This is a genomic window from Tetragenococcus solitarius NBRC 100494 (assembly GCF_001544195.1).
Lineage (GTDB): Bacteria > Bacillota > Bacilli > Lactobacillales > Enterococcaceae > Tetragenococcus > Tetragenococcus solitarius.
Window position 1 is genome coordinate 1 of sequence record NZ_BCPY01000012.1, and the last position, 52,876, is coordinate 52,876.

Annotated in this window: 55 protein-coding genes, 2 tRNA genes and 1 pseudogene; 50 read left to right on the forward strand and 8 right to left on the reverse strand. The window is 36.7% G+C overall.

The features are described 5' to 3' along the window. The first annotated feature begins 112 nt into the window (after window positions 1–112). From TS1_RS05220 to TS1_RS05265, 10 genes are all read left to right on the forward strand, one after another. Complete coding sequence (locus tag TS1_RS05220) at window positions 113–346, forward strand: DUF1146 family protein (RefSeq protein WP_068708557.1); 234 nt, start codon at window positions 113–115, stop codon at window positions 344–346. A gap of 90 nt (window positions 347–436) precedes the next feature. Beyond that, the gene (murA, locus tag TS1_RS05225) at window positions 437–1,735 is read left to right on the forward strand and encodes a UDP-N-acetylglucosamine 1-carboxyvinyltransferase (RefSeq protein WP_068708559.1); all 1,299 of its coding nucleotides are present in this window, start codon (window positions 437–439) and stop codon (window positions 1,733–1,735) included. Between the two features lie 15 nt (window positions 1,736–1,750). Beyond that, window positions 1,751–1,930, forward strand: coding sequence for a DNA-directed RNA polymerase subunit beta (locus TS1_RS05230; RefSeq protein WP_068708561.1), 180 nt, complete (start codon window positions 1,751–1,753; stop codon window positions 1,928–1,930). 50 nt (window positions 1,931–1,980) lie between these two features. Further along, entirely contained in the window at window positions 1,981–2,256 is a 276-nt protein-coding gene (gene yidD, locus TS1_RS05235; RefSeq protein ID WP_068708563.1) for a membrane protein insertion efficiency factor YidD, read from the forward strand. Window positions 2,257–2,452: 196 nt separating this feature from the next. Then, window positions 2,453–3,646 carry an ABC transporter substrate-binding protein gene (locus TS1_RS05240; RefSeq protein WP_068708565.1) on the forward strand — a complete coding sequence of 398 codons (1,194 nt, stop codon included), beginning with the start codon at window positions 2,453–2,455 and terminating at the stop codon, window positions 3,644–3,646. 104 nt (window positions 3,647–3,750) lie between these two features. After that, complete coding sequence (locus TS1_RS05245; RefSeq protein ID WP_068708567.1) at window positions 3,751–4,653, forward strand: branched-chain amino acid ABC transporter permease; 903 nt, start codon at window positions 3,751–3,753, stop codon at window positions 4,651–4,653. Window positions 4,654–4,662: 9 nt separating this feature from the next. Then, window positions 4,663–5,640 carry a branched-chain amino acid ABC transporter permease gene (locus tag TS1_RS05250; RefSeq protein ID WP_068708569.1) on the forward strand — a complete coding sequence of 326 codons (978 nt, stop codon included), beginning with the start codon at window positions 4,663–4,665 and terminating at the stop codon, window positions 5,638–5,640. Continuing rightward, window positions 5,621–6,397, forward strand: coding sequence for an ABC transporter ATP-binding protein (locus TS1_RS05255; RefSeq protein ID WP_068708571.1), 777 nt, complete (start codon window positions 5,621–5,623; stop codon window positions 6,395–6,397). Before TS1_RS05250 ends, TS1_RS05255 begins: the two co-directional genes overlap by 20 nt. Next, window positions 6,397–7,098 (forward strand): ABC transporter ATP-binding protein, encoded by a 702-nt coding sequence (locus TS1_RS05260; RefSeq protein ID WP_068708573.1) that lies wholly within the window; start codon window positions 6,397–6,399, stop codon window positions 7,096–7,098. The genes TS1_RS05255 and TS1_RS05260 overlap by 1 nt, the downstream gene beginning before the upstream one ends. A gap of 3 nt (window positions 7,099–7,101) precedes the next feature. Further along, a complete protein-coding gene (locus TS1_RS05265; RefSeq protein WP_068708575.1) occupies window positions 7,102–7,746 on the forward strand; it encodes a CBS and ACT domain-containing protein in 645 nt (214 codons plus the stop codon). A 127-nt stretch (window positions 7,747–7,873) separates the two neighbouring features. On the opposite strand, the gene TS1_RS05270 is transcribed toward TS1_RS05265, so the two are convergent. After that, window positions 7,874–8,293: a hypothetical protein gene (locus TS1_RS05270; protein WP_068708577.1), complete on the reverse strand. Its 420-nt coding sequence runs from the start codon at window positions 8,291–8,293 to the stop codon at window positions 7,874–7,876. A gap of 181 nt (window positions 8,294–8,474) precedes the next feature. Here TS1_RS05270 and TS1_RS05275 point away from each other — a divergent pair, with 181 nt between their 5' ends. From TS1_RS05275 to TS1_RS05295, 5 genes are all read left to right on the forward strand, one after another. Beyond that, window positions 8,475–8,708, forward strand: a complete 234-nt coding sequence (locus tag TS1_RS05275) for a DUF2969 domain-containing protein (protein ID WP_068708578.1) — start codon at window positions 8,475–8,477, stop codon at window positions 8,706–8,708. Window positions 8,709–8,786: 78 nt separating this feature from the next. Further along, window positions 8,787–8,867, forward strand: a tRNA-Tyr gene (locus tag TS1_RS05280). A gap of 4 nt (window positions 8,868–8,871) precedes the next feature. After that, window positions 8,872–8,943 (forward strand) — tRNA-Gln (locus TS1_RS05285). Window positions 8,944–9,077: 134 nt separating this feature from the next. Next, entirely contained in the window at window positions 9,078–9,242 is a 165-nt protein-coding gene (locus tag TS1_RS05290) for a hypothetical protein (RefSeq protein ID WP_157061640.1), read from the forward strand. Between the two features lie 65 nt (window positions 9,243–9,307). Continuing rightward, entirely contained in the window at window positions 9,308–10,015 is a 708-nt protein-coding gene (locus TS1_RS05295; protein WP_068708582.1) for a GntR family transcriptional regulator, read from the forward strand. Between the two features lie 43 nt (window positions 10,016–10,058). On the opposite strand, the gene TS1_RS05300 is transcribed toward TS1_RS05295, so the two are convergent. Next, window positions 10,059–10,688 (reverse strand): YigZ family protein, encoded by a 630-nt coding sequence (locus tag TS1_RS05300; protein ID WP_068708584.1) that lies wholly within the window; start codon window positions 10,686–10,688, stop codon window positions 10,059–10,061. 129 nt (window positions 10,689–10,817) lie between these two features. On the opposite strand from TS1_RS05300, the gene TS1_RS05305 reads away from it, so the two are divergent. The 9 genes from TS1_RS05305 to ftsX all read left to right on the forward strand — a co-directional run bounded on the left by TS1_RS05305 (window position 10,818) and on the right by ftsX (window position 20,015). Further along, the gene (locus TS1_RS05305; protein WP_068708586.1) at window positions 10,818–11,111 is read left to right on the forward strand and encodes a DUF7662 domain-containing protein; all 294 of its coding nucleotides are present in this window, start codon (window positions 10,818–10,820) and stop codon (window positions 11,109–11,111) included. Window positions 11,112–11,196: 85 nt separating this feature from the next. Next, window positions 11,197–11,517: a PTS sugar transporter subunit IIB gene (locus TS1_RS05310; protein WP_068708588.1), complete on the forward strand. Its 321-nt coding sequence runs from the start codon at window positions 11,197–11,199 to the stop codon at window positions 11,515–11,517. 68 nt (window positions 11,518–11,585) lie between these two features. Beyond that, window positions 11,586–12,896: a DEAD/DEAH box helicase gene (locus TS1_RS05315; RefSeq protein WP_068708590.1), complete on the forward strand. Its 1,311-nt coding sequence runs from the start codon at window positions 11,586–11,588 to the stop codon at window positions 12,894–12,896. Further along, a complete protein-coding gene (locus TS1_RS05320) occupies window positions 12,893–13,570 on the forward strand; it encodes a ComF family protein (RefSeq protein WP_068708592.1) in 678 nt (225 codons plus the stop codon). Before TS1_RS05315 ends, TS1_RS05320 begins: the two co-directional genes overlap by 4 nt. A 125-nt stretch (window positions 13,571–13,695) precedes the next feature. Then, window positions 13,696–14,250, forward strand: a complete 555-nt coding sequence (gene hpf / locus TS1_RS05325) for a ribosome hibernation-promoting factor, HPF/YfiA family (RefSeq protein ID WP_068708594.1) — start codon at window positions 13,696–13,698, stop codon at window positions 14,248–14,250. Between the two features lie 381 nt (window positions 14,251–14,631). Next, on the forward strand, window positions 14,632–17,145 hold the full coding sequence (secA, locus tag TS1_RS05330) for a preprotein translocase subunit SecA (protein WP_068708596.1): 2,514 nt from the start codon (window positions 14,632–14,634) through the stop codon (window positions 17,143–17,145). An 88-nt stretch (window positions 17,146–17,233) separates the two neighbouring features. Next, window positions 17,234–18,347 (forward strand): peptide chain release factor 2 gene (gene prfB, locus TS1_RS05335; RefSeq protein WP_157061641.1). Its coding sequence is split into 2 segments (ribosomal slippage): window positions 17,234–17,305 and window positions 17,307–18,347, totalling 1,113 coding nucleotides; the frame shifts between segments, so codons are not numbered across the junction. Window positions 18,348–18,451: 104 nt separating this feature from the next. Further along, entirely contained in the window at window positions 18,452–19,138 is a 687-nt protein-coding gene (gene ftsE / locus TS1_RS05340) for a cell division ATP-binding protein FtsE (protein ID WP_068708600.1), read from the forward strand. Further along, the gene (gene ftsX / locus TS1_RS05345; RefSeq protein ID WP_068708602.1) at window positions 19,131–20,015 is read left to right on the forward strand and encodes a permease-like cell division protein FtsX; all 885 of its coding nucleotides are present in this window, start codon (window positions 19,131–19,133) and stop codon (window positions 20,013–20,015) included. Before ftsE ends, ftsX begins: the two co-directional genes overlap by 8 nt. A 64-nt stretch (window positions 20,016–20,079) precedes the next feature. On the opposite strand, the gene TS1_RS05350 is transcribed toward ftsX, so the two are convergent. Both TS1_RS05350 and TS1_RS05355 read right to left on the reverse strand, forming a co-directional pair. After that, window positions 20,080–20,931 carry an aldo/keto reductase gene (locus TS1_RS05350; protein ID WP_068708604.1) on the reverse strand — a complete coding sequence of 284 codons (852 nt, stop codon included), beginning with the start codon at window positions 20,929–20,931 and terminating at the stop codon, window positions 20,080–20,082. A 60-nt stretch (window positions 20,932–20,991) separates the two neighbouring features. Beyond that, on the reverse strand, window positions 20,992–21,489 hold the full coding sequence (locus TS1_RS05355; RefSeq protein WP_068708606.1) for a MarR family winged helix-turn-helix transcriptional regulator: 498 nt from the start codon (window positions 21,487–21,489) through the stop codon (window positions 20,992–20,994). Between the two features lie 142 nt (window positions 21,490–21,631). Here TS1_RS05355 and TS1_RS05360 point away from each other — a divergent pair. From TS1_RS05360 to TS1_RS05410, 11 genes and pseudogenes are all read left to right on the forward strand, one after another. Further along, a pseudogene (locus tag TS1_RS05360) lies at window positions 21,632–23,024 on the forward strand (MFS transporter). Between the two features lie 238 nt (window positions 23,025–23,262). After that, on the forward strand, window positions 23,263–24,117 hold the full coding sequence (locus tag TS1_RS05365; RefSeq protein ID WP_068708608.1) for a phosphate ABC transporter substrate-binding protein PstS: 855 nt from the start codon (window positions 23,263–23,265) through the stop codon (window positions 24,115–24,117). A 107-nt stretch (window positions 24,118–24,224) separates the two neighbouring features. After that, window positions 24,225–25,145, forward strand: a complete 921-nt coding sequence (pstC, locus tag TS1_RS05370; protein ID WP_068708609.1) for a phosphate ABC transporter permease subunit PstC — start codon at window positions 24,225–24,227, stop codon at window positions 25,143–25,145. Further along, the gene (pstA, locus tag TS1_RS05375) at window positions 25,145–26,029 is read left to right on the forward strand and encodes a phosphate ABC transporter permease PstA (RefSeq protein ID WP_068708611.1); all 885 of its coding nucleotides are present in this window, start codon (window positions 25,145–25,147) and stop codon (window positions 26,027–26,029) included. The genes pstC and pstA overlap by 1 nt, the downstream gene beginning before the upstream one ends. Window positions 26,030–26,075: 46 nt before the next feature. Next, window positions 26,076–26,879, forward strand: a complete 804-nt coding sequence (pstB, locus tag TS1_RS05380; protein ID WP_068708613.1) for a phosphate ABC transporter ATP-binding protein PstB — start codon at window positions 26,076–26,078, stop codon at window positions 26,877–26,879. A gap of 24 nt (window positions 26,880–26,903) precedes the next feature. Next, a complete protein-coding gene (pstB, locus tag TS1_RS05385; protein WP_068708616.1) occupies window positions 26,904–27,662 on the forward strand; it encodes a phosphate ABC transporter ATP-binding protein PstB in 759 nt (252 codons plus the stop codon). A gap of 37 nt (window positions 27,663–27,699) precedes the next feature. Continuing rightward, window positions 27,700–28,380, forward strand: coding sequence for a phosphate signaling complex protein PhoU (gene phoU / locus TS1_RS05390; protein WP_068708619.1), 681 nt, complete (start codon window positions 27,700–27,702; stop codon window positions 28,378–28,380). A 139-nt stretch (window positions 28,381–28,519) separates the two neighbouring features. Next, window positions 28,520–30,058, forward strand: coding sequence for a daptomycin-sensing surface protein LiaX (gene liaX / locus TS1_RS05395; RefSeq protein WP_068708621.1), 1,539 nt, complete (start codon window positions 28,520–28,522; stop codon window positions 30,056–30,058). Window positions 30,059–30,103: 45 nt separating this feature from the next. Beyond that, window positions 30,104–30,385, forward strand: coding sequence for a PspC domain-containing protein (locus TS1_RS05400; protein ID WP_068708623.1), 282 nt, complete (start codon window positions 30,104–30,106; stop codon window positions 30,383–30,385). Then, entirely contained in the window at window positions 30,385–30,741 is a 357-nt protein-coding gene (locus TS1_RS05405; RefSeq protein WP_068708625.1) for a phage holin family protein, read from the forward strand. The genes TS1_RS05400 and TS1_RS05405 overlap by 1 nt, the downstream gene beginning before the upstream one ends. Window positions 30,742–30,931: 190 nt before the next feature. Beyond that, entirely contained in the window at window positions 30,932–31,828 is an 897-nt protein-coding gene (locus tag TS1_RS05410; RefSeq protein WP_068708627.1) for a phosphate ABC transporter substrate-binding protein PstS family protein, read from the forward strand. 139 nt (window positions 31,829–31,967) lie between these two features. On the opposite strand, the gene TS1_RS05415 is transcribed toward TS1_RS05410, so the two are convergent. Further along, complete coding sequence (locus TS1_RS05415; protein WP_068708629.1) at window positions 31,968–33,683, reverse strand: sensor histidine kinase; 1,716 nt, start codon at window positions 33,681–33,683, stop codon at window positions 31,968–31,970. 5 nt (window positions 33,684–33,688) lie between these two features. Continuing rightward, window positions 33,689–34,387, reverse strand: a complete 699-nt coding sequence (locus TS1_RS05420) for a response regulator transcription factor (RefSeq protein WP_068708631.1) — start codon at window positions 34,385–34,387, stop codon at window positions 33,689–33,691. Window positions 34,388–34,643: 256 nt separating this feature from the next. Between TS1_RS05420 and TS1_RS05425 the strand changes: the two genes are divergently transcribed. The 8 genes from TS1_RS05425 to TS1_RS05460 all read left to right on the forward strand — a co-directional run bounded on the left by TS1_RS05425 (window position 34,644) and on the right by TS1_RS05460 (window position 41,464). After that, window positions 34,644–35,453 carry a histidine phosphatase family protein gene (locus tag TS1_RS05425; RefSeq protein WP_068708633.1) on the forward strand — a complete coding sequence of 270 codons (810 nt, stop codon included), beginning with the start codon at window positions 34,644–34,646 and terminating at the stop codon, window positions 35,451–35,453. 162 nt (window positions 35,454–35,615) lie between these two features. After that, a complete protein-coding gene (gene hprK, locus TS1_RS05430) occupies window positions 35,616–36,551 on the forward strand; it encodes an HPr(Ser) kinase/phosphatase (RefSeq protein WP_068708635.1) in 936 nt (311 codons plus the stop codon). Between the two features lie 15 nt (window positions 36,552–36,566). Further along, window positions 36,567–37,400, forward strand: coding sequence for a prolipoprotein diacylglyceryl transferase (gene lgt, locus TS1_RS05435; RefSeq protein ID WP_068708637.1), 834 nt, complete (start codon window positions 36,567–36,569; stop codon window positions 37,398–37,400). 72 nt (window positions 37,401–37,472) lie between these two features. After that, complete coding sequence (locus TS1_RS05440; RefSeq protein WP_068708639.1) at window positions 37,473–38,486, forward strand: NAD(P)H-dependent glycerol-3-phosphate dehydrogenase; 1,014 nt, start codon at window positions 37,473–37,475, stop codon at window positions 38,484–38,486. Window positions 38,487–38,513: 27 nt separating this feature from the next. Then, a complete protein-coding gene (galU, locus tag TS1_RS05445; protein ID WP_068708641.1) occupies window positions 38,514–39,440 on the forward strand; it encodes a UTP--glucose-1-phosphate uridylyltransferase GalU in 927 nt (308 codons plus the stop codon). Between the two features lie 49 nt (window positions 39,441–39,489). After that, window positions 39,490–40,278, forward strand: coding sequence for a YhfC family intramembrane metalloprotease (locus TS1_RS05450; protein WP_068708643.1), 789 nt, complete (start codon window positions 39,490–39,492; stop codon window positions 40,276–40,278). Window positions 40,279–40,397: 119 nt separating this feature from the next. Beyond that, window positions 40,398–40,823 carry a DUF948 domain-containing protein gene (locus TS1_RS05455; RefSeq protein ID WP_068708645.1) on the forward strand — a complete coding sequence of 142 codons (426 nt, stop codon included), beginning with the start codon at window positions 40,398–40,400 and terminating at the stop codon, window positions 40,821–40,823. Window positions 40,824–40,837: 14 nt separating this feature from the next. Beyond that, the gene (locus TS1_RS05460) at window positions 40,838–41,464 is read left to right on the forward strand and encodes a YtxH domain-containing protein (RefSeq protein WP_068708647.1); all 627 of its coding nucleotides are present in this window, start codon (window positions 40,838–40,840) and stop codon (window positions 41,462–41,464) included. 169 nt (window positions 41,465–41,633) lie between these two features. Here TS1_RS05460 and TS1_RS05465 read toward each other — a convergent pair whose 3' ends face one another. Continuing rightward, window positions 41,634–42,737: an aminopeptidase P family protein gene (locus tag TS1_RS05465; protein WP_068708650.1), complete on the reverse strand. Its 1,104-nt coding sequence runs from the start codon at window positions 42,735–42,737 to the stop codon at window positions 41,634–41,636. Window positions 42,738–42,929: 192 nt separating this feature from the next. On the opposite strand from TS1_RS05465, the gene ccpA reads away from it, so the two are divergent. Both ccpA and TS1_RS05475 read left to right on the forward strand, forming a co-directional pair. Continuing rightward, a complete protein-coding gene (ccpA, locus tag TS1_RS05470) occupies window positions 42,930–43,931 on the forward strand; it encodes a catabolite control protein A (protein ID WP_068708652.1) in 1,002 nt (333 codons plus the stop codon). A gap of 140 nt (window positions 43,932–44,071) precedes the next feature. Next, window positions 44,072–45,532, forward strand: coding sequence for an IS1182 family transposase (locus TS1_RS05475; RefSeq protein ID WP_407701888.1), 1,461 nt, complete (start codon window positions 44,072–44,074; stop codon window positions 45,530–45,532). A gap of 154 nt (window positions 45,533–45,686) precedes the next feature. Here TS1_RS05475 and TS1_RS05480 read toward each other — a convergent pair whose 3' ends face one another. Then, window positions 45,687–48,038 (reverse strand): transglycosylase domain-containing protein, encoded by a 2,352-nt coding sequence (locus TS1_RS05480; protein ID WP_068708653.1) that lies wholly within the window; start codon window positions 48,036–48,038, stop codon window positions 45,687–45,689. Between the two features lie 163 nt (window positions 48,039–48,201). Here TS1_RS05480 and tyrS point away from each other — a divergent pair, with 163 nt between their 5' ends. The 5 genes from tyrS to TS1_RS05505 all read left to right on the forward strand — a co-directional run bounded on the left by tyrS (window position 48,202) and on the right by TS1_RS05505 (window position 52,575). Then, a complete protein-coding gene (gene tyrS, locus TS1_RS05485) occupies window positions 48,202–49,464 on the forward strand; it encodes a tyrosine--tRNA ligase (RefSeq protein WP_068708655.1) in 1,263 nt (420 codons plus the stop codon). A gap of 68 nt (window positions 49,465–49,532) precedes the next feature. Then, on the forward strand, window positions 49,533–50,447 hold the full coding sequence (locus TS1_RS05490; RefSeq protein WP_068708657.1) for an AEC family transporter: 915 nt from the start codon (window positions 49,533–49,535) through the stop codon (window positions 50,445–50,447). Between the two features lie 27 nt (window positions 50,448–50,474). Further along, window positions 50,475–51,365 (forward strand): deoxyribonuclease IV, encoded by an 891-nt coding sequence (locus TS1_RS05495; RefSeq protein WP_068708659.1) that lies wholly within the window; start codon window positions 50,475–50,477, stop codon window positions 51,363–51,365. 89 nt (window positions 51,366–51,454) lie between these two features. Then, on the forward strand, window positions 51,455–52,264 hold the full coding sequence (locus TS1_RS05500; RefSeq protein ID WP_068708661.1) for an aldo/keto reductase: 810 nt from the start codon (window positions 51,455–51,457) through the stop codon (window positions 52,262–52,264). A 95-nt stretch (window positions 52,265–52,359) separates the two neighbouring features. Beyond that, window positions 52,360–52,575: a YneF family protein gene (locus tag TS1_RS05505; protein WP_068708663.1), complete on the forward strand. Its 216-nt coding sequence runs from the start codon at window positions 52,360–52,362 to the stop codon at window positions 52,573–52,575. The last annotated feature ends 301 nt before the right edge of the window (window positions 52,576–52,876 follow it).

A 52,876-nucleotide genomic window follows, 5' to 3' on the forward strand; every position in this document is an offset into this window, starting at 1 on the left:
GGTTTCTGATTGCTCTTTTTTAAGTTCATTAAATTTAATTGCAGATCGTTTTTTATTTTTTGTTTTTATGTTAACATAATTGTAATGAGATTTAGTAAGTGAGGTTGTTTTTATGCAGATTTTTGGAATAGATGCACTTATCAGATTGGTGAGCCATTTTGCATTTATTTATTTAGCTTTTTGGTCTTTAGGTGCTTTACGCATGGATGCCTTTTTTAAATCTCTTCATACAACACAAATAAGATTGCTAATTACACTGTTATCAATTGTAATTGGTTATATAGCAAGTAGTTTTTTCTTAGAGATCATTACTTTAAGTAAAAATTTATTCTTAACATTTCTTTAATAAACAATTAACTATATTATCAAAGACGAATGTGGTATACTTTAAAAGAATTTTGTCAAAAAGTAATACGTTCTATTTGGAGGGAACAGCATGGAAGAGATTATCGTTTATGGGGGTAATCCATTAAAAGGAACTGTAGAAATTGAAGGAGCAAAAAACGCGGTTTTACCAATACTTGCTGCTGCTTTGTTAGCAGAAGATGGTACGACAAGGCTAAGTAATGTTCCAATTCTTTCAGATGTATTTACAATGAAAGAAGTTATTCATCATTTAAATGCAAAAGTTGATTTTGATTTAAATAAAAAAGAAATTAAAATTGATGCTTCCTCTCCGTTGGAAGTAGAAGCACCTTACGAATATGTTAGCAAAATGCGTGCTTCAATTGTTGTTTTGGGGCCTTTATTGGCACGCAATGGACATGCAAAAGTAGCAATGCCAGGAGGTTGTGCTATCGGAAAACGACCGATTGATCTTCATTTAAAAGGTTTTCAGGCATTGGGCGCTACAATTAAACAAAAAGACGGCTATATCGAAGCATTTGCAGATCAGCTAGAAGGTAGCAGTATCTATCTTGATTTTCCTAGCGTCGGAGCTACTCAAAATATTATGATGGCAGCGGTCAAAGCCAAAGGCACTACTACGATTGATAATGTAGCAAGAGAACCTGAAATTGTTGATTTGGCCAATGTGCTTAATAAAATGGGCGCTAAAATTCATGGGGCTGGAACTGAAACGATGCGTATTGAAGGCGTTGAACGTTTGCATGCTGTAGATCATGCCATTGTACAAGATCGGATTGAAGCGGGTACTTTTATGGTTGCCGGCGCCTTGCCAAACAATGATGTCTTTATTAAAGATGCGATCGCTGAACATAATCGTCCATTATTATCTAAAATAAAAGAGATGGGCGCACAAGTGATAGAAGCTGAAGAAGGCATTCAGATAAAAGGACCTACGCAATTACAACCTACGGATGTGAAAACTCTTCCTCATCCAGGTTTCCCGACAGATATGCAAGCGCAAATGAGCGTATTACAATTATTGGCAAACGGGACAAGTGTTACGACAGAAACTGTTTTTGAGAATCGCTTCCAACACTTAGAAGAAATGCGAAAGATGAACGCACACATGAAAATTGATGGAAATGTGGCTATTATGCAAGGTAATGACTCGCTTCAAGGAGCATTGGTTTACGCGACAGATTTAAGAGCAGCAGCAGCATTAATTTTGGCTGGCTTAGAGGCTGATGGAATTACGCGTGTGAGAAACCTGAAATATCTTGATCGTGGGTACTACCATTTTCATGAGAAATTGCAAAATTTAGGGGCACACATTGAACGTGTTTCTGATGAACAATCAAAAAAAGTAACAGAAGAAGTCTTTGTCTAAAAATTGGAGGTCATGATGCATTTAAGTCGTGATGTGTTAATTACATTAATCAAAGTTTTATCTGTTATTGCATCGGCTATCATTTTGTTTTTCATTGGATTAATGATTGGTTACGGCGTAGTTGGTGATGGTTCACCGACGCATGTATTTAGCCGAGCGTTATGGCAGCATATTTTTGAATTTATACAACTTTAAGAGAGGGGGTCCCTCTCTTTTGTTTCTTTTTCAAAAGGGGACCAAAGTTTATGCAAAAGTTTTTCATATTTTTAATTAAAGGTTATCAACGTTTTATTTCACCTTTGTTTCCTCCAAGTTGCCGTTATTATCCTACTTGTTCAAGTTATATGCTCGAAGCATTGAAAGTGCATGGTGCTTTTAAAGGGATGTTAATGGGAATTTCACGAATTTTACGTTGTCATCCTTTTGCTAAAGGCGGCATTGATTACGTTCCTAAGGATTTTTCTTTAAGAAAAAATCGTGTAGACAAAAAAAGACCCATTTATGTTTATAAAAAGCATTAATTATTTTAATAGGTTAAAGTCTCAAGCGTTGTGCTTGAGGCTTTTTTTAGTTAAGCCAGCTATAAAAAAGTCAAATAAAGTTTATTTAAAAATTTACTCGCTAAATTATAAAATATTCTGAAAATTTATATTGACAATTTTTCGAATTTTCTGTATATTAACTTCATATTCGTACATAGAAAGTAGGGAGAAAAAAATGAAAAAGAAGTTGGCATTTTTATTTGCAAGTGTATTTTTGTTGACAGCCTGTAGTGCTGGTCCAAATGGAGGCGGTGGCGCAAGTGCTGGCGGAGGAGATAGTGATGCAGGTAACAAACAAGAAGGAGATACAATCAAAGTTGGGTTAAACCTTGAACTTTCAGGAGCTGTTGCCGGTTACGGTACACAAGAAGAGGAAGGAGCAGAATTAGCCGTCGAAAAAATTAATGAAGATGGCGGAATTTTGGGTAAAAAAGTGGAGTTGGTAAAAAAGGATAATAAATCTGATAATAATGAAGCTGCGACAACTACTGCTAATTTAACTACAAACGATGGAATTGTAGCAATGATTGGTCCCGCTACTTCTGGTGCGGTAAAAGCAGCCATTCCTAACGTTACTAAAGCTCAAGTTCCTATGATTACTCCTTCAGGAACGGATGACTCGATTACAGTAAGTAACGATCAGGTACAGGATTATGTGTTCCGTTCTTGTTTTCAAGATAGTTTTCAAGGTGTTATTTTAGCAAAATATGCTTCTGACAACCTTGATGCAGACAAAGCAGCTATTTTTGGGGATAATTCTAGCGATTACGCAACAGGTTTGACCAAGGCTTTTACCGATGAATATGATGGTGAAGTCGTTGCTAAAGAAAACTTTACCAAAGGAGATAAAGACTTCCAAGCAGCATTAACAAAATTGAAAAAGACCGATTTTGATGTATTGTATGTTCCTGGCTATTATGAAGAAGCTGGCTTGATCATCAAACAAGCACGTGAGATGGGAATTGATCAACCAATTATCGGAGCTGATGGTTTTGGGGATGAAAAAATGATCCAATTAGCTGGTAAAGAAAATGTATCTGATGTGTTCTATACCGGTCACTTTTCAACTTTAGCACCAGCCAATGACACTGTGGAACCATTTATTGATGACTTTAATGAGAAATATGATAAAGAACCATCTACTTTTAATGCCTTGTCTTATGATGCGATGTTAATGATTAAAGAAGCAATTGAAAATGAAGATTCCGCGGATTCGGCGGACATTGCCAAAGGCTTAGCGGAATTGAAAGATTTTGTAGGCGTAACAGGTACTATTTCTATTGATAAAGACCATAATCCGGAAAAACCGCTGGTTGTTGTCGGCTTTACTGATGGAAAAGAAAGTTCAGCTGAAAAGATTGAGCCTTAAAACAAGAAAATAGGCACATTGTAAAGAGCTGGGACAAAACTTCTTGTTTGGTTTTGTCCTAGTTTTCTTTGATTAAACTATAATGTTTATTGGAAGTGATAAGAATGGAACTAATGGTCCAGCAGTTAGTTAATGGATTATTTTTAGGAAGCATCTATGCTTTGATGGCGCTTGGTTACACAATGGTTTATGGCATTATTAATTTGATAAATTTTGCCCACGGGGAAGTTTATATGATTGGTAGTTTTATCGGTTATTTTTTGATTCAGTCATTTAACGCTTGGCAAATTCTGCCGAATGCTTGGGGATTTTTTACTGCTCTTCTTATTTCAATGGTTGTTTGTGCTATTTTGGGTATAGTTATTGAATTTCTTGCCTATCGTCCTTTAAGAAAATCGACCCGAATTTCGGCATTAATTACAGCCATTGGGGTTTCATACCTTTTGCAAAATGTGATGATTTATTTCTTTTCTCCAGATTCAAGACCTTATCCTCAGTCGATTGCTAGAAAGACTTTTTCATTGGGAGTTGTTGATATCAGCAATATCCAGTTATTAATACTAGCTGTTTCAGTTACGCTGATGATTTTATTACAAGTGATTATCAAAAAAACGAAAATGGGTAAAGCTATGCGGGCGGTAAGTGTAGATAACGATGCTGCTCGTTTAATGGGGATTAATGTCAATCGTACGATCTCATTTACTTTTGCCTTAGGCTCATCTTTAGCAGCAGCAGGAGGAATGCTGATCGGGCTTTATTATAATTCGATTGACCCGATGATGGGGGTAGCACCTGGCCTGAAATCTTTTGTTGCAGCCGTACTCGGTGGTATAGGGGTTATACCTGGCGCAGCTTTAGGAGGATTTGTGATTGGTCTGATTGAAACGATGGCGACAGCGTTTGGTTTTTCCGATTATAAAGATGCATTAGTTTACTTGGTTTTGATTATTATTCTACTTGTCCGACCAGCAGGTATTTTGGGAAAAAATATTAAAGAGAAAGTGTAGGCGGTAAAGATGAAAAAAAATTTAAAATACAATCTTATATGGCTTGCTCTTGCATGTGTGATCTATTTTGGTTTATTTGCTTTATATAATGGCGGATTTATTACGATTTTTACTGATGCAATTATTGTCAATATTGGGATTAACGTCATTTTAGCTGTAGGTTTAAATCTAATTATTGGGTTTTCTGGACAGCTTTCTTTAGGACATGCAGGATTTATGGCAATCGGAGCCTACGCAGCAGCTATTTTAACTCAAAATAACCCTACCTATATCGCTTTTGCTGTATCTTTAATTGTCGGGATGCTTATTTCAGGGGCAATTGCCCTCATTGTCGGGATACCTACTTTGCGTTTAAAAGGAGACTATCTGGCAATTGCAACACTGGGTGTTTCAGAAATAATACGAATTCTGATTGTCAATTTTGATGAGTTAACCAACGGACCTTCAGGAATTTTTGGTATTGCTCAATTTAGTAACTGGCAGGTTGTTTTTATTTTTATGGTGATTGCAGTTTTGTTAGTGTCTAATTACATACGTTCAGGAGCTGGACGTGCAACGCTTGCAGTACGCGAAGATGAGATTGCTGCTGAAGCCATGGGAGTAAACACCGCTAAATATAAGGTAACGGCTTTTGTGATAGGAGCTATGTTAGCTAGTTTAGCCGGTTCATTATATGCTACTTACCAGCAGTCAGTTTTTCCTAATGACTATGATTTTATGAAATCGATCGATATTTTAATCATTGTCGTATTTGGCGGAATCGGAAGCACGACAGGAGCTATTGTTGCAGCAGGTGTCTTAGGATTTTTGAATATGTACCTGCAAGACTTTGGTAGTTTACGAATGATTATCTATGCTTTAGCTATTGTAGGGATTATGATTTTCAAGCCTAGTGGGCTTTTAGGAACCTGGGAATTTTCAATCAAGAGAATCATTGATAAATTCAGTAAGAAAGGAGACGACCAAGATGCCTCTACTAACAGTTGATAATTTAACGAAAAATTTTGGCGGATTAGCTGCCGTCTCTCAAGTAGATATTAGTTTAGAAAAAAATGAGCTGGTAGGACTTATTGGTCCTAATGGAGCGGGAAAAACCACACTGTTTAACTTATTGACAGGAGTTTATGTCCCCTCAAGCGGAGAAGTTACATTAGAGGTTGAAGGGAAGAGTACTCGCTTAAACGGAATGAAATCCTATAAAATTGCTGAATTAGGTCTCTCACGAACTTTTCAAAACATTCGTTTATTCAAAGATTTAACCGTGATGGAAAATGTCTTAATTGCAATGAATGCTAAGCATAAAGAAAATTTTGTCACAAGCGTTTTACGTCTACCAAAATTTTATAAAATAGAAAAAGATTTAAAAAATAAAGCACTAGAACTTTTGTCCCTTTTTCATTTAGTAGATAAAAAAGATACTTTAACTAAAAACTTACCTTATGGGCAACAAAGACGCTTGGAAATCGTACGCGCTCTGGCCACGGAACCACAAATCTTATTTTTAGATGAACCAGCAGCTGGAATGAACCCTAATGAAACTGCTGACCTGACAAATCTGATCCGAGAGGTACAAGAAAAATTTAAAATTACTATTGTTTTAATTGAACATGACATGAGTTTAGTGATGGATGTTTGTGAACGAATCTATGTTTTGGAATATGGAAGAGTGATTGCTAAAGGCACACCCGATGAAGTAAAAACAAACCAAAGTGTTATCGAAGCTTATTTAGGAGGCGAGGTTTAATGCTAGAAGTAGAAAATTTATCGGTACGCTATGGGATGATTCAAGCTGTTCATGACATTTCATTTCAAGTCAATCAAGGGGAAATTGTGACATTGGTTGGCGCTAATGGAGCTGGTAAGACGACGATTTTACGAACAATTTCTGGGCTCGTTCGGGCTTATAGCGGCCATATCTTTTTTGAACAACAAGAGATTAACAAAAAAGCGCCTCAAAAAATCGTTGCCAAAGGGCTATCGCAAGTTCCTGAGGGAAGACATGTTTTCCATGGCTTGACTGTATTTGAAAACTTGGAGATGGGAGCCTTTTTACAAAAAGGTAAACAACAAAAAGAGGCTTTAGACCAAGTATTTTCCAAATTTCCAGTTTTAAAAGAAAGAAGAAATCAAGATGCAGCAACATTATCAGGTGGAGAACAACAAATGCTCGCGATGGGACGTGCCTTGATGTCAAAACCAAAATTATTATTATTAGATGAGCCATCGATGGGACTGGCTCCTATATTTATTAAAGAGATTTTTTCTACAATTGAAGAAATTAAAAAACAGGGGACGACCGTTTTGCTCATTGAACAAAATGCGCAGATGGCTTTATCCATTGCTGATCGTGGTTATGTATTAGAAAGTGGCAAAATTGTTTTACAAGGAACAGGAAAAGAACTTGCAGATAGCGATGAAGTGAAAAAAGCTTATTTAGGAGGATAAAAGATGACGGTAAGTGATTTTATGACCAAAAATTTAGTAACAGTGATTCCCGACACACCTATTTTTGATGCGATTGATTTAATGAAAGAATACGATATTCATCGTTTGCCTGTGTTAAAGGATAAGCGTATGGTAGGTCTAATTACAGAAGGGACCATCCAAGCGGCTATGCCATCATCTGCTACTAGCTTAAGTATCCATGAAACAAACTTTTTGCTAAATAAAACCACGGTGGCAGACGTGATGATAAAAAAAGTGACTACCGTTTCTCCTGATGCGCTTTTAGAAGAAGCTATTTATTTAATGAGAAGTAAAAAAATTGCTGTATTACCAGTGATAAAGAAAGAGCAATTACTAGGAATTATTACAAATAACGATATTTTCGATGCGTTCTTAAAAATTACTGGTTATAATAATAAAGGAACTCGGGTAACAATCCAAATTGATAAGGACCATAAAGGAATTTTAGCAAAAATTGCTCAGACTTTGGCGGATGCCGATTTTAGTATTTCCACATTGGTGGTTGACCGTCAAAGAGATAAAACAATGGTTGAGGCGCAGATTGACTCGCAAGATTCGGATAAAATTGCTAAATTATTACGAGATGAAGGGTACACAATTATTTCTTGCGTTGTAACGAATCCGTAATTTTATAAATGTTCACTACTTTTATACTAGTACTGGCTACAGAAAATAGTTTAGTTGAATAGATGTCTTGTAATTAGAGTTGAGGCATTATTTTAAATGAAGCCGGGGCTATATGACATAATTTCCTTTAATCATAAAATATCCGAACTATAAGAGGGATTGTTCCTGCGGTTACTCGTCGCACGAATTGCATTGCTCCTGCGGTTACTCGTCGCACGGACTGCATTGCTCCTGCGGTTACTCGTCGCACGGACTGCATTGCTCCTGCGGTTACTCGTCGCACGGACTGCATTGCTCCTGCGGTTACTCGTCGCACGGACTGCATTGCTCCTGCGGTTACTCGTCGCACGGACTGCATTGCTCCTGCGGTTACTCGTCGCACGGACTGCATTGCTCCTGCGGTTACTCGTCGCACGGACTGCATTGCTCCTGCGGTTACTCGTCGCACGGACTGCATTGCTCCTGCGGTTACTCGTCGCACGGACTGCATTGCTCCTGCGGTTACTCGTCGCACGGACTGCATTGCTCCTGCGGTTACTCGTCGCACGAATTGCACTGCTCCTGCGGTCCAGTACCAGTAGGTCCTTGTCGCAAATTCATGACAATTAGGGAATCACATCAAATAGAATTCGGGTATTTTTGTCTTGTCTTTATGTCACAGCCCTTTTTTAGAATTAGGGCTAGCGTTACGTAAAAAGTATGCTAAAATAAAGTCCGAGGTGAGAACTTTGAAGAAAAACAAGGAAATTGAAGTGCGCAGCGAAGAAACAACGCGAAATATTAAAGGCCAAACCTATCCAGTAACTGAACTTTATATTGGAAAAAAACAAATCGGTGAAGTCCTTCATTTTGGGTCAAAAGAGTTCCAAAGTTTTGCTGACGACGAAGATTTAGGCGTTAGTAAAAGTTTAGATGCAGCGATTGAAACAATTATTCGTCGTTGGAATTTACGGGAACAGTAAATTTTTTTAGTAAAAATCTATTGCAAAAAAATAAAATATTTTGTATTATATCTAAGTCAGGTTTTTTACCAGGCTTTTGGAGGAGTAGCGAAGTGGCTAAACGCGGCGGACTGTAAATCCGTTCCTTCGGGTTCAAAGGTTCGAATCCTTTCTCCTCCATCATTGGGATATAGCCAAGCGGTAAGGCAACGGACTTTGACTCCGTCATGCGCTGGTTCGAATCCAGCTATCCCAGTTGTCAAGCATCAGATCTTTCTGGTGCTTTTTTTATTGATTTCATTTTACTTTTGCGATAGTCTAAAAGAAAGCAAACAAAGAGGTTCAATGCAGTTAGCTAATTTAAAACAAACCAATAAAGGAAGTGTCCAAATGAAAATCGGAAAAAATTTGAAAGAAAAAATTACCGAAGCGGCTGAAACTATCTATGATGTTTCAAAAAAAGATGTAAAAGTCGATGTTTCAAAAAAAGGGTTGTCAGTCCAAGAAAAAAGGCCGACGCGGCAACGTATTAAATGGCAAGCAAAGATTCGATAAATCTTGTCTACATGGCGATAGTGTTTTAAAGGAAAGTGAAATTAAGAAAAAAGGAGGTGGCCCCTTTGGCTGAAACATTGCCTGTATATCTTCAAATTCATGATAAAATCAAAGAAAAAATTGAAGCAGAATACTGGAAAATCGGTGATCGACTTCCCTCTGAAAGAGAATTGGCTGAGGCATTTGGTGTTAGTCGGATGACGCTTAGACAAGCTATTCAGACGCTCTCCGATGAAGGAATACTAGAAAGAAAAATTGGTTCAGGTACTTATGTCGCTCGACAAAAAGTGCAGGAAAAAATGTCAGGAACCACAAGTTTTACTGAAATTATGCTTTCTCAGGGCCGAAGACCTTCGAGTAAAGCTGTTTCTTATTTCTTTACTCAGCCTAGCTCAAGTGAGATGGAACGTTTAAATTTGGCTGAACACGAAGCGATTTTACGAATGGGAAGAGTTCGTTTAGCTGATGATATTCCGATTTGTTTCGAAGTGGCAAGTATTCCGGAAAAGATTATTCGCGACTTCAGCAGAGAAGAAATTTCTGCTTCTTTGTATCGGACATTAGAAGAAAAAGGGCAGCATAAAATTGGTGGGGCTAACCAAACCATTTCGGCTATCGTCGCTTCAGAGAAAAAAGCAGAATATCTGCAAATAAAAAAAGGAGACGCAATTTTGCTGATGCGTCAGGTCTCTTATTTTGAAGATGGCACACCATTTGAGTATGTGCGAAGTCAGTACGTAGGAGATCGTTTTGAATTCTTTTTAGAAAAATAATTCTATACACTGTCAGCTTTTTACTTTAGCTGGCAGTGTTTTCTTATTTAACCAGTTGTTCGTGATAACGTTTATTGCCTTTTTCAATTGTTAGTTGGTCATTTAGCAATTCGGTTACTGCTTTAATAAAGGGATTTATTTTTTCGACTAACACGCATAAAGTGACTTTTTCTAAAAATTGGGTATCTGCTACTATATAATTTTGTTGTTCCAAAAAATTTTGCAGTTTCCCTAAAAGAGAGTAGTCAACAGTCAAAAATACTTCGTGTTGTAAAGTTCCTTGGACAATGTTTGTTGCTTCTAGTGCATGGCTTATTGAGTGAGAATAAGCACGGATTAGACCACCTGCGCCCAGTTTTGTTCCACCAAAATAGCGGGTGACCACAGCACAAACATTGATTAATTCTTGTTTTTTCAATACTTCCAACATAGGATTTCCAGCTGTCCCAGAAGGTTCACCATCATCATTAGAACGTTGGATCTCACTTTCTTCACCAATCACAAATGCACTACAATTATGATTGGCTTTCCAGTGTTCTTTTTTTATTTGTTGGATAAAGGCTTTAGCTTCTGCTTCAGTATAGACGCGTTTTAGATGACAAATAAATCGTGATTTTTTAATTTCAAGTTCTGCTTGCCCATCTTTTTGAATGGTACGATATGTTTCAATCATTACGATTCACCCCTGTTTTTATTCTTCTTTTATTAGTATAATATAGATAGAGCAGTGACGGCAGTTATTTCGCTTAAAAGTTGCATTTTACCATTTTCCGCGTGATAATGAAGCAAAGGAGGGGTTGATATGGCAGGAAGAAGGAAAAAGTATGATGTGATTACTACCTATCTAAAAAATAATGGAGGTACACAAGTTACATTAACTTTTACTCAATTTGATGAGCTATTATTTCCTGCTCGTGGCCTTCCAAAATCAGCCCGTACTTCACAAGATTGGTGGACCAACGATTATTTGCATCCTGAAAATGGCGCTTATGCTTGGTTAAACGCCAATTACGAAGTTGTTCACGTGAATTTAGAAAAAGAATTTGTTGTTTTTCGTCCGTTACTTAAATCAAGTTGGATTAGACCCATCAATTAAGGAAACGTTGACAATACCTGGAAAAAATTTATAATAAAAGATATACTTTGTTGTTTTTAGTTTGAAAAGTTGGAGGAGATTATTTATGGCAAAAAAAACAATCATGCTAGTATGTTCTGCTGGGATGAGTACAAGCTTATTGGTAACAAAAATGCAAAAAGCTGCTGAAGAGCAAGAGATTGATTCGGACATCTTTGCAGTGTCATCCTCTGAAGCAGATACACAATTAGAAAATAAAGATGTAAATGTCTTATTATTAGGACCTCAAGTCCGTTTTATGAAAGATGATTTTGAGAAAAAACTAGCACCTAAAAATATCCCAGTAGATGTAATTAATATGTCGGATTATGGAATGATGAATGGGGAAAATGTTTTGAATCAAGCTCTTAAGCTAATCGAAGATTAATAAGCAAAAACAGAGATCTAAAAAAAGATTTCTGTTTTTTTTACGTATTTATTACTGAGGTGATGAATATGGAAGAATTATATGGCCGGCAAAAGGCCATGGCAAAAGAAGAACTTGAGATGCTTGATGATTCATTTCAAAGTCGATTAGCATTAGTAATAAAAGAGGACAAAGTGACTTGTCAGCGTTGCGGCAGTTTTTTTCTAAAAGACAGCTATCAACTACCCAATAAGCAGTATTATTGCCCTTATTGTATTCAATTTGGACGTTTGACAGATCAGTTATATTTGGTATCTCAAGTTGAAAAAACAAGGAGCCCGCGAGAAATTGTTTTTAATTGGCAGGGGACATTGACCGCTGCACAACAAAGCGTTTCGAACCAAATTCGGGAAAATTATCAGCAAAATAAACATACACTTGTTTGGGCGGTGACAGGTTCTGGAAAAACAGAGATGATCTTTGCCATATTGTGTGATTGTTTACAAAGTGGCGGCAGGGCGGCCATTGCTTCGCCTAGAATTGACGTCTGTCGAGAACTTTACCCCCGTATTGATGAAGTCTTCCCACAAGAACAAACGTTACTCTTATATGGAGAATCTACAGAAAAATATCGCTACAATGCATTGACGATTTGTACGACGCATCAATTATTTCATTTTTATCATGCCTTTGATTTATTAATTATTGATGAAATTGATGCGTTTCCTTATGAGGGTGATAAGACGTTAGCCTTTGCACAAAAAAATGCTCTAAAAAAGGACGGAAAGTATATCTACTTAAGTGCGACTCCGCCTAATCATTTATTAGAGTCGATAAAAAGTACTTTTTGTATTGAGAAGCTTCCGCTGCGCTTTCACCGGCGGCCGCTTGTGGTCCCTCAGTTAATTTGGTACGAAAAATGGCAATATTGTTATCAATCAAATTGGAAAGTTAAAAAGTTAGTCTTTTATTTAAAAAAGTTATTAAAAGATAACGATGTATTGGTTTTTTGTCCTAGTATTTGTTATATGCAAAAATTATATAAAAAAGTTTGTGAATTTTTTGACCCATCAGAGATAGAAAGTGTTTCCGCTCAAGATCTACAACGTGAAGAAAAAGTTCAAAGTATGAGAGAGGGTGCTTATCGTATTTTATTTTCGACGACTATTCTTGAACGAGGAGTGACCTTTGAAGGTATTTCGGTGGTCATTATGGGAGCGAACCATAAAATTTACAGCAAGTCTGCTTTAGTGCAAATTGCTGGGCGTGTTGATCGTAAAGGTAAATACCAACAAGGACAGGTACTCTTTTTTTATAATCAGCAAACGCAAGCTATTCGCGATGCTTGTCACGAAATTAAAAAAATGAACCGCTTAGCTAAGGAGTGGTTAGTAAGTTGAAGTGTAGTTGTTGCCAACAAGAGATTATACGTAATTTAACTTTTAAAGAACTGCTTTTTACTTTTTTAATAAAAAAGCAACGCTGCGATTTTTGCCAAAAAAAGTTTACTAAAATTCCTACCACTGCTTGTCCAACTTGTTCTAAACCGGGTTGGCAGACGCAATGTGATGAATGTAAACAATGGCAGATGTTATATCCAAATTATGAATTTTGCCACCAAGCATTATTTTGTTATGATGAAGCATTTAAAGAGTGGATTTATCAATATAAGTTTTTAGGAGATTTTCGTTTAAAAGCAACATTTTCTTCAGAAATTCAAGCCTACTTTTCAAAAAGAAAGGAATGGATTATAGTAGCTGTTCCTTTATCAAAAGAACGTTTTTTAAAACGTGGGTTTAACCAAGTCGAAGCCTTTTTACAGGCAGCAAACGTTAAAACACAGCATCTATTAGAAAAAAAGGTGGATAGCACGCCTCAATCTGAAAAAAATCGGCAGGAACGTTTAGCTGCTCCTCAGGTATTTCGCGCTACTCAAGAGATAAGCATGGTTAAAAATAAAAAAGTTGTATTAGTGGATGATGTATATACAACTGGCAGAACACTTTTTCATGCCGCTGAAATATTGCAAAATTACCAGCCGAAAGAAATTCAAACCTTTTCCCTTGCTCGTTAAAAAGAAGTTAAAAATGTTACCGATTTCTTTTGCATTTATATTAAAGTTCGATATAATGATTATAAGAAGAGGAAAAAGTTTCTTGCTTTATCCTCTTTAATTGGTAGATGAAAGGGGCAATTGTTATGTTCAGATACAATGTTCGAGGAGAAAATATAGAAGTTACTCAAGCAATCCGCGATTATGTGGAGAAAAAAGTGGGTAAATTAGAACGTTATTTTAATGATGTACCTGAAGCAACCGCTCATGTAAATTTAAAAGTTTACACAGAAAAAACAGCTAAAGTAGAAGTGACGATTCCGCTACCCTATCTTGTTTTACGTGCGGAAGAAACTTCACCGGATCTATATGGCAGTATTGATTTAGTCGTTGACAAATTAGAACGCCAGATTCGTAAATTTAAAACAAAAATTAATCGAAAAAAACGGGAAACATCCAAGCCCGAAGTTGAACAAACCGTCTTTTTTAACGAAGAAGAAGGTGAAGAAAACAACGGTTCAGATCTTGATATCGTTCGTACAAAACGCCTTTCATTAAAACCAATGGATAGTGAAGAGGCTGTATTACAAATGAATATGTTAGGCCATAACTTCTTCATTTTTGAAGATGCGGATACTACAGGCACTAGCATTGTTTATCGCCGAAAAGATGGAAAATATGGCTTAATTGAAACAGATTAACCAAAATATAAACAAGCAGAGCCACAACTTCGTGGTCTCTGCTTGTTTTTGAATATATTCTTTATAGAGATTTTCATTTTTTAGTACATAATTTTAGTAAAATACTGCCCTTAAGGGATAATTCATAGTTTTTTTCAAAGATTTTTCTAACAAACCGCTCATGGAATTGTTCTATGAGCCTTTTCGTGTTAGATTAATAAGGTATATGAAAATCATTGGAAAGCCTTCATAAAACGGTGGCAATCCAATAAAACACATGCTAAAATATAGTGAAGACTTTCTAGTAAATAATAGGTTATTAAAGCAAAGTAGCAGCTTAAAAGCAGCTTTTTAAATCGGCTGTTTTTTAAGTTGTCTTTAACAAAGGAGATTTTAATAAGAATGGCCAACTTTTTTAAAACATTGATTGAAAATGACAAAAAAGAAATTAAACGCCTCGATCGTATGGCTAATAAAATTGAGACGTTAGCAGATGAAACAAGTGCTTTGTCTGATGATGAGTTACGCCAAAAAACAGATGAATTTAAAGAACGTTATCAAAATGGAGAAACGTTAGATGATTTATTGACAGAAGCTTTTGCCGTTGTACGTGAAGCTTCCAAACGTGTCCTTGGTTTGTATCCATTTCATGTACAGCTGATGGGCGCCATCGTTTTACATGAAGGAAACATCTCTGAAATGCGTACTGGGGAAGGAAAAACATTGACGGCTACTATGCCGGTTTATTTGAATGCCCTAGCGCAAAAAGGTGTACACGTGGTAACAGTCAATGATTATTTAGCATCGCGTGACTCTACTGAAATGGGTGAGTTATATAACTTTTTAGGGCTGACAGTAGGATTGAATGTAAATTCCAAAACGTCCGAGGAAAAACGCGCAGCTTATTATAGCGATATTACTTATAGTACAAATAGTGAAATAGGGTTTGATTATTTAAGAGATAATATGGTAGTTTATCCTAATCAAATGGTACAACGCCCCTTAAATTATGCCATTGTTGACGAGGTAGACTCGATCTTAATTGATGAAGCTAGAACCCCTCTAATTATTTCAGGACAGGCGGAAAAATCGACCGCTCTTTATAAGCGTACGGATAGTTTTGTGAAACGTTTGAAAGAAGAAGAGGATTATAAAATTGATGTTCAATCAAAAACGATCAGTCTGACTGAAACTGGTATTGAAAAAGCAGAAGAAGCTTTTGGCTTGGATAATTTGTATGACATTGATAATGCAGCTTTAACGCATTACATGGACCAAGCTTTGCGGGCTAATTACATTATGATTCGGGATAATGATTATGTTGTTCAAGATGGCAAAGTATTGATTGTTGATCAATTTACCGGACGTATCATGGAAGGTCGACGCTATTCTGATGGATTGCATCAGGCAATAGAAGCAAAAGAAGGCGTAGAAATAGAAGACGAAACCAAAACGATGGCTTCGATTACTTTCCAAAACTTTTTCCGGATGTATAACAAGCTAGCCGGGATGACTGGAACGGCTAAGACAGAAGAAGAAGAATTTCGCGAAATTTACAATATGGAAGTTATCCAAATTCCAACAAATGAGCCTGTTATCCGTGAAGACCGCTCTGATTTGTTATATCCAACTTTAAATAGCAAATTTAAGGCGGTGACCCAAGATATTAAAGAGCGTCATCGCAAGGGGCAACCTGTACTAGTGGGGACAGTAGCAGTTGAAACTTCAGAATTACTTTCGAACATGTTGGATAAAGAAAATGTCCCCCATGAAGTTTTAAATGCTAAAAATCATTTTAAAGAAGCAGAAATCATTTTAAATGCCGGGCAAAAAGGTGCAGTGACGATTGCGACAAATATGGCAGGTCGTGGAACAGATATTAAATTAGGTCCAGGTGTTGCAGAATTAGGCGGTCTTGCTGTTATTGGTACAGAAAGACACGAATCACGTCGTATCGATAACCAGCTACGTGGACGTGCTGGACGACAAGGTGACCCTGGTTTGTCACAATTTTATTTATCTTTGGAAGACGACCTCATGAAACGATTTGGTTCTGAACGAATCAAGGTATTTTTGGATCGCTTAAAAGTTGATGACGAAGATGCTGTGATTCAAAGTAGGATGCTATCAAGACAAGTTGAATCAGCGCAAAAACGGGTAGAAGGAAACAACTATGATACGCGTAAAAATGTTTTACAGTACGACGATGTTATGCGCGAACAACGTGAAGTAATCTATGGTCAACGCCAACAAGTAATCTTAGAAGATAAGTCGCTATCTAAAACATTAATGCATATGGTAAAACGGACGATTGAGCGTGCGGTAGCAGGACATACACAGTTAGAAGAAAACCAATTGAACTACGAAGGTTTAGTGAATTTTGCAGGTAATGTCCTGGTCAATGAAAATACCATTACGGTTGATGATTTAAAGACAAAGACGCCACAAGAGGTAACAGATTATCTCTACCAACTTGCTCAGGAGAAATTTGAGGAGAAAACAGAGCAATTAAATAGCCCTGAACAACTGTTAGAATTTGAAAAAGTTGTCATTTTACGTGTGGTTGATTCCAAATGGACAGACCATATTGATGCAATGGATCAGTTGCGTCAGTCTATTGGGTTGCGTGCCTATGGTCAGAATAATCCATTAGTTGAGTACCAAAGTGAAGGCTTTACAATGTATGAAAATATGATTGGTGCGATTGAATACGATGTGACACGTCTATTTATGAAGGCGGAAATCCGTCAAAATGTTCAACGAGAGCAAGTGGCACAAGGGGAAGCCGAACAACCAGAAACTGAAAATGCAAATAGCGATAAAAAACGTCCGGTTAATGTAAAAAAAGTTGGACGTAACGATCCTTGTCCATGTGGTAGCGGAAAGAAATATAAAAATTGTCATGGTAAAAAATAAAAGCAAATAAGACTGGACGCTTCTTGCCCAGTCTTATTTTGAGCAAAAGCTGGTAGGAAAACCATGTTTGAAGAAAGAAGGAACACCGATGGAAGCAGCAGAAATACGCAAAGAAATTAATGAAATGAAAGAGCAAATCACAAGTTTTAGGGGGTCTCTTTGACCTTGATCAATTAGAAGAAGATATTGCTCAAGCTGAACATCAAATGGCAGATCCTACCTTTTGGGATGATCAAACAAAGGCACAAAAAATTATTAATGAAAATAATCGCAAAAAAGAGACTTATGATCAGTTTAACCATTTGGCTAAAAGCCTCGAAGATGTAGAAGTTTTATTTGATATGTTACAAGAAGAGGAAGATAGTGACTTAGCAGCTGAATTGGATGAAAAAATGACGAAGTTAAAAAAAGAAATGGCTGATTATGAGTTATCTTTATTATTAGATGAGCCGTATGACAGCAATAACGCGATTGTTGAACTTCATCCTGGAGCAGGTGGTACTGAATCGCAAGACTGGGGAAGTATGCTATTACGTATGTATATACGTTGGGCAGAAAGTCATCACTTTCAAGTAGAGACCATTGATTATCAGGCTGGAGATGAGGCAGGGATTAAAAGTGTGACCCTTTTAATTAAAGGATACAATGCCTATGGGCTCTTAAAGTCTGAAAAAGGAGTCCATCGTCTTGTTCGTATTTCACCTTTTGATTCGGCAAAACGTCGTCATACATCTTTTTGTTCTGTTGAAGTAATGCCCGAGATGGATGACTCCATTGATATTGAAATCAATCCAGAGGAATTAAAAATTGATACCTATCGAGCAAGCGGTGCTGGTGGACAACATATCAATAAAACAGAATCGGCTGTGCGCATTACCCACTTGCCGACCGGTACGGTGGCAGCTAGTCAAGCGCAACGTTCTCAATTAAAAAACCGAGAACAAGCGATGAGTATGTTAAAAGCTAAACTGTATCAACAAGAAGTTGAAAAACAAGAACAAGAACAAGCTGCCTTGCGTGGAGAACAGTTGGAAATTGGATGGGGCTCTCAAATTCGTTCCTATGTATTTCATCCTTATCAAATGGTTAAAGATCACCGGACAGATCAAGAAACTGGCAATACCCAAGCAGTGATGGATGGTCAGATTGATGAATTTATTGATGCCTATTTAAAAATGGAGTTAAATAATCAAGAACAGTAAAAGTTATTGAATTGAAAAGAAAATGTAACTTAAAGAAAATTCAATGAAATATTTTTCATGCTATAATGGTGCGGAGTGAGTAAAAATGTTTAGGAGAGATAGCCATGATTGAAATGCAGGATGTAATCAAAAAATATTCGAATGGCACAGAAGCTATCCGCGGTCTTTCAATTTCGATCTATCAAGGAGAGTTTGTTTATGTCGTTGGCCCGTCTGGCGCAGGTAAATCAACCTTTATTAAACTGATCTATCGTGAAGAAAAACCGACAAGCGGAAATTTACAAGTGGCAGAGTACGATTTGTCGAAAATTAAAAATCGTGAGGTGCCTTACTTGCGTCGCGAAATTGGCGTAGTATTTCAAGACTATAAACTTTTAGAAAGAAAAACGGTTTATGAAAATGTTGCTTACGCTATGCAAGTTATAGGAAAAAGACCTAGAGAAATAAGAAAACGAGTGATGGATGTACTCGACATGGTAGGTTTAAAACATAAAGCACGTGTTTTCCCCAATCAATTATCCGGTGGAGAACAACAGCGTGTGTCTATTGCGCGAGCGATTGTAAATACACCTCAAGTTCTGATTGCGGACGAACCAACGGGAAATTTGGACCCTGAAATTTCTTGGGAAATTATGAAGTTATTAGACCGTATCAATGCTCAAGGAACTACTGTCGTAATGGCTACGCATAATAGAACGATTGTAAATACGATTCGTCATCGTGTAATTGCCATTGAAAACGGCAAGATTATTCGAGACCAAGCGGAAGGAGAGTATGGATACAATGCTTAGGAATTTTTCCCAACATGTTTTAGAAAGCCTAAAAAGCTTGCGCCGTAATGGCTGGATGACGGTTTCTTCAATCACAGCAGTGACTGTGACCTTGACTTTATTGGGTGTTTTTCTTGTTATCATTTTAAATACCGTTAAATTAGCCCAAGATATGGAAAATAATGTTGAGGTATCTGTTTATGTTAACTATGAGACAGATGAAGATGGAAAGAAGAAATTAAAAAATCAATTGGAAGAAATTCCTCATGTAAAATCTATTAGTTATTCCAGCAAAGACGAAGAGTTAGCTAGAGTCCAAGAATCATATGGGGATTCCTGGAATCTATTTGACCAAGATAATCCGCTATTGGATGTTTTTATTGTTCACGCAGATGATCCTGAATATGTAGAAGATATTACAAAAAGAGCTGATAGCATGACTGAATATGTTCATGAAGCTTCCTATGGTGAAGACCTTTCTGACAAAATCTTTGCGATTGCCCAAAGAGCGCGCACTTGGGGACTTATTAGCTCGATTATTTTAGTTGTCATTGCTATCTTTTTGATTTCAAATACCATTCGAATGACAATTCTTACGCGTAAGCAAGAAATTCAAATTATGCGTTTAGTCGGAGCAAAAAATGGTTACATTCGCTGGCCTTTCTTTCTTGAAGGAGGCTGGATTGGTCTTTTTGGTGCAGTTATTCCGATTATATTAATGTACACAGGTTATAATAAAGCTTTTGAGCTGATTAATCCGATATTAGAACGATCTCACTATAGCTTACTACAGCCGGGTTCTTTTAATTGGCAAATGAGTATCTTATTAGTTGTATTAGGCGTTGTTATCGGTTCTGTCGGTTCCGCTTTTTCAATGCGTCGCTTTTTGAAATTCTAAAATTTACAAGACAAAAACCAGTTAGACTGATGAGATCTAACTGGTTTTTTAAGTGTGTTGTTTATTATAATTCTTCATGTGTCCGGGGATCTTGTGAAGAAACGCGAGCATCTTCTTGATCTAGAGAAATAATCTGTTGAATTTCACTTTCTGTTAATTCAAAATCAAAAATGTTCCTGTTTTCCTTTTGCCTAAATGGATTGCGGGAAAGTGGAAGAGGAACTACATTTAATTGAGTTTCCCAGCGAAGAATAATCTGTCCGACATTTTTATGATATTTTTGAGCTAAGTCAACTAGCTCAGGTAATTCAGTGATAGGTTTGCTTAATGACTGTTGAACGCCGCCCAAGGGGCTCCATGCCTCTGTTACAATTTGATGTTTTTCATGATATTCGCGCTGTTCTTTTTGACTAAATAAAGGATGCATTTCTACTTGGTTTACAACAGGGAGCACGCCGGTCTCATTTTTTAATTTTTCCAAGTGTTCTGGCAAAAAATTAGAGACGCCGATAGAGCGCACTAAGCCAAAACGTTTGGCATCGATTAATGCTTGCCATGCTTCCACATATTCATCTCGCATTGGGTTTGGCCAATGGATCAAATAAAGGTCATAATAATCTAAATCCGCCCGGTATAACGACTCTTGGATTGCAGCAATCGCGTCATGATATTTATGATGACGGCCGGGAAGCTTGGAAGTGATTAATAAATTTTCTCGAGCAACACTGGATTTTTTCACTGCTTGTCCGACCGTTGCTTCGTTTTCATAATTATAAGCAGTGTCCAATAGTCGATAGCCATTATTAATTGCTGTTGTTAAAACCTGAACGCCTTGGGCACCTTTTAAACCAGCTGTACCAAAACCTACTTGAGGGATTACTGTTCCGTCGATTAACTGTTTATTTGGAATGGTCATTTTTTTCCTCCTATACTTCTTGTTAAATTTCTTAAAAAGGTAAAATAAAAAAACACTTCACTAAGTTATTTTGTCAATAGAGTTTTTAACATCAGTCGGATAATGGATGGTTTCTTCCGCACTTTTAAAGCATCTTAAAAAACGTAAAATGATTTTCAACTCTTCAGGAGCAAAATTTTCTAATTGTTTTGCCAACTGTTTATTTTTCATAGATAAAAGCTGTTCATGAATTTGTGCCAGTCGCTTTCCTTCAGAAGTGAGGGAATAATGTTTTCCGCGTCCGTCCTTTTCATCTTTAGTAGCTTTGACAAACTGACGTTTTATTAACAAAGTTAGACGTTTAGAAAGTGTTCCTTGCAGCACAGATAAGTCTTTACTGATCTCTTTACCTAATGGATTTTCATGTTTTAATAAATACGAAAGAATATGCAAATGAAATGTACTTAAACCCTTTGCTTTGGGTTCATAGCTAATAATCCATTGTTTTTCCTTGTCTTTATCATCATCAAGCATTAATAAATGGTGATAAATTGCGAGAATCTCTTCGTAATCGCTCAATTCCGACCTCCTTATAGCATATAATTGGATAAAAAGATTGGAAAAAGTCAAAAAAGATGCTAAGGTTTTGTTAGTAAAATAGATTCCGCGGAATCTATTTATAATTAAATCTTAACGTGAAGCAGAAAGGAAGTCAAATAATATGGGAAATGCATCTGTATCCAAACAGACAAAACTAGCAATAGCTTCTGTCGCCTTGCTGTCCTTTTTAGGGATTTTAGTAGAAACTTCATTAAATGTTACATTTCCGACTTTAACTCAAGAATTTAACGTTTCTTTAGCTACCATGCAGTGGACAACTTCAGGTTACTTACTTATGGTGACAATTATTATGAGTACAACAGGTCATCTTATAAAAAAATATAAAGCCCAAAGCTTGTTTCGTATCGCTGTTTTATTTTTTGTTACAGGAACAGCATTATGTGCAGTCTCTATTTCTTTTCCAATACTTATGATCGGACGCTTGCTTCAAGCCGTATCGACAGGGCTTGCAACACCATTGATGTTTCATATTATTTTATCTTTAGTTCCACAAAGACAGTTGGGACTTTATATGGGAGTAGGCAGTATGGTCACTTCCTTTGCACCTGCTTTGGGCCCGACATACGGGGGTCTTTTAACATCTTTTTTATCTTGGCGTGCTATTTTTGTATTGATTTTCCCGATTATGTTCCTAATTATCTGGCTTGGCGGAAAAAATATTCATATAAAACCTATTGGAACAAACCAACGTTTTGATTGGATGGGAAGTTCTTTTGTCTTGGGTTTTTGCCAGTCTTAGCGTAGCATTCGGAAGTGCCGGCAATAATGGCTTTTATAGCTCTTCTTTTTTTATTTTTTTGCTTATTTTTGTTATTGGTTTACTTGCTTTATTCTTCCATGTTCATTTTTCTGAAAAGAAGATATTAAACTTTTCTTTGTTATTGCGTCCTATTATCGGCTTACGTTGGTTAAACTTTTTTATCTTGCAGTTTATTAATATCGGGATTTCATTTGTTTTGCCTATTTTTGCGCAAAATTATTTAAATACAGAACCTTTTACTGCGGGGTTAATTTTATTTCCTGGTTCGTTACTTGGTGCTGCTATAGCTCCTTATGCGGGTCGCTTATATGATAGACATGGTCCATTGCTGCCGCTGACTATAGCCAATACTGCCATGTTTATCGGTTGCTTATTGTTTTATTTTACGACCCCCGTTTTAAGTGTTGTTTCTACGATTTTGATTTATATCTTTTTACGAGTCGGCTTTAATTTTGGCTTTGGAAATACCTTATCTGATGCAAGTAAACAAGTGACATTAGAAGAAAGAGCAGACATTAATTCTTTATTTAATACTTTTCAACAATATGCAGGGTCAATTGGTACTAGCGTCTTGTCGGCGGTAATTTCGTCTGTACAGTTACAAAATAATACTACTTCTGCGCTATTAACAGCACAAGCTAGCCAAATTGATTTTGTGCTTCTGGCAGCTTTAGCGGGGCTTGGTTTAATTACTGTCTTTCTTGTTCAATGGTTAAAAAGAAAAGCTGTTTAAGTGATTTAATTGAAAGATAAGTTGTTAGCCAACCATCTTTTATAGCAAAAATTATAAAATAAAAATATTTTTTAGAATGTAACTCTGGCATAAAAGAAATCCTTTTCTTTTTATAGAAATAGAATTAAGGTTTTTAAGTAGAATGAAACATGCTAAAATAAAGTCGCTCATGTTTTATGCATGTGAAAACAAAGCAGTAAAGTTTTGCTGTATTACACGATTAATAAAGGAGCTTCTAATGAAAAAAAAGATAGCAGGTTTATTGACCATCGGTTTTACAATTATTCTTTCTGGCTGCAGTCAGTGGATTGATCAAGGAGAATCGGTAACGGCGGTCGGATCTTCCGCCTTACAACCTTTGGTAGAAACAGTAGCCGAAGAATTTCAGCAGGATCGGCCTGGCCAATTTGTGAACGTTCAAGGTGGTGGTAGCGGCACAGGTTTAAGCCAGGTTCAATCCGGAGCAGTAGACATTGGCAATTCGGATATGTTTGCTGAAGAAAAAGCTGGAGTAGATGCTACGCAACTTGTGGACCACCGTGTCGCAGTTATCGGCATTACGCCTATTATAAACAAAGAAGTAGGTGTAGATAATCTAACAAAGGATGAATTAAAAAAGATCTTTTTAGGTGAGATTACAAACTGGCAAGAAGTCGGTGGTACTAATCAAGAGATTGTTATTTTGAACCGGGCTTCTGGCAGCGGTACGCGTGATACTTTTGAAAAATGGATACTTGATGATGAAAATTCAGTTTCTGCTCAAGAACAAGACTCAAGTGGAATGGTTCGGCAAATTGTCAGTGATACGCCTGGTGCAATTAGTTATGTTGCTTTTTCTTACGTCACAAATGACGTTGATGTATTATCCATTGATGGTGTAGAACCTACCGATAAAAATGTCACTACCAATGACTGGCCTATTTGGTCTTATGAACATATGTATACAAAAGGTGAACCTAAGGCACTAACCAAAGAATTTTTAGACTATATTCTTTCAGATGATGTGCAGGAAAATTTAGTGGGACAATTGGGTTATATTCCTGTATCACAGATGAAAGTTGAACGTGATGCAAACGGAAATATTATAAAATAAGCTTTACTAAATCTTTACAAACTTCATGTAAATTTTACAGGCTTTTTATTAAAAATTGATGTCATAACGTTAAACTTAGAGGGAATAAGGAACAAGGAGGAAACCTTTTGGAAAATGCAAAAGAAGAGTTAACAAAAAAATCAAAGAAAGCCAAATTAGAACAACGGGGAAAAGCTATTAGTTTTTTATGTATTTCTATGATTGTCCTCGTTGTATTATCTATCTTTTATTTTGTTGCCAGTAAAGGGTTGGCTACATTTTTTGTTGATAAAGTAAATGTTTTTGATTTTTTGTTTGGGACAGAGTGGAATCCTAGCCAAGTAGGGTCAGACGGACAACCAATGGTTGGGGCATTGCCGATGATTATCGGTTCGTTTATGGTGACTTTTTTATCTGCTATTATTGCTACGCCTTTTGCCATTGGAGCTGCTGTTTTTATGGTAGAAATCTCTCCAAAAAATGGTCAAAAGTTTCTACAGCCTGTGATTGAACTTTTAGTTGGAATCCCTTCGGTAGTTTATGGTTTTATCGGTTTATCAGTTATTGTACCAGTGATTCGAGCAGTCTTTGGTGGTACAGGCTTTGGCATACTTGCAGGGACGTTTGTTTTGTTTGTTATGATTTTGCCTACCGTAACTACAATGACTGTAGATGCTTTAAAAGCTGTTCCTCGTCATTATCGTGAAGCTTCCCTTGCTTTAGGTGCCACCCGTTGGCAAACGATTTATAAAGTTGTCTTACGCGCAGCAATTCCAGGAATTTTAACAGCAGTGGTTTTTGGCATGGCACGAGCTTTCGGGGAAGCTTTGGCTATTCAAATGGTTATCGGAAATGCTGCACTAATGCCAACGAGCTTAGTCACTCCTGCTTCGACCCTAACTTCAATTTTGACGATGGGGATCGGAAATACCATTATGGGTACAGTAGAAAATAATGTCCTTTGGTCACTTGCTTTAATATTATTGCTGATGTCGCTAATCTTTAATATTGTAATTCGTTTAATCGGTAAGAAGGGAGCGATGAAATAATGAAAGCCAAACGTTGGGATAAATTTGCCACAGGGGTGCTTTATACGATTGCTGCTTTTCTTGTTTTAATTCTGGCCTTCTTATTGATTTATATCCTGGTTCGGGGATTACCCCATATTTCATGGGAATTTCTGACACAGCCGGCAAAAGCTTACCAAGAAGGTGGCGGTATTGGAATTCAATTGTTTAATTCTTTTTATCTGCTACTTATCACGATGCTCATCAGTTTTCCAATTTCGCTAGGTTCGGGTATTTATTTGTCAGAGTATGCAAAGAAAAATTGGGTAACAGATGTGATACGGACCTCTGTTGAAATATTAAGCTCGTTACCTTCAGTTGTAGTCGGCTTATTTGGTTTTTTACTTTTTGTTGTACAGTTTCAGTACGGCTTTTCGATTATTTCTGGAGCTTTAGCACTGACCTTTTTTAATTTGCCGCTTTTAACAAGAAATATTGAAGAGTCCTTAAATACTATTCATCATACCCAAAGAGAAGCCGGATTAGCTTTAGGGCTTTCGCGCTGGGAAACTGTATTACATGTGGTATTACCAGCGGCTACTCCAGGGATTTTAAGTGGGGTTATCATAAGTTCTGGGCGAATCTTTGGAGAAGCAGCGGCTTTAATTTATACGGCTGGACAAAGTGCCCCTGCTTTAGACTTTACGAATTGGAACCCACTCAGTGTTTCAAGCCCAATTGGTTTATTCCGCCAAGCAGAAACATTAGCCGTGCATATCTGGAAAATCAATTCAGAAGGAACGATGCCAGATGGTCCTGCTGTGTCAGCAGGTGCTTCAGCTGTATTGATTCTTGCAGTTTTATTATTTAATTTCAGCGCCCGTGCTGTAGGTAAGAAATTATACAAGAAGATAACTTCTGCCTGATGGCCCATTATTTTACTAGCTTTTAGCTAAGGGAGTTCAAGACATTATGGAAGAGTACAACTTACAAGATAGAAATATATTTCAAATGCAAGACCGCGATGTTATTTTGCATACCCGTGATTTACATGTCTGGTATGGTAACAATGAGGCGATCAAAGGCATTGACCTTGAATTTGAAAAAAATAAGATTACTGCTTTGATTGGTCCATCAGGTTGCGGCAAGTCAACCTATCTTCGCTCGCTAAACCGCATGAATGATGAAATTGCCAATACAAAAATTACGGGAAATATTATGTATAAGGGTGTTGACTTGAACTCAAAAGAAGTCGATGTCTACGAGATGCGTAAAAGAATTGGGATGGTTTTCCAACAGCCGAATCCTTTTAGTAAATCCATTTATGAAAATATTACCTTTGCATTGCAACGTCATGGTGAAAAAGATAAACATAAATTAGACGAAGCGGTTGAAACCAGTCTAAAACAAGCGGCTTTATGGGACCAAGTCAAAGATTCATTGCATAAAAGTGCGTTAGCATTATCCGGAGGTCAGCAGCAAAGACTCTGTATTGCCAGGGCAATTGCCATGAAACCTGATGTTCTTCTTTTAGACGAACCGGCAAGTGCCCTCGATCCTATCTCAACAGGAACAGTAGAGGAAACCCTGATACAACTTAAAGAACAGTATTCGATTATTATTGTCACTCATAACATGCAACAAGCAGCACGTATTAGTGATTACACGGCTTTCTTTTATCTAGGAAATGCCTTGGAATATGATGTGACGCGCAAAGTCTTTACCCGACCAAAAATAAAAGCAACGGAAGATTACGTCTCAGGGCATTTTGGTTAGAAAAAAAGAAAGGATATAAAAAGCATGGCAGAAACGATTATATCAACCAAAGATCTTCATCTATATTATGGCCAAAATGAAGCATTAAAAGGAATTAATCTCACGCTTAGTGAAGGAGAAATTACCGCTTTAATTGGTCCTTCAGGTTGCGGCAAATCGACTTTTTTACGCTGCTTAAACCGCATGAATGATCTCATTCCTGATGTGACAACTACAGGGAGTGTCCTTTATAAAGGACAAGATATTTTTGGTCCTAAAACCGATACGGTGGACTTACGAAAAGAAATCGGCATGGTTTTTCAACAACCCAATCCATTTCCTTTTTCTGTCTATGAAAATATTACTTATGGACTGAAATTAAAGGGAGTTAAAGAAAAAAATCAACTAGATCAAATTGTTGAAGAGAGTTTAAAAGCAGCTTCTGTTTGGGATGATGTCAAAGACAAATTGCACAACAGTGCCTTGGCGCTATCTGGAGGACAGCAACAGCGTGTTTGTATTGCGCGAGTTTTAGCAGTTAATCCCGATATTATTTTATTAGATGAACCTACCAGTGCTCTAGATCCGGTTTCATCTGGTAAAATTGAAAATACCTTATTAGAATTAAAAGGCCAGTATACCATGGTCATTGTTACACATAATATGTCACAAGCTTCTAGGATTTCAGATAAGACTGCCTTTTTTTTAAGTGGAGATTTGATTGAATTTAACGATACCAAAAAGATCTTTTTAGATCCGCAAGAAAAACAAACCGATGACTATATTTCTGGTAGATTCGGTTAACATTTTATATAATAGACCATGAAAGGGTGAAACCATTATGTTGCGTTCCCAATTTGAAGAAGACTTACTAAATTTGCATAATCAGTTTTACGAAATGGGTATGCTGGTTAGTGACGCTGTCTCTAAATCTGTTACTTCTTATATTACACATGATAAAGAACTAGCCAAAGATGTGATTGATAAAGACGAGCATGTAAATGAACATGAGGTAAAATTAGAAAAGAAAAGTTTTGAAATGATTGCCTTACAACAACCGGTGACAACTGACCTTCGTACAATTATTACTGTCATGAAGGCGAGTTCTGATTTAGAAAGAATGGGTGATCACGCAGTTTCGATTGCTAAATCAACCGTTCGTGTCAAAGGGACAAAGCGCATTTCAGAAATAGAAAAAGTGATCTCTGATATGTCAGATTTTGTCAAAAAAATGGTGGATAATGTCTTAATTGCTTATGTAAAAACAGATGAAAAAGATGCTAGAATGATTGCGAAAATGGATAAACAAGTAAATGAATACTACCATGAAATCTATTCTAACACCATCAAAGTCATGCAAGATCATCCTGAGACAGTGGTCAGTGGAACTGACTATTTAAATGTCGCTCAATACCTCGAGCGTATCGGGGATTATGTGACAAATATTTGTGAATGGATTGTTTATTTAGCTACTGGAAAGATAACAGAACTAAATTCAAACCGTCAAATAGATGAACCTTAAATATAAGTTAGCTGGTCTTTTAAAAAGGCCGGCTTTTTTGTATGAAATAAAAAAATTTGGTACTTAAGACCTATGTTAATTTAAGTAAAAAAAGGCATAATAATATTGTAAGGAAAAACTTTTTAAGGAGGCAATTTCCATGACCGAAAGAGAACGTATTATGGACTTAGTAAAAAAAGGTGTGCTTTCCACGGAAGAAGCCTTGGATCTGTTAGAAGAAATGGCAAAAGAAAAAGATGAAGCACAAATCCAAAAAGATGATGAACGGTTAAACGCACAAAAACAAGCAGAACAACAAACCTATTCAGATGAAGCATTTGAAAAAGCGAAAAGAGACGAAAATGCAGCAGATAAAAAACGCTTAGAAGAAGCATTAGACCAACTAGCTACAAGTGCAAATAAAGCCTCTGCAGAACTTGATGAAGTCAATGCCGAAATGAAAGGAATCAAAGAAGAGATTGCAGAAAAACGCGAAGAGTCCATGCAAATTGATACTCAAGAAGAACTTGATGAGTTAACTGAAGATGAGTATACAAGAAGGCAAGAGTTAAAAGAAGAAATCAACGATTTACAAGCTTCCTTAGATCAATTAACGGAAGAACGGAATCGTTTAGAAGATGAATTAAAAACCATTCGTAAAGATCAATGGAACTACAAGAAAGAAAAATGGAATGAAAAAATAGATATTCCGGATGATTGGAAAGAACAAGCCGGCGAAACATGGAATCAGTTTGGCGATAAAATGGCAGAAGCAGGAAACCATTTAGGTGATTTTTTGAAGAAAACCTTTGATAGTGTATCAGAAACAGTAAATGAAAACGTGGAATGGAAAGATATTAATCTTCATGTGCCAGGCGTTTCTACAACTAAATTTGAAAAAACGTTTGAATTTCCTCAAACTGAAGCTAGTATCTTGGATATAAAAATTGCTAATGGTAGCATGAATTTTGATATGTGGGAACAACCGGATATTAAAATCGAAGCTAAAATTAAATTATATGGAAAAATGGACGCTGCTACGCCAGAAGAAGCATTTGAACAACGTAGCCAAATTGTTGAAGACGGAGAACGTCTATCTTTTCAAGTCCCTAATAAGCGAATTCGCTGTGATCTAGTTTTTTATTTACCAAAACGTACCTACGATCATATTTCAATCAAATCGTTAAATGGTGCGATCAATATTAATGATTTAGATGTAAAAGATATCTATTTAAAAACGACCAACGGGCAGATCGATATCGATTCAATCAATGCTTCTATGTTGGAAATTGAAGGCGTGCATGGGGCGATTAATGTAAATAAAGGTGCGATCATTGATTCGGTAATTGAGACTGTCAATGGGAGCGTAACGATGAATGCGACTCCTGAGAATGTGGGGATTTCTATTGTTAATGGAGATATCCGTTTAACAATGAATGAGAATAAAGCCAACCGGGTAAATGCTCATTCTGTCAATGGAAACATTAAAGTTGCCTTTCCTAAGCAAATAGGAATCGAAGCAACAGCGAAGACTAATTTAGGAACAATTAATAGCCGCTTGTCTGACTATGAAGTGGTTCGGCAAAAAGACGAACGAACGAATCAATTGCTGCACTTCCGTCGTAGAAATGATCCTACAGCTCAAGTAGATTTAACAACAACAACCGGCAATATTTATTTGAAAGATTCAGGTAAATAAGTGTAAAATAAAAGTAAAGATAATTATTCAAAGGTGGTGACTGGTATGAACAAAAAATTGACAAAATCTAGAAGTAATGTAGTGCTTACAGGTACATTAGCAGGAATTGCAGAGTACTTTAATGTTGATCCAACGATTGTCCGTATTATTTATGTTTTTATCACATTGGTAGGAATCGGGTCTCCCGTATTTTTATATATTGTGATGGCCTTGATTATTCCAACGGACCACTCCAAGCGAGCTAACGGCTATTATCGTAAAAGTAATAGTAAACAGCAACGCAAAGAAGCAGAGAAAGTGGATGAAGATGACTGGAGTGATTTCTAGTGAGCTATTTTGAGCGACTTATCGTAAATATGCTGACTTTTATCAGCTTATCGGTATTGCTGCCGCAAATGGTTCATGTTCAAAGTTTTATGACGGCTCTTATAGCGAGTTTTGTCTTGTCTATCTTAAATACTTTGGTTAAACCAGTCTTGACACTCTTATCGCTGCCTTTGACAATTTTGACTCTAGGCTTTTTCAGTTTTTTAATCAATGCAGTGATGCTGCAAATGACCTCAGCTTTAGTTGGTAGCTCGAATTTTGGCTTTTCCTCATTTGGGGCTTCGTTATTAGTGGCTATTATTATGTCAGTGGTTAATATGATTGTTACTGATCATAATATGCGAAAATATATGTAATAAAAAAGTCGTTTATTTGCAAAATCTTCAAATAAACGGCTTTTTTTTGCGTTTAAAAGGTTAACATAAACTTTACATTGGTTGTACAAAGCTTTACATAAAGTTTATCTGTGTTTTACATTCGGTTGTTAGACTTAAATTGTCAAAAGGAAAATATTAATGCTTTACAATCGAAAGGAGAACGGAAAGAATGAAAAAGTTAACAGCGATGTTTGTATTGACTGGCTTTTTACTAGCAGGTTGTGCGGGAGGAAATGCTGCAAATAATGAAGAGAGCAACCAATCGGATGATGATTCTCAAGGACAGTCCAAAATTGTTGCCGTCGGTTCGACCGCACTACAACCTTTAGTGGATGCCGCTCAAGAATCATTTGTGCAAGAAAATGCCGGATATAATATTTCTGTACAAGGCGGAGGCAGTGGTACCGGATTAAGTCAAGTAGAAAGTGGTGCCGTAACCATTGGGAATTCAGATGTTTTTGCTGAAGAAAAAGAAGGAGTAGATGCAGATAAATTAGTCGATCATAAGGTGGCAGTGGTTGGTATGGCACCTGTAGTGAATAAAAAAGCAGGCATCGATGAATTAACGAAACAAGAGTTAATCGATATCTTTACTGGAAAAGTAAAGAATTGGAAAGAAGTTGGGGGTAACGACCAAGAAATTTCAGTGGTAAACCGAGCTTCTGGAAGCGGAACAAGAGCTACCTTTGAAAAATGGGGCTTAGACGGGGCTGAAACAGTACAAGCACAAGAACAAGATTCTTCAGGTACTGTGAAAAAAGTTGTTGCCCAAACTCCTGGATCCATTAGTTATCTAGCTTTATCTTACATTGATAATTCCTTACAAGAAATCGCAGTAGACGGAGTAGAACCTACAGAGGATGCGATTAAAAGTAACGACTGGAAAATTTGGTCCTATGAACACATGTACACCAAAGGAAAACCAGACCAGGCAGTTAAAAAATTCTTAGATTACATGCTTTCAGATGAAGTGCAAAAGGGCCCTGTAAAAGAATTAGGCTACCTTCCAATCACAGATATGCAAGTAGAACGTGATGCTGATGGAAAAGTCACTGAAGTAAAATAAAAAAAGAGGTTAAGACTGAAGCTCTTTGAACATAAAAAATCGAACGACAAAAATGAGACTTGTAAAAGCAATTACGAAACCTCATTATCGTTCGGTTTTTTTTTTGCCTCATTTTACTTATCACTCTATTTTTTTATGTCTACAAAATGGGTAATGTGACAGTAAAAGTTGAACCGATTCCTGGGTAGCTATCAAGTGTTACATTTCCGCCTAACATTCTGCTATAATCTTTTACAATTGCCAGGCCCAAACCATTTCCCCCTGAATTCCGTGAACGAGCCTTATCGACACGGTAAAAGCGTTCAAAAATACGTTCTTGTTCTTGAGGACGGATGCCAATACCGTCATCTTGCACAGAGAAAACAAATTCCTTCTCCTTTTCGTAAAAAGTGATAATAATTTTGCCTTTATCAGATGCATAATGAATGGCATTTTCAATCAAATTTTTACAAATTGGCTGAAACAATTCAACTTTAGTATTTAATACAAGGTTTTGTGGTTGTTTTAACTGTACATCCAACTCTTTTTCATCAATTATTGTATCATAGCTACGCATAATCTTATCAATAAGTTCAGACACATTCACTGAGGTAATAATATAATCTAAACTGGCGGATTTTGATGTTTCGATAATTTCTTGTACTAGGCCTTGCAGGCGGTAGGCGTCTTTTTGCATAATTTTTAAAAATGATTCAAGTGTTTGTGGATCTTCTTTTGCACCATCAAGCAAAGTTTCAGTAAAGCCGATTAAAGAAGTAATCGGTGTTTTAAGTTCATGGGATATATTACCAATAAAATCATTTTGCAGTTTTTCTAATTGAGAAATATGCGTAATGTCATAAGAAATGCCAAATGTATGTCCAGAATCTTTGAATGTACGAATTGTAAGATCTAACAAAAGGTCGGTAGTTGTTGTACGAATTTGTCTTTTTACAACGTTTGTTTGACGCGTTTGATAAATCATCTGAATCAACTGTGGTTCTGTTAACACTAAAGTAAAAGGTTGTTTATCCGCACGGTCTTTTATATTCAATTGTTTTGTTAATGTTTCATTTACAAAAGCTAAGTTCCCCTGTTCATCAATAATAAATACACCGACCATTAATTCGTTTAATAAAGTGTAAAATTGTTTTTCGGAAGTATTAAATGCGGTATAAGTTTCACTCATTTGCTGGCTTAAAATATTGATATTTTGATAAAGTTCTTCCCATTCTGACGAATCTCGCATGACCATTTTTTGTTGTTTAGGTTCTTTGATCATTTGTTTGATTACCGGCAGGATCGTTTCTACTGGACGATTACGTCTTTTTAAAATAGCCAAAATAATGAGGGTAAGTATAAGCCAAAAGATAAAATTGACTAAAAATATCGCCTGCTTCATCCTTTTTGCTTCGGGTAAAAAACTTTTTGTCGGTTCTGCCATACGAATAATTTCTGTTATTTCCCCATCTTTTTTAATAGGGATAGCGACATATAACAATTCTTGGTCCAAAGTTGGACTCATACGTACTGAGTTACCTACGTCGTTTCCTTCTAGCACTGCTTTTACTTCTGGTCTTTGTGAACGTTTGCCAGAAAGATTAGGATCAAATGTATCATAGAGGACTTCGCCTTTACGATTTAAACGAGTAATTCTTTCATTTGTATCTTTTACATAGTCGGTAGCTACTTGAGCAAAGTCTGCGTTCTCTTCCTTGGTTAAACGAATAAAAGAAGAATTTTTTTGCTGTAAAAAGTCTTCATGCTGAGTTAGCACTTGCTGGTCGTAAAAATTACTAATCAGTTGCCAACTGGTAAAAAATAAAAGAAATAAAGCAATCAACCAAATCATATACTGACGTTTTGTTTTATTCATCACATCTACCCCTGAAATTTATAACCAAACCCCCGCACCGTTTGGATAATTTTTGGATGTTTAGGGTCTTCTTCGATTTTTTCCCTTAAGTGGCTGACATGAACATCGACGATTCGATTCTGTCCATCAAAATCAAAATGCCAGATACGATCCAATAGAATATCTCGACTAATGACGCGTCCCTTTCTTTTCATAAAATAAACCAATAATTCAAATTCTTTCGGCGTTAATTCAATCGGTTTTTCATTAACTGTTACTTGGTAATCGGCCAAATTACATACAATATTTCCGGCACGCAGAGTCTCAGCTGTCTCCTCGTTTTTCTCTGGTGCTGGACGAGGCTCTAGACGTCGGGAAATCGCCTTGATACGAGCGATTACTTCCCTTGGGCTAAATGGCTTGGTTAAATAATCATCTGCACCAATTTCTAAGCCTAAAATGCGGTCAATCGACTCATCTTTTGCCGTTAAGATTAAAATAGGAGTATCGATTTTATCTTGTCGCAGCATCCTCGTAACTTCAATGCCATCAATAAACGGCAACATAACGTCCAAAATAATAAAATCAAAAGATTGTGTACTTGCCAGTTCATAAGCTTTTTGTCCATCTTCGGCACTGGTTACCTGGTAACCTACTTTTTCTAAATTAAATGTCAGTAAGGTAATAATAGAAGGTTCATCATCGACAATTAAAATTTTTTTCATGATTCGCTCCAATTCTTTGTTATAGATTTTAAATTGAAATAAGGGTCAAGCTTATCATTATTTTAACATGAACATCGACAAAGAACTATAGAAGCGTTTGTGAGAAAACATTGTGCACTTAAAATTTTTATAACAATTATGAAAGGAATTATAAGCTAAGAGAAATTTATCCAGCAAATAACGTTGACTTTCCATTGATTTTTAAGTACGATTTTATAGTAACCGCTTTCAATGAAAAATTAAAGGAGGAAGCAATTTGAAAAAGAAAATTTTAGCAGGATTTGCTGCTTTCGCTTTGTTGGTATTTGGTGGGTGCGCACAGCAGTCTGGTGAACAAACTGCAACTAGCAGCAGCTCAGCTGAAAAAAATGGTGAGGTTACTATTTATTTAACACGGCATGGAGAAACAATGTTTAATGACTTAAATAAAGTGCAGGGGTGGTCGGATACTCCCTTAACTGAAGAAGGAGAAGAGGTTGCTGTTGATTTAGGTAAAGGTTTAGCCAAAGAAGATATCACTTTTCAATCTGTCTATTCAAGTGATATGAAACGTGCGCACGATACAGCGGATGCCATTTTAGATGGTTTAGGGCAAAAAAAGGGAAAAGTACAAGAGATGGTAGGCTTAAGAGAAGCAGGATCGGGACAATTTGAAGGAGAGTCGTTAGATACTATTGACAAAGAACAAGCCAAAGAAGCGGGTTATGATTCATATGGTGAATATGAAAAAGATAAAAGAAAAGCTGGTGAAGATGAATGGTCTTGGCTAGCTAACGCCCATTATTATGCGGACCAGTCTGGTTATGCTGAGGGTGCTGATAAAGTACAGACACGTATGACCGATGCCATAGACAAAATCGCCGAAAAGCAAAGTGAAAAGGGCGGCGGAAATGTCCTAGTTGTAAGTCACGGAATGTCGATTAATATCATGTTAGCGGATATGACCGACAAATATAAAGGCGACTCGTTAGAAAATGCGAGCGTGACTAAAATTCATTACCAGGACGGTGATATGGAGGTAGAAAGTATTGGTGATACCTCTTATCTTGAAGAAGGAAAAGAATGATATTTTTAATATTGAATAACAAATATAAAAATTATTTTACTTTTTGAAGTCTAATAAACTTCATTTTAGTAAAAAGATACTAGAAATTTTTTCTTTTCTAGTATCTTTTTCCTTTCAATGATAAAATAGGTTAGAAAATAAGGTTAGAAAAGAGGGAACTAAATGGCAGAAACCATCAAAGTAGGTGAGTTAGCAAAAGCCTTAGAACTAGAAATTGTAAGTGGCGATAACAAAGCTTTATCGCGTGAAATTATTACTGGTGATGTTTCTCGCCCTGGTCTTGAGTTAACAGGTTATTTTAACTACTATTCTCATGACCGTTTGCAACTTTTTGGTAGTAAAGAAATTACTTTTTCACGTCGCATGATGCCAGAAGAACGGTTGATGATTATGCGTCGGTTATGCGCAGAAGATACGCCAGCTTTTATTATTTCAAGAGGCTTAGAAGTACCTGAAGAAATGCTTACAACCTGTACTGAGAACCATTTACCGATTTTACGTTCTAAAATCACCACTTCTCGCTTATCTGGACAAATTTCAAGTTTTCTGGATGCGCGTTTAGCTGCTAGAGAAAATGTTCATGGCGTTTTAGTTGACGTCTATGGTTTAGGCGTTTTACTACAAGGCGATAGCGGGATTGGAAAAAGTGAAACTGCGCTTGAATTGATTAAAAGAGGGCATCGTTTGATCGCTGATGATCGGGTAGACATCTATAAGCAAGATGAACTAACGTTAGTAGGAGAACCTCCGCAAATTCTTGAACACCTTATTGAAATTCGTGGGATAGGTATTATTGACGTTATGCATTTATTTGGTGCAAGTGCCGTTCGCGGAACGATGCAAATCCAGTTAGCCGTATATTTGGAAAATTGGGAAAAAGATAAAAAATACGATCGCTTAGGTTCTTCTGATGAGACAGTAGAACTAAATGGAGTGTCAATCCCTCAAATTAAAATTCCTGTAAAAACTGGACGGAATCTTTCAATTATTATAGAAGTTGCAGCCATGAACTTTCGTGCGAAAACAATGGGTTATGATGCAACCAAATCCTTTGAAGATCGGCTGACGCGCTTGATTGAAGAAAATTCTGATTTATAGAAAAGGGGTCAAAAGATGACTGGAGTAATCAGCCGAACGGCGTTTGATATTTTTGGGATCGATATTTATTGGTATGCGATTATTATTATTTCTGGAGTTATCATTGCCATGTGGTTAAGTTCTAGAGAAGCTGTACGTGTCGGTTTAAGAGAAGATGATGTGACTGACTTTATGTTAGCCGGTCTTCCCATTGCTTTTATTGGTGCGCGGCTTTACTATGTTTTGTTTAATATTGGTCCTTATTTGAATGACCCTATCCAAATATTTAATTTACGCTCTGGCGGGTTAGCGATATACGGTGGCTTAATTGCTGGGGGAATATGGCTGCTCATTTTTTGCCAAAGGAATTTTATACCTACCTGGACATTTTTGGATATTGCAGCACCAAGTGTTCTTATCGCACAAGCCATCGGGCGTTGGGGAAATTTTGCTAATCACGAAGCTTACGGACCAATAACAACTCGGAGTTTTTTAGAGAATCTGCATATTCCCAACTTTATTATTGAAAATGTTTATATCGAAGGTGCCTACCGGCAGCCTACTTTCTTATATGAGTCGGTTTGGAGTGTATTAGGTTTTGTCCTACTCATTATTTTACGAAAAAAGACTGGGCTGTTAAAAAAAGGAGAAATCGCATTAGCTTATGTGATATGGTATAGTTTTGGGCGCTTTTTCATTGAAGGGTTACGCACAGACAGTCTGTATTTGTTTGGGGGTATCCGCGTCTCACAGCTACTTTCATTAGTGTTATTTTTTGCTAGCTGGATACTGATTGTTTGTCGTCGTAAGAAAAAAGCACCTTTGAAAAATTATGACCGAACACAAGGAAAAAATCAACGGATTATCTGATAAGTTTTAAAAGTAAAAATGTGGTAAAATTTACAACGGTGATTTGTAAAAGAATACAAGGAGGTTTCACTATTGAAACAAAAAATTGCAGTCTTAGGCCCTGGTTCATGGGGGACAGCGTTAGCACAAGTATTAGCTGAAAATGGGCATCAGGTTAATTTATGGGGTGATAATCCAGCTCAAATTGATGAAATTAACACTTACCATACGAATCGACATTATTTACCTGATTTAAAAATACCTGAAGAAATTAAAGGACAAAAAGACTTAAAAACGGCTGTTAAAGATGTAGATGCTATTCTTTTAGTGGTTCCTACTAAAGCCATTCGAAGTGTTGTTAAACAATTAGCGGGTATTCTTGAAAATTCCCCTTATATTATTCATGCTTCTAAAGGATTAGAACAAGGAAGCCATAAGCGTATCTCTGAAGTCATTAGTGAAGAACTTCCTGCTTCAAAAAGAAGAGGGCTGGTTGTCTTATCAGGGCCGAGTCATGCTGAAGAGGTAGCTGTTCATGATATTACAACGATTACTGCTGCAAGTACCGATCATAAGGCAGCAAAATATGTACAACAAACCTTTATGAATGGATACTTACGTATTTACACAAATAATGATGTGATTGGTGTTGAAACAGGAGCTGCGTTAAAAAATATTATCGCCATTGGTTCAGGGGCGATTGCAGGTCTTGGCTTTGGTGATAATGCAAAAGCTGCCATCATGACAAGAGGGTTAGCTGAAATTAGCCGTTTAGGAGTAGCTATGGGCGCAGAACCGTTAACATTTAGCGGTTTAAGTGGTGTCGGAGATTTGATTGTTACTTGTACAAGTGTACATTCACGTAATTGGCGAGCAGGGAATATGTTAGGAAAAGGACAAAAGCTGCAAGATATTTTAGATAATATGGGGATGATTGTCGAAGGGGTTTCTACGACAAAAGCCGCCATGGAATTAGCAGAGCAATTAGGCGTAGAAATGCCAATCACTGAAACCATCTATCGCGTCCTTTATGAAGGGAAAGATATAGACCAAGCAGCTAAAGAGATTATGATGCGTGATGGTAAAGTGGAAAATGAGTTTTCCTAAAAAATTAGTATAAAGGAGATCTTTTTGATGAAAGTAAGAAAAGCAGTGATTCCAGCAGCAGGCTTAGGTACACGCTTTTTACCGGCAACGAAGGCAATGGCCAAAGAGATGCTTCCGATTGTCGATAAACCTACGATTCAATTTATTGTAGAAGAAGCGTTAAATTCTGGAATTGAAGATATTCTAATTGTTACTGGCAAAGCCAAACGCCCTATTGAAGATCATTTTGACGCAAACTTAGAACTAGAAATGGCTTTAAAAGAGAAAGAAAAAAGTGACTTACTAAAATTAGTGGAAGAAACAACAGACGTGAATCTTCACTTTATTCGTCAATCACATCCAAATGGCTTAGGACATGCTGTATTGCAAGCCAAAGCTTTTGTAGGAAATGAACCGTTCGTGGTGATGCTTGGGGATGATTTGATGGAAGATAAAAATCCATTGAGCAAACAGTTGATGGATGACTACGAAAAAACGCATGCCTCTACAATTGCAGTCATGGACGTGCCTCATGAAGACACTTCTAAATATGGGATTATTAACCCAGATGGACAAGTAGAAAAGGGATTATTTAATGTCAATAGCTTTGTCGAAAAACCTGAGCCAGATGTAGCTCCTAGTGATCTGGCCATTATTGGTCGCTACTTGTTGACTCCAGAAATTTTTCCTATCTTGGAAAATTTAGCACCTGGGGCAGGTAATGAAATTCAATTAACAGATGCTATCGATATTTTGAATAAAACGCAACGTGTGTTTGCTCGACAATTTAAAGGGAAACGTTTTGACGTCGGAGATAAATTTGGGTTTATGCGTACAAGTATCGAATATGGTCTTGTTCATCCGCAAATTAAAGATGACCTCGTTGACTTTATCATTGAACTGGGCAATAAGTTGAGTCAAAAAAAGCAAGTCAATGAAAGTAGACGCAATAAAACAGAAGCAAAAAGAAAATAAGGAGAGTATAGCATAGCTCTTCCTTATTTTTCTAAAACAAGGAGAAAAAATGATCGCTAAAAGTTCTATCACAGCAATGGCTATATCTCTTATTATTTTATTAGGATTGCTCATTGGGGTATTTTTATTTTTTAAAAAAAAGGTTGCTATAAAATTGGTACCGCTATTTGTCGGTGTAGCATTTTTTATTATCTTTGCTTTAGTTTTAGAGCAAATGCTGCATAGCTTCGTTTTACAACCAAACGCTCAGGGACAAATTCCATTAATGATAAATCACCCTGTAGTATATATGATTTATGGTATATTTGCTGCAGGTGTTTTTGAAGAAACGGCAAGACTCGTTGCTTTTAAGCTGTTAAAAAGTAGTTATTCGGATTTTGCTACAAGTATAGCTTATGGTTTGGGTCACGGGGGAATCGAACTTTTACTTCTTGGCGGAATGTCTTTAGTTAGTAATTTAGTTATTAGTCTTTTGTTAAGTAATCCTAATGGACAATTTGCTCAAGAACTTCCTCAAAGTATCGTTCAGGCATTACAAAATGTTTCTGCTGGAGAATTCTTTTTAGTCACTATTGAGCGTTTTCCAGCACTGTTGGTACAAATTTGCTTATCAGTACTCGTGTGGATAGCTGTTAATAAAGCAAGGCAATTTTGGCTTTTTCCTTTGAGTATTCTTTTTCATGCTATTATTGATATTCCAAGTGTGATGACACAGGTTGGATTTTTGTCCAGTTATGTTATTTTATACGGTTTATTGTATTTAATGACGATTGCTTTAATTATCTTTACAATAGCAGTGGCAAAAAAGAATGAGCTTTATTTAAAAAAGTCTTTCTAAAATAAAAAGTATTTGTATTACTATTGAAAAAAATTGCTTTTAGAACGATTATTATTTGTTTTAAAATTTTGAAAATGATATGCTTATGTATATTAAATATATACGAAAGGGGTTTTGGTATGTCTGCTGGAGGTATTGCTGGCTTAATTGCCGCTATTGCATTTGCAGTATTAGTTATCTTTTTGGTAAAATTACTGTTGAAAGTTGAAAAGACGGTTGCTTCCGTTGAAAAAACAGTATCAGAAGCGAATAACACAATAGAAGTAGTAACAAAAGATGTAGATTTGCTTTCACGCGAAGTAGAAGGCTTATTGACAAAAAGTAACGAATTATTTTCAGATGTTAATAAAAAAGTTGCTACAATTGATCCGTTATTTACGGCTATTGCTGATTTAAGTACAAGTATCTCAGAATTAAATGCTTCTGGAAAGAATCTTCTCTCAAGAATTGGCGATTTAGGAAAGACAACTGCTCAAGCGACAGTAGCTGGAAAAGTTGGACAAACAGCAATGAAGTTTTTCAAGCAACGGAATAAAGAAGAATAATTGGAGGGATCCTCATGGGAAAAAAAGATGGATTTTTACTAGGTGCTGTAGTTGGCGGAACAGCAGCTGCAGTAACGGCCTTATTATTGGCTCCTGAGTCCGGCAAAGAATTACGTGATAAATTAGCAAAGCAATTGGATAATGTGTTAGACGCAGCATCTGATTACACAGATATCGCTAAAGATAAGGGCAGCGATTTAACTGATCTTGCTAAAGAAAAAGCAGACGAACTTAGCAAGCAAGCTTCTGATCTTGCTGGTTCAATGAAACAAAAAACTCAAGATACTGCTGAAGATGTCAAGGACACAGTATCAGATGCAGCTCAAGACTATGGAGATTTAGCAAGCGATCTAGCTGAAGATGCAAAAGCAACTGCGGAAGCTGTTTCTGATGAGGTTCAAGATACTGCTGATGATATCATTATTGATGTCAAAGATACTTCAGAAGCTGTCCAAGATACCGTTGCTGATGCTGCTGATAAAGGAAGTTCAATTGCTCAAGAGGCAAAAGAGCAGGCAGATGATGTCACAGAAGATACGAAAGAAGATCTAGCTTCTGATTACGAAGACGTGAAAGAGGACTTTGACGATTCAGTAGAAGATCTAAAAGATCAAATCGAAAAAAACAACCCAGAAGTATAATAAATCAAAATAGGGATGGGGCATCTGCCCCATCTTTTTTGGGTCTTTATCAACGTCAGTTGTTAAAGAGCCTTTTAATCGAAGTAGGTTCTGAAACAAATAAAAAAATCTGAATGCTTGTCGGAGAGAAATATCCACAAGTATCCAGATTTTTTTCTGTCTACCAGAATTAGTCAATAATCGTTAATTCTTTTGGCGTATGAGTAAACGGTTGACAACCATCTTTGGTAACATAAACACAATCTTCAATTCGTACACCAACTTCGCCGGGCAAATAAATCCCTGGCTCAATTGAAAAACACATACCTTCATCTAATACAAGATCGTTACCAGCCACTAAAGAAGGGTATTCGTGAATGGTAGTGCCAATCCCATGACCTAAACGGTGATTAAATGCTTCACCATAGCCATAGCTTTCAATCACTTCACGCGCAATTTTGTCTACCTCGCTAGCTTTTATTCCTGGTTTAACTGCTTTTTGTGCAGCAAGTTGCGCTTCTAAAACGATATTATAAATTTTTCGCTGAAATGCTGTAGGCTCCTTAAAAGCAACCGTACGAGTAGCGTCACTGCAATAACCTTGCCAAAGTACTCCAAGATCAAATAAAACAAAATGATTTTCTTGTACTGGATCATCTCCTGGCGTACCGTGTGGATTGGCTGCTTTAGCAGCTGCTAAAACTTCTGTGTCAAAAGACATTTTGGCTACGCCTTTACGCTTTAATTGATACTCAATTTCAGCGATAATTTCTGTTTCTGTAGCTCCTTTTTTAATCGCAGAAAAACCAATATCAAAAGCTACATCCGCCCAGTCCCCAGCTTTAATCAATGTATCAATTTCTTTAGGCGTTTTCCGTACTTGCATTTGCTCAATCACAGGCGTTAAATTTTTTGAAAAATTCGCATTAGGAAAATGCGCAGAAAATGATTCAAAATGATCCAAGCTTAAAGAAGCTTTTTCAATCGTGATATCAGCTGGATTCCCGTAACGAGTATGGATTTCAGAAGCAATCATTTTCCATGGGTCTTGCGAGTCTTGATAGCCGACAACATCATATTCCCATGAGCTTTCTTTAGCCGCTTGAGCATCCAAAGCCGGCGTAAATAAAAATGGGTCCTTATCAACAGTAAAAAATAAGGCCAATATCCTTTCGTGGGGATCACTTGCAAATCCAGTAAAGTAAGTAACTGTATTTGGATTTGTCACATAAACGAGATCTGTATCATGATCTTTCATCCATGTCTTTAGTTCATTTATCTTTTCAACGTTCATAAAAGTCCTTCTTTCTAGCTTAGCTAATTCTATTTTAGCATTCTTTCAAAATAATTTCTAAAATTTACTTAAGAAAAAAACATTTTCATGAAAAAAATGTAAAACGGTTGCACCTTTAAAAAAAATTTGCTATTCTAGAAAAGAAATGAAAATACGATTTTCAGAAAATAAAATAGATAGGAAGTATAGGGTATGGAAAAACAAACAATTACAATTTATGATGTCGCGCGTGAAGCCAATGTTTCTATGGCCACTGTTTCTCGTGTTGTTAACGGCAATCCAAATGTGAAACCAGCAACACGGAAAAAAGTTTTAGAGGTTATTGATCGACTCGATTACCGACCAAATGCTGTAGCACGTGGATTAGCTAGCAAAAAAACAACAACAATCGGTGTGATTATTCCAGATGTCAGCAATATGTTCTTTTCTTCATTAGCACGTGGTATTGATGATGTCGCTACCATGTATAAATATAATATTATTTTGGCTAATTCAGACGGTGGTAGCACAAAAGAAGTGCAAGTTTTAAACAACTTATTAGCAAAACAAGTAGATGGTATTATCTTTATGGGTCATCGTATCACAGACGAAGTAAGAGCTGAATTTTCACGTTCAAAAACGCCAGTCGTTTTAGCAGGTTCTATTGATCCTGACCAACAAGTAGGCAGTGTCAATATCGATTATACAGAAGCTGCCAAAGAAGCTGTTTCTCTTCTAGCTAAAAATGGTAATGAAAAAATTGCTTTTATTAGTGGAGCACTTATTGATGCCATCAACGGCCAAAATCGTTTGACTGGTTATAAAGAGGCATTGAAAGAACACAACTTAGAATATAATGAAGGATTAATTTTTGAATCACCTTATGAATTTAAAGATGGACTTGCTTTAGTGGATCGTATTTTGAATAGCGGCGCTACGGCAGCCTATATTACGGATGATGAATTAGCGATTGGGGTCTTGGATGGTTTATATGATCACGGAATAAAAGTCCCAGATGATTTTGAAATTATCACTAGTAATAATTCATTATTAACAGATGTCGCTCGTCCACGCTTGTCAAGTATTACTCAGCCACTATATGATATTGGCGCTGTATCTACGAGATTGTTAACAAAATTGATGAACAAAGAAGAAATCGAACAAAAAACAATTGTCCTGCCATCTAATATCATGGAAAAAGGTTCTACAAAGTAATTATTACAATAACAAAAAAAGAAAACGTCTCAGTTTTACTGAGGCGTTTCAGACTGTAGACAAAGTCCGTATTTTGGATGCAACCTACAGTCTTTTTTTGTATAATAGTATTGTAAGCGAATTCAAGGAGTTGAAATACATTGATGACGAAACACCCCCTTACTGGACGCCACCAAGTGGCAATGATTACTGTTGATGATTTAGTGCCTAGCGACCATCTTGTACGTCAAATTGACCAAGCGATTTCTTTTGCGTTTATTTATCCCATTGTTGAACCCACTTATTCTTCTCTGGGTCGCCTAAGTATTGATCCTGTGGTTTTGGTTAAGTTCGTTTTACTCCAGTATCTTTTTGGCATTCGTTCGATGCGCCAAACGATCAAAGAAGTAGATACCAATATGGCTTATCGTTGGTTCTTAGGATTTGATTTTACGGAAAAAGTGCCTCACTTTTCTACCTTTGGTAAAAATTATGCTCGACGTTTTCGAGAAACCACATTATTTGAAGATCTTTTTTCTCATATTCTTGAACAAGCCGTTAAAGCAGGATTCATTACGGAAGACAACTTATATATGGATTCCACTCATGTGAAGGCAAATGCGAATAAACATCGATTTAATAAAGAGTTAACGCGTACCGAGGCGAAGTCCTATCAAAAAGAATTAGAAAAAGAAATCAATGATCAACGAATCCAAGCGGGAAAAAAGCCTTTTACTTGGGACGGTGAAGAAGAGGTCAAAGAAAAGAAAATCAGTCGAACAGATCCGGAGAGTGGTTATTATGTAAAGAGTGAACGTGAAAGACAATTTGCTTACGCTGCTCATACGGTGTGTGAAGACCACGGTTTCGTTTTAGAATGTAAGGTGACACCAGGAAATATCCATGATAGCCAGGTAGCGACTTCCTTATTGGACAAAGTACGAAGGACTTTTCCAAAAGCGAAAGTGGTTGCGGCAGACGCAGGCTATAAAACCCCTGCAATTGCTCACTATTTAGTCGAAAAACAGCTACGTCCTGTTCTTCCCTATACTCGGCCTCGAGGAAAGAAAGCCTTCTTTCGTAAAAAAGATTTTGTTTATGATGAATACTATGATTGTTATTTATGCCCAGCCGATCAAATCCTGACTTTTTCAACTATTACACGTGAAGGTTACCGAGAGTACAAATCATCTCCGGAGGTTTGTAAACAATGTCCCCTGTTAGCCCAATGTACACAGAGTCAATCTTGTCAAAAAGTCATTACACGACATGTCTGGCAAGAGGATTTAGATATAGCAGAAGAATTGCGTTTTACGAAGACGAATAAAACCATTTATCAACGACGAAAAGAAACAATTGAACGCGTCTTTGCAGACGCGAAAGAAAAGCATGGTTTGCGGTGGACGAAATATCGTTCGTTAGAAAAAGTCACCGTTCATACGATGCTTACGTTTGCTGCAATGAATCTTAAAAAATTAGCCACATGGATCGCTAAAGGCACTACGCCTTTCTTTTTTTTTTTGCTTATTTTCATCAAAAAAAGACAAATCGGCTGTTTCTTCCTTAAAGTTAAGGAAATTCAACCAATTTGTCTACAGTCTGAAACGTCTCAGTTTTACTGAGGCGTTTTTTAAATACTTAATTTCGAATATATCACTAAAAATTAACAAATTAAAATTGAATAAAGTGTTATTTTTATGAATGAAAGAGCTATGAACTTTTCTTGACTGATAGCATGCAAAAAACAAGGAAGGCTATTACACCTTCCTTGTTTTTTTAGTCGTCATTATCGCTGTTATCGTTGCTGTTATTGTTCGATTGTCCGTTTCGCCAGTAGTCTATATAATTCTTTTTACTGCCGCCAATACCAAATTTGAAACTTGCGTCTGGTGGAGTTCCTTTTGCCCAATAAGAATCTGTCGTGTCATTAGGAACCCGCATAGTTGAACCATCTACATCTACGGTATCATTATCGTCTACTTTTGTCCCAGTAAACTTAGAAACTTCTTCTTTTTTGACGTCGTTATCTAGAGTAAATTTCTCATTAGCACCTAAGCTATCTGGGTTAGCTTGATAAATCGAATTTGCAAGATAAGCCATATAACGAGCAGTCCGTTTGCTAGCATCGCGATCAGTACCCTTATTGTCTTCACGCCCGGACCAACTACTTAAAGTAGCTTTTGGCGTGGAAACCACTAACCATGAGTCTTTATAGTCATCGGTAGTTCCGGTTTTTCCAACCCAGTCGGCATTGGCCAGACTGTAATTTAAATTGCTAACATCCGATTTGAATTCAGTGGTATGTCCACTATCTATAACGCTACGCATTAAATTATTCATAATAGAAGCTGCTTGTTTTGAATACACACGTTCAGGTTTTTCCTCATGCTCATAAAGCGCGTCACCATGTGAATCGGTGATTGATTCAATTAGATAGCCTTCTTGATAGATGCCATCATTTGCTAATGTTTGGAAACCATTCGTTTGTGCTAGTGTTGTCAACTCAGGTACACCTGAAGAGGCTGATTCATAGGTCCAAGCATCCGTTTCTGGGTAGTTCATTTTCTTTAAGTAATTATCATAAACAAATGAAGTATCATCTTTTTCATCTAAAAGGGCTTGGTAAATGTGATAACTAGCAATATTACTTGAGTGTTCAAGAGATTCACGAATGGTTTGGAACGTTTTGGTTCCTTTATTTGTCGCGTTCACAATAGGATCACCTTTGTTTTCTCCCTGTTGCCATTTTGCCGGGTAATCTGACACCCGGGAATTAGTCCCCATGAGGCCTTGATCAATAGCAGGACCATAAACCAGCGCTGGTTTGATCGCTGAACCTGCTTGTCGAGTAGAGTTAAAGGCATGGTTAAATTGATTGTCTTCATAATTTCGACCGCCAACAAAACCAAGGATTTTTCCTGTCTCATTGTCCATATAGACGTTTCCTACTTCGACTTGATTATTGTTGTCTAATAGATAACCGTAATTTTCGGCAGTATCTTGCATGGCATTATAGATATCAGGGTCGATGGTAGTTTTGACAGTATAACCGCCATTCGCCAGTTTTTGTTGTGCTTTTTCTACATATTTTTGATAGGTTTCTTCATCAGCAAACTCTTTACTGCTAATGTTGTCCCCATCTGCTAGTTGTTTAGCAATGATTTTTAAAGATTCATTCATTACAGTATCGTATAAAAAGCCACGTTCTTTTGTCTCATCTGTACTTTCTTGTTCTTGAAAGTCTTTTGTTAAATCATAGTCTTTGGCTTGTGTATACTCTTTTTTGGAGATGTCGTGATTGCGATACATACTAAATAGTACATAATCTTTACGTTCTAGGCCGGGTTCTAAGTCCTCTTGCAACTCCCCAGAATTAGTGTAAGGACTATAAGTAATTGGGCTTTGAGGCAAGCCAGCAATAAAGGCTGCTTGTGGTAAATTTAGGTCATTGGCATTTTTACCAAAAATACCTTTGGCTGCTTCTTGCGCTCCAGCAATATTTTTTCCTTCATTATTTCGTCCAAAAGGAGATACGTTTAAATACATGGTAACAATCTCATCTTTAGAAAAATTCTTTTCGACCTGATTTGCAAGTAAAATTTCATTTGCTTTACGCTTAAAGGTAACTTCATCAGATAAAATCTGTTGCTTTACAATTTGCTGAGTCAAAGTAGAGCCCCCGCTTGAACCAATACCAGTTACTTCAGACACAAGTGCTCGAAATACTGCTTTAGGAACAACCCCTTTATGCTGATAGAAATTTTCATCTTCTGTAGCAATCACTGCTTTTTTTAGTAAATCAGATATCTGATCAGAATTAATGCTATCTCGTTGCAACTCAGTATCGATTGTTGCAATATTACTTCCATCTGCATAAGCTAGATGAGAGGTTTCATCGATATCTTCTAAATCCTTTTGTAAATCTTCTTTCGTAGGTGTCTTGGTGTCTTCAACCAAATAAGCAAAATAGCCTGCCCCGATGCCTACGCCAAGTGCGCCAAACATGATGAAAAGACTGACAGCTACTAGTAGAAGGGATTGAATGACTCGTATAACGATATGAAAATAAAACCAGCCATTATTTTTTTGCTGTTTTGTTTTTTTACTATTTTTTCCCTGCTGCGACAAATTCGTCACCTCATTAATTTTTTTACTTCTGTCTGATTATAGCAAAAAATGATGCGCTTGAATAGTTCCCCAGTTTTAATCCAAAACAAAACTAAAGCTTTCCTTTAATAGTTTTTTCAGTTATTATTACAAATGAGACTATTTAATAAGGAGGAAATACCACATGCAATCAGACTTTTTCCAAGAATTAAAACAGCGTGGTTTAGTTCATCAGACGACGGATGAAACAGCTTTAGAAAATCAACTAAACAAAGAGTCTGTAAAATTATACGTAGGTTTTGATCCAACAGCTGACAGCTTACATATTGGTCATTTACTGCCTATTTTAATGCTTCGTCGTTTTCAGCAAAACGGTCATGTGCCAATTGCTCTAGTTGGCGGCGGTACAGGAATGATCGGAGACCCTTCATTTAAAGATCAAGAAAGGCAATTAAATCCTTTAACAACTGTTCAAGATTGGTCGAATAATATTAAGCAGCAATTATCCCAGTTCATTGATTTTCATAAAGAAAAAAACCCTGCGATTGTGGCCAATAATTATGATTGGTTAGGGGAAATGTCTCTAATCGATTTCTTGCGTGATGTGGGGAAAAATTTTACAATTAATTATATGATGAGTAAAGAAAGCGTAAAACGTCGTATTGAATCAGGTATCTCTTATACTGAATTTGCTTATCAGCTGCTGCAAGCCTATGATTTTTTGAAATTATACCAAAAATATGGCTGCCTTTTACAATTAGGTGGAAGTGATCAATGGGGAAATATCACTTCTGGGATTGAATTATTACATCGCCAAGAAGATGTTCAAGCTTTCGGGCTTACCATGCCGCTCATTACAAAAGCAGATGGAAAAAAATTTGGTAAGACTGAAGGTAATGCGATTTGGTTAGATGCTAATAAAACGAGTCCTTACGAGTTTTACCAATTTTGGTTAAATACCGATGACCGGGATGCAGTGAAATTTTTAAAATATTTTACTTTCTTTAGCTTAGATGAAATTGCACAAATTGAAAAAGAATTTAACCAAGCGCCAGAAACTCGGATTGCGCAAAAAGCATTGGCTAAAGACGTGACGACTTTGGTCCATGGCAAAGAGGCTTACGAGCAAGCGGTACGTATTTCAGAGGCCTTATTTAGCGGGTCAATTAAAAAATTAAGTGCCCAAGAATTAGATCAGGCATTTAGCGGAGTCCCCGCCTATGAAGTTAGGACTGAAGATTCTTTGAATTTAGTTGAAATATTACTCGCTGCTGGAATTGAAACTTCAAAGCGCCAAGCAAGGGAAGATATTAACAATGGAGCGATTTACCTGAATGGCGATCGTGTCCAAGATACAAGTTATGAAATTAGTGAAAAAGACAAATTAAGCGGGAAAACGACCGTTATTCGTCGGGGGAAGAAACGGTACTTCATGCTGCGCTTTTAACAAAAATATAGAAAATCACAAGAACCCCGCTTTCTTGTGTTTTTCTTTTTTCAAAGGAAGTTTTTTGGTTGGGAACAATTATTACACGTGCTGTCGGTCTGTTTTTGATTATTTTACTCGCTTATTTTTTAAAGCGAATTGGTTTTTTGGATAAAGCAGATGGTTCGAGTTTGTCCATTGTTATTATGAATGTGACTTTGCCGGCTGTTGTTATAATCAACTTAGCTAATTTAGATGTGAAAGGCAGCTTATTATTTTTTGTACTGCTTGGCTTGCTCTGGTCGCTTTTACAAATTTTTATAAGTTATTTTGTAGCGCGAAAAAAAGAGAAGATCGATCAGCAATTTTTTATTTATTGTGCTACTGGATTTAATATTGGAAATTTCACACTGCCTTTTATACAGGGCTTTTTGCCACTAGGTGTTCCTTTATTATCGATGTTTGATACCGGAAATAGCATTATGCTTGCTGGGGGGACGAAAGTTGTCAGTGACCGCTTAACAAAACAAAATACTAGTCTCCACTTTAAAAGGATTTTAAGACAGTTATTTTCTTCAATTCCTTTTAGTTGTTATGTATTGATGTTAGTGTTAAGAGTATTTTCAATTGATTTACCGGATTCTTTTTTGACAGTACTTACCCCAGTCGCAGATGCCAATGTTTTTTTATCGATGTTTATGATTGGTTTATATTTAGAACTGCGCTTACCTAAACAAGACCGCAATACGGTGATACAGTTGTTAACATTACGTTATGTCATGGGACTTGTCTTTGTATTTATCCTTTATCTATTGCCTATTGCCCCACTGACAAAAACCATATTATGTTTGCTTTGTGTCACCCCAGTCCCATTGTTTGGTGTAGTGAATTCTGTTATCGCTGGCGTTAAAGAAGAAAGTGTGGGATTTGCTTCTTCGATTAGTTTTTTGATTAGCTTACCGCTGATGACGTTACTCTTGCTATTATTAGGTCCAGTAAACTAAAAGGTATAGAAAAAAGGAGGAAAAGGGATGTTAATTGGTTCTCATGTTTCAATGAAAGGAAAAAAGATGTTACTTGGTTCGGCTAAAGAAGCGGCAAGTTATGATGCCTCTACTTTTATGATTTATACAGGAGCGCCACAAAATACGCGTAGAAAAGCCATTGAAGATATGCGGATTGAAGAGGGTAAAGCTTATATGGATGAACATGGACTCTCTAACATTGTTGTCCACGCGCCTTATATCGTTAACTTAGCAAACACAGCTAAAAAGCAGACGTTTGAGTTTGCGGTACAATTTTTAAGAGATGAAATTAAACGAGCAGAAGCGCTTGGTGCAAAACAAATCACCTTACATCCAGGTTCACACGTAGGAGCGGGAGCAGATGCCGGTATTTCACAGATCGTAAAAGGATTAAATGAGGTCTTAGACAAAAATCAGGTGCCTCAAATTGCACTAGAGACGATGGCTGGAAAAGGAACCGAAGTAGGACGTTCTTTTGAAGAGCTGGCGCGCATTATTGATGGGGTTACATTAAACGATAAACTTTCGGTGACTTTTGATACATGTCACACGAATGACGCAGGCTATAATATAAGAGAAGATTTTGATGGGGTATTAAATGAATTTGACCAAGTGATCGGCTTGGAGCGTTTGAAAGTTGTTCATATCAATGATTCTAAAAATAAGCAAGGGTCTCATAAAGACCGGCATGAAAATATTGGTTTTGGCACGATCGGCTTTGAAGCTTTGAGCCAGGTTGCACATCATGACAAGCTGTCAAACTTGCCCAAAATCCTAGAAACACCATGGGTAGGAGAAGACAAAAAGAATAAAAAGTCTCCTTATGGTTTTGAAATTGCGATGTTACGTGAGGAGAAATTTGATCCTAATTTGTTAGAAAAAATTGAACAACAGTAAATAGTGAAAAGCAGAATCAAGAGCGATTCTGCTTTTTGTGTATAGGATTATTTTTTTGTATAATAAAATCAGAAAGGCGGGGATAAAAGATGATGTTAAATGAAACATTTCAGCTAGCAAATGGCACAAAGATACCTAAAATTGGTTTTGGTACTTGGCAAATGCCCCCAGATGACGCTTACCGTTCTACCAAATATGCTTTAGACAACGGTTATAAACACGTTGATACGGCATATGTTTATGGAAATGAAACAGATGTGGGAAGAGCGATAAAAGACTCGAGTGTTTCGCGTGACGAAATTTTTATTACCACAAAAGTCCCAGCGGAAACGGATTCTTATGAAGAAGCGATGAAAAATATTGACGAATCTTTGCGACGCTTAGCAGTGGAGCATGTAGATTTATTATTAATTCACGCACCTAGACCGTGGAGTCGAATTGGCGAGGTACACCAAGAAGATGATAAGAAAAACATTCAAGTTTGGAAAGCCTTAGAAGATGCTTACCAAGAAGGAAAAGCAAAAGCGATTGGCGTCTCAAACTTTAACGTTGATGATTTAAAAAATATTATAGCAAACGGGAAAGTAAAACCGATGGTGAACCAGATTAAGTGTTATATTGGTAATTTGAGCACTGGAAATATTGAATTTTGTCAAAACAATTCCATTTTAGTGGAAGGTTATTCACCACTAGCCACAGGCGGTATATTAGATGACAAGAAAATTAAAAAAATAGCGGAAAAATACAATAAGTCCATTCCACAAGTAGCAATACGTTATTTACTACAAAAGGACATCTTACCGCTACCTAAGTCTGTGCATGAAACTTATATTCTAGAAAATGCACAGGTGGATTTTGTTTTAGAAAAAGAAGATATGTACGAACTAGATCAGTTATAAATCAATGAACCTAAAAGAGTGATTTCTACCTTTTCTTTTCGTTATTTTTCTAGTAGAATGTTTTATGGACAGTCTAGAGGAGAGGAGAGTGCAGAATGTCAACAGGTTATGTAATTTTGATTGCAGTGATTGCTTTAGTTGTTGGAGCGATTGGCGGTTTCTTTTTAGCACGTAAATATATGGAAGATTATATGAAAAAAAATCCACCCATTAACGAAGATATGTTACGCACAATGATGATGTCGATGGGACAAAAGCCTTCTGAAAAGAAAATTCGACAAATGATGCAACAAATGAAAAATCAGAAATAAAGAAAAAAGCTTTGGACTTTTGTTCAAGGCTTTTTTTTGGATAAAAAGTAGATGACTTCCCCTTATTTTCGGTAGAAAGAAGGGAAATACAGAGAACTTCCCCTTATTCCTAGTAAAAAGAAGGTAAGTTCAAAAGACTTCTCTTCATTTTTGGTAAAAAGAGAGGAAATACAGAAATCTTCCCTTCGTTTCTGATGAAAAGAAGGGAAGTGATCGTTATTTCCTTGCCTAAAAAAAGTACAAGTTCAACTTCTTTATATAAATTTTTGATAAAAAATGTAAGACTTTTTTACCAAAATTT

Excerpts from the sequence above, each read along its gene's own strand:
- TS1_RS05220 (WP_068708557.1), top strand. The coding sequence starts at position 113 with ATGCAGATTTTTGGAATAGATGCACTTATCAGATTGGTGAGCCATTTT.
- murA (WP_068708559.1), top strand. The coding sequence starts at position 437 with ATGGAAGAGATTATCGTTTATGGGGGTAATCCATTAAAAGGAACTGTA.
- TS1_RS05230 (WP_068708561.1), top strand. The coding sequence starts at position 1,751 with ATGCATTTAAGTCGTGATGTGTTAATTACATTAATCAAAGTTTTATCT.
- yidD (WP_068708563.1), top strand. The coding sequence starts at position 1,981 with ATGCAAAAGTTTTTCATATTTTTAATTAAAGGTTATCAACGTTTTATT.
- TS1_RS05240 (WP_068708565.1), top strand. The coding sequence starts at position 2,453 with ATGAAAAAGAAGTTGGCATTTTTATTTGCAAGTGTATTTTTGTTGACA.
- TS1_RS05245 (WP_068708567.1), top strand. The coding sequence starts at position 3,751 with ATGGAACTAATGGTCCAGCAGTTAGTTAATGGATTATTTTTAGGAAGC.
- TS1_RS05250 (WP_068708569.1), top strand. The coding sequence starts at position 4,663 with ATGAAAAAAAATTTAAAATACAATCTTATATGGCTTGCTCTTGCATGT.
- TS1_RS05255 (WP_068708571.1), top strand. The coding sequence starts at position 5,621 with ATGCCTCTACTAACAGTTGATAATTTAACGAAAAATTTTGGCGGATTA.
- TS1_RS05260 (WP_068708573.1), top strand. The coding sequence starts at position 6,397 with ATGCTAGAAGTAGAAAATTTATCGGTACGCTATGGGATGATTCAAGCT.
- TS1_RS05265 (WP_068708575.1), top strand. The coding sequence starts at position 7,102 with ATGACGGTAAGTGATTTTATGACCAAAAATTTAGTAACAGTGATTCCC.
- TS1_RS05290 (WP_157061640.1), top strand. The coding sequence starts at position 9,078 with ATGAAAATCGGAAAAAATTTGAAAGAAAAAATTACCGAAGCGGCTGAA.
- TS1_RS05300 (WP_068708584.1), bottom strand. The coding sequence starts at position 10,688 with ATGATTGAAACATATCGTACCATTCAAAAAGATGGGCAAGCAGAACTT.
- TS1_RS05305 (WP_068708586.1), top strand. The coding sequence starts at position 10,818 with ATGGCAGGAAGAAGGAAAAAGTATGATGTGATTACTACCTATCTAAAA.
- TS1_RS05310 (WP_068708588.1), top strand. The coding sequence starts at position 11,197 with ATGGCAAAAAAAACAATCATGCTAGTATGTTCTGCTGGGATGAGTACA.
- TS1_RS05315 (WP_068708590.1), top strand. The coding sequence starts at position 11,586 with ATGGAAGAATTATATGGCCGGCAAAAGGCCATGGCAAAAGAAGAACTT.
- hpf (WP_068708594.1), top strand. The coding sequence starts at position 13,696 with ATGTTCAGATACAATGTTCGAGGAGAAAATATAGAAGTTACTCAAGCA.
- secA (WP_068708596.1), top strand. The coding sequence starts at position 14,632 with ATGGCCAACTTTTTTAAAACATTGATTGAAAATGACAAAAAAGAAATT.
- ftsE (WP_068708600.1), top strand. The coding sequence starts at position 18,452 with ATGATTGAAATGCAGGATGTAATCAAAAAATATTCGAATGGCACAGAA.
- ftsX (WP_068708602.1), top strand. The coding sequence starts at position 19,131 with ATGCTTAGGAATTTTTCCCAACATGTTTTAGAAAGCCTAAAAAGCTTG.
- TS1_RS05350 (WP_068708604.1), bottom strand. The coding sequence starts at position 20,931 with ATGACCATTCCAAATAAACAGTTAATCGACGGAACAGTAATCCCTCAA.
- TS1_RS05365 (WP_068708608.1), top strand. The coding sequence starts at position 23,263 with ATGAAAAAAAAGATAGCAGGTTTATTGACCATCGGTTTTACAATTATT.
- pstA (WP_068708611.1), top strand. The coding sequence starts at position 25,145 with ATGAAAGCCAAACGTTGGGATAAATTTGCCACAGGGGTGCTTTATACG.
- pstB (WP_068708613.1), top strand. The coding sequence starts at position 26,076 with ATGGAAGAGTACAACTTACAAGATAGAAATATATTTCAAATGCAAGAC.
- pstB (WP_068708616.1), top strand. The coding sequence starts at position 26,904 with ATGGCAGAAACGATTATATCAACCAAAGATCTTCATCTATATTATGGC.
- phoU (WP_068708619.1), top strand. The coding sequence starts at position 27,700 with ATGTTGCGTTCCCAATTTGAAGAAGACTTACTAAATTTGCATAATCAG.
- liaX (WP_068708621.1), top strand. The coding sequence starts at position 28,520 with ATGACCGAAAGAGAACGTATTATGGACTTAGTAAAAAAAGGTGTGCTT.
- TS1_RS05400 (WP_068708623.1), top strand. The coding sequence starts at position 30,104 with ATGAACAAAAAATTGACAAAATCTAGAAGTAATGTAGTGCTTACAGGT.
- TS1_RS05410 (WP_068708627.1), top strand. The coding sequence starts at position 30,932 with ATGAAAAAGTTAACAGCGATGTTTGTATTGACTGGCTTTTTACTAGCA.
- TS1_RS05415 (WP_068708629.1), bottom strand. The coding sequence starts at position 33,683 with ATGAATAAAACAAAACGTCAGTATATGATTTGGTTGATTGCTTTATTT.
- TS1_RS05420 (WP_068708631.1), bottom strand. The coding sequence starts at position 34,387 with ATGAAAAAAATTTTAATTGTCGATGATGAACCTTCTATTATTACCTTA.
- hprK (WP_068708635.1), top strand. The coding sequence starts at position 35,616 with ATGGCAGAAACCATCAAAGTAGGTGAGTTAGCAAAAGCCTTAGAACTA.
- lgt (WP_068708637.1), top strand. The coding sequence starts at position 36,567 with ATGACTGGAGTAATCAGCCGAACGGCGTTTGATATTTTTGGGATCGAT.
- galU (WP_068708641.1), top strand. The coding sequence starts at position 38,514 with ATGAAAGTAAGAAAAGCAGTGATTCCAGCAGCAGGCTTAGGTACACGC.
- TS1_RS05450 (WP_068708643.1), top strand. The coding sequence starts at position 39,490 with ATGATCGCTAAAAGTTCTATCACAGCAATGGCTATATCTCTTATTATT.
- TS1_RS05455 (WP_068708645.1), top strand. The coding sequence starts at position 40,398 with ATGTCTGCTGGAGGTATTGCTGGCTTAATTGCCGCTATTGCATTTGCA.
- TS1_RS05460 (WP_068708647.1), top strand. The coding sequence starts at position 40,838 with ATGGGAAAAAAAGATGGATTTTTACTAGGTGCTGTAGTTGGCGGAACA.
- TS1_RS05465 (WP_068708650.1), bottom strand. The coding sequence starts at position 42,737 with ATGAACGTTGAAAAGATAAATGAACTAAAGACATGGATGAAAGATCAT.
- ccpA (WP_068708652.1), top strand. The coding sequence starts at position 42,930 with ATGGAAAAACAAACAATTACAATTTATGATGTCGCGCGTGAAGCCAAT.
- tyrS (WP_068708655.1), top strand. The coding sequence starts at position 48,202 with ATGCAATCAGACTTTTTCCAAGAATTAAAACAGCGTGGTTTAGTTCAT.
- TS1_RS05495 (WP_068708659.1), top strand. The coding sequence starts at position 50,475 with ATGTTAATTGGTTCTCATGTTTCAATGAAAGGAAAAAAGATGTTACTT.
- TS1_RS05500 (WP_068708661.1), top strand. The coding sequence starts at position 51,455 with ATGATGTTAAATGAAACATTTCAGCTAGCAAATGGCACAAAGATACCT.
- TS1_RS05505 (WP_068708663.1), top strand. The coding sequence starts at position 52,360 with ATGTCAACAGGTTATGTAATTTTGATTGCAGTGATTGCTTTAGTTGTT.